We start from the raw sequence: 57,671 nt of genomic DNA on the forward strand, positions 1-57,671 counted from the left end.
TGCTGTGGTGGGGGGTGCAGGGCCTTTCACGCGTTGGGGCGCACTTGCTGCACGCCCGGTGCAGGGCTGTGGAGGACACGCCAACACCGTGGCGGTTGTGGACGGCCACAGGTGCCCTGTGGCAGGTGGCTAGCGTCGGACTCCTCACTCCCGAGGAGATCGATGTCTTCGTTCCAACGTCCACCCGTCCGGGTGTTCTCCCCGGGCGACCGCGCGTCGCGCTGGGCCGACCGGTCGATCGCCGAGTCGTGGACCACCGAGGTGTTGAGGGCGCACGAAGCCCGAGTGCGCCGGGCGGCGAGCCTGCGCGTTCCGTGGATCGAACTGCGGCTCCCCGCACCCGCCTCGATCGGCACGCTCCTCGTACGTGCCGGGGCGGACGTCTCCGAGCGGGCGATCACGTGCGTGGTGGTGCGCCTCGACCTGTCCGGGCGTGCGCCGCGCCTCCTCGCCTCCTTCCCGGAGGACCTCCCGGTCGAGGGCGGCAGGTGGGAACTGCTGCAGCTCCTGGCAGCCACCGCACCCACGGCGACCGAGGACTGGCTCGACCCCCGAGCGTCCCTCGACGCCCTGCTGACCGCCGACCCCGCGACCGCGACGGCGGCCCTCGAGCAGTGGCGCGCTGCCTCGGCGACCGCCGCCGGACCCGCCGACGTGGTGGCAGCGGTGACCGGTGCGGCTGACGGCCCACCGGAAGGGGTCTCCTGGGCGGTGTGGGGCGAGTGGTTCGAGCGTCGGCTCGAAGAGGGCCCCGCGTCGTCCCCGGTGCGCGAAGCGCCCGCACTGCACCGCACCGGTCGCTTCGACCCCACCACCCCGGTCGGTGACCTGGTGAGCGCCGTCCTCGAAGCCCGGGCTGACGCGCTCGAGCGGTGGCTCGCGGATCCCCACGCTTCGCGCCGGCTGCGGGTGGTCGTCGACCTCGGACGGTCCGTGGGATCGGTGGAGCTGACGCAGCCGGCCGTCTCGGTGGCTTCCCAGCACGTGGCTGTGGTGCTGCAGCGTGCGTCGGGGTCGGCCCCGCTCGTCCTCGACGCGCACCCTGAACTGCCGCCCGGCGATTCCGCGCACCGGTTCCCGCACCTCAGCGGCGTGCTCGCCGCGTACACCGGCCCCGCCATGGAACGGCTCGATGCCCAGCCGTGGCCGGCGCAGCAGGCGCTCCTGCGGCAGGAGCCGCCCGGCGTGGTGGACGACCTCGTAGCGGAGCTGGAAGACCTGGACAGGCTCGACGAGGATGCCGTGCGTGCCGCCGTCCTGGGGGCCGGGAGCGCCGTGCTGCCAGACGATCCGCGCGGCTGGCTGCACCGACTGCGCTGGCGCGCGCAGTCCTTCCCGTGGCGTGGGGAGGGCTGAGCCGTGCGCTACGGCGTGGTGACGGACGAGATGTCCGCGGCGGTGGTGCGCCTGCGCGAGGGGGCTCGGCTGGCTGCTGAGCACCGCTCCGCGCTCGATGCCCGGGCCGCCGGCGCTGACAGTTGGTGCGCGGGGCGGGCGGCGGAGGCGGCGAACGCCTTCTTCGCCACGCTGGCGCAGGCGGCGCTCGGCGCGGCGGAGGGCCTCGATGAGCTCGCCGGCCGGGTGGAGGCCGCAGCTGGTGCCTACGACGCGGTGGAGGCCGCCGCCCCACCCACGTCGTGAGAGGACATCAGCGGCGGAAGACCGCCGCCACCTCGGGGATGCGCTCGACGTACCCGTCCAGCAGGTCGTGCGCCAGCGCGACGGAGTCCACCAGCGGGTGCAGGGCGAACGCCCGCAGCGCCTCGTCGCGGTCGCCGTACACGGCGGCGGCGATCGCGTGGCGCTCGACGGCCTTCACCTGCTGCATGAGCCCGAGCTGGTGCAGGTCCGGCGGGTCGGTCGTCAACGGGTGCACTCCGTCGGCGTCCACCGCGGCGGGCACCTCCACGACGGCGTCCTCCGGCAGGCTGGCGATCGTGCCGCGGTTCCGGACGTTGAGGATCATCGTGGTGCGCTCGTCGCGGCTGATGGCCGCCATCACACCCAGGGCGACTCCCGCGTAGCCCTGCTGGTCGGGGTCGAGTTCCGGGCGGTCGGGGTGCTCCGCGGCCGTCCCGCCCCGGGCCTCCGCCATGTAGGTGGCGTTGCGCTCGTTGACGGTCGATCGCCACAGCTGCGCCGCGCCCTCGCGGGTGCGCGCCAGCGCCTGCCAGAAGGCGCCCTGGGTGCTCAGCAGGTGCTCGCCGCGTGTCTCCTCCGCCGCCAGCGCGCTGCGCAGCGCTTCGCGGTGGCGGTAGTAGTAGTAGAGGTACTCGTTGGGGATCGCCCCGAGGGTCCGCAGCCAGCCGGCGCCGAAGACGGCAGCCTCCTCCAGCGCGCCCAGCGAGGCGTCGTCGGTGAGCAGGCGCGGCAGGACGTCGACGCCGTCGTGCCGCAGCCCCCGCAGCCAGCCGAGGTGGTTCAGGCCGACGTAGTCGGGTCGCACCCGCCGGTGGTCCAGCCCGAGCTGGTCCGCCACGCGGCGCACCAGCCCGGACGGGGTGTCGCAGATGCCGAGGACCCGATCACCGAGCACCGCCTGCATCGCCTCGGTGACGATGCCGGCCGGGTTGGTGAAGTTCAGCACGTGCGCAGCGGGGGCGTAGCGGCGCACCTGCTCGGCGACGTGCACCATGAACGGCACGGTGCGCAACGCGTAGGCGATCCCGCCCGGGCCCGTGGTCTCCTGGCCCAGCACGCCGAGGTCCAGAGCCACCCGTTCGTCCCGGCACCGGCCGAGGAGGCCGCCGACGCGCACGGCGGCGAACACGAAGTCGCTGCCCCGCAGGGCTTCGGCCAGGTCCGTCGTCGGCGCCAGCCGTGGCGGGTCGGTGAACTCCGCGGCCATCTCCCGCAGGACGCGGACCATGCCGTCGAGCCGCACCGGGTCGGTGTCGAAGAGCGCCAGCTCCTCCACGCGTGGTGAGCCGGTGTCACGCAGCAGCGCCTGGTGGACGAAGGGGGTGCGGAAACCCGCACCGCCCAGGACGCAGAGCTTCACGGGGTGCTCGCCCTCCTGGTCGGCCCGCAGTGTCCCGGGAACCGTAACAGCGCCGCGCTCAGTCCCCCAGGTTGTGCTGCTGCAGCACCAGGGCTGCTGCGCCCGTGGCCGAGGCGGTCGCGGCGGCGCTGGAGACGGTGACGGTGACGTCGCGGTGCCACGTGCGGGCGTCCGCGGCCGACAGCCGCTCGGTGATCGCCGGCCCGTACAGGGACGCGGCCACCGCGAAGCTCGGCCCGGTCAGCACCACCAGGTCCACATCGAGCAGGTTCACCGCTGACTCCGCGGCGGCCGCCACCAGTCGCGCCGAGTCCCGCAGCAGCGCGCGGCACCCCGGTGCGCCGGTGCGCGCGGCCCGGGCGATCGCGGCGAACTCCTGGGCGGCCGGACCCACCGCCCGCAGCGTCAGCCCGGCCTCCCGGCGGGTCGCGGCGTGCGCGCGGGCCCGTTCCACGACCGTCCGCGGACCGGCCAGCACCTCCAGGCACCCCCGGGCCCCGCACCAGCACTCCGGGCCGTCCACCTGCAGGCAGACGTGCCCGAACTCCCCGGCGCCCGGGCCGCGGCCGCGCAGTGGGCGCCCGTCGAGCACGATGCCGGAGCCGATGCCCGCCCCCATGTACAGGGCGATGAAGGAGCGCCTGGCGTCCACCCGCGCCACCCAGTACTCGCCCACGGCGGCGGCGGTCGCGTCGTTCTCGACCAGCACCGGCCACCCCGTGTCCCGGGCCAGGTCCGCGACCAGGTCCGGCGGCACGGGCGTGGAGCGTTCCGCCCACACCAGCCCCACACCCAGGCACCGGCGACGGTCCGCACCGCTCGCCTCCAGGAGCACCGCCACGTCCGCCGACAGTTCGGCGGCGCTCTCCCGAGCGGGGCGGGCTGTGCGGGAGATGACACCGCCGGTCTGCCCGGTCAGCACGAGCGTCGTGGTGGTCGCGTCCACGTGCACGCCCACGGCGAACCGCGCGCCGGGGTCCAGGCGCAGCATGGTGCGCGGTTTGCCGCCGGTGGGGGTGCGGCCGGTCTCCACGAGCAGGCCGTCGGCGATCAGCCGGCGCACCGTGGTGGAGATCGACGCCTCCGTCAGGCCCGTCATCGCCGCAATCTCCACGCGGCTGAGCTGCTCGCGCGCGCGGATCGCGTCGAGCACCCGTTCCCGGGCGCTCGTGCGCCGCGGCGCGGGGCCTTCCGTCTCGGACACCACGGAAGCATGCCACCCGACCGGTGGGTGCGGCCCGGAGCGGTCGTGGGGGTGGACAATCACCCGGTGCGAGGGGTGAGGCGGACGGTGAGCGGCGGCAGCGGGCTCGTCGGCCTGGTGCTGGCCGGCGGCGCCCCCCGTGTCGGCGTGGAGCCGTTCTTCATGGAACTCGTCGCGGGCATGGAGGCGCAGCTGCGGCCGGACGGACGCAGCGTGCTCCTGCTGGTCGTCGCCGACGAGGCCGCGGAAGTGGAGACGTACCGGCGGTGGGCCGGCAACGGCACCGTCGACGCGGTCGTCGTCGTGAACCTCACCCTGGGCGACGTCCGGCCCGCGGAGCTGCAGCAGCTGGGCCTGCCGGCCGTGCTCGCCGGGCACCACCCCGACACGTCGTTCAGCAGCGTCGTCACCGACGACGCCGGTGCGATGCGCGCGGCCCTGCGGTTCCTGGCGTCCCTGGGGCACCGCGTCGTCGGCCGCGTCGCCGGCCCGGGGGAGCTCGTGCACACGCAGGAGCGCAACACCGGCATGCTCGAGGAGGCGGAGCGCAGCGGTCTGGACGTGCGCTGCGTCGAAGCCGACTACACCGCGGCCCGCGGGGTGGCGGCGATGCGGGAACTGCTGGACTCGCCGGCAGCACCGACCGCCCTGGTGTTCGACAACGACGTCATGGCCGTCGCCGCGACGGAGGACCTGGTGCGGCGCGGTGTCGACGTGCCCGGAGCGGTCAGCGTGCTGGCGTGCGACGACTCACCGTTGTGCGAGATGACCGTGCCCGGGTTGTCGGCGCTGAACGTGGACGTCCACGAGCACGGCGTGCGGCTCGGTGACGCGGTCCTCGACCTGCTGCTGCGCGGAGCCACCGGGCCACGGCCGGGGCCCCCGGTTCGGGTGGCGGAACGCGCCAGCACCGGCCCGGCGCGCTGAAACCCTCACCGGACCAGGACGGTCGTGCCCTCGTGGGCGGTGACGTCCTCCGCCGGTGCGGAGACGTCCACGGTGCCGGCGACCGGCTGGAACGGCAGGCCGGCGATCGCGTACTCCGCGGAGTAGGTCGTCGTCAGGGTGATCGGGTAGGTGCCGGGCCGGGTGTAGGTGTGCGTGGTCGACATCGCCGGGTAGGGAGCGCCCGGGTCGGTTGTGGGGCCCAGCGTCCCGCCGTCGCCGAACGTCCACGTGAACGCTTCGGGCGTCGCCCGGATCGTCACCGGGAAACCCAGCACCTCCACCTGCCGGGTCACGGGCGTCGCCTGTGCGTACACGTTCACCGGGACGTTGAGCACCACGTCACCGCCCGCCGGTTGCAGGTTCGCCGTGGACGGCGGCAGGCCGACGCGGCGCACGTCCTCCACGGTGATCGTCGGCAGCACCACCGGCTCACCCACGGCGGTCGTCGTGGGGCGGCAGGAACTGCCGCCGCGCTGCCACGCACCGCCACCCACGGGGCGGCTCCAGTCCGTGAGGAAGACCTCGCCCGGGCCGCAGGCCGCCGAGGCGCTGCACGCGGAGTCTGCGCCGCCGCGGGGCTCATCGGGGCCGGCGCAGGGGGAGGTGAGGGTGTGCTCGCGGCTGGGGGCTGCTGGAGCTTGGGATCCATTGGAAGACGTCGACTGTGAGTACCCCCTGCCAGGGCGTGTGACCGTGCCATCGATCACGACGTCGTTGTCGTCCGCTGTGCCGCTCCACGAAGCTCGTTCGCGCGCAATGGCGGGTTCTCCTACTCCGAACACTACCAAAGCGTAGGTTGACCCAGCCAGCAGCAAGGAGATCGACCTCCTCATCGAGGCATCTCCCAGACCCTCCACTGCCCATCATGGAACTTGATCTGCATGAGTCCATCGAACTCCACGTCCGGCGAGTCGTGGAGCGTTGTTCCATCTTGGTTGACGAGGCGACCCGACGTCGCACTCATTTCGAGCTGAACTCCAACCTCACCGAACTGAGGGTCGAAGTGCTCGAGGTAGGCAGACCGAAAGCTCAGTACCTTATTTTCCCACTTGATGCCTTTAGACTGTGACACATCTACGGCCTCGGCATCGTCTCGGCAGGCACCGCAGTCAGGTTCGCTGATCGCCCGGATCGCATCCGAGTCGCCGGTGGCCCGGGCGTAGTTCAGGACCTGCAGGTAGTGCGCTGCGAAGGCGATGGCGTCGTCCTCGGTGAACTCCGTCGTGGGGAACGTGGGCCGGTCCGTGGTGGGCGCCGGGTTCGCTGCGGCGATCGCGGTCGCTGCAGGAGCGGCCTCCGGGGTGACCGGCGCGGAGGGTCCGGACGGTGCGGGGGTGGGGGACGCCGACCACTGCGTGACCGTCTCGTCCGTGCCGCACGCCGTGAGCAGGGCGAGCGCCGCGGCGGCGCAGGTGAGCGGGGCACGGGCGGCGAGGGGCACGCGGGGACCGTAGGGCCCGGACGGTGGCCGCGGCGGCCGTCACCCGTTCGGCTGTGGGAAACCTGCGTTCACGCGGCGAACCGGTCGCTGTCGCCGGGACGCAGCGGGTCGAAGACGCCCGGCGCCCGCCACAGCGGTGTCCCCGCGGGGCTGGCGCTGTAGAGGCCGACCGCGGCGCCGGTGACCCGTTCGCGCTCCAGCGGCCAGCGCAGCGACGCCGCGACAGCTCGGAGGTCGGTGTCGTCGCGGGCGAGGGCTCGGGTGACGTGGTCGACGGCGGGCAGGGTCGCGGACTTGGCGAGGTTGCAGCGGGCGTCGGCGGCCACGAGGTTCGCGACCCCGTCGATGGCGACGCGCGCCCAGGGCAGCACGTGGTCGACGTGGGTGCCGGCGCGCAGGGGGCCGTGGCAGTAGAAGCAGCGGCCGGCCTGCAGGTCGGTGAGCGCGGGCGCGAGGCGGGCGACGGCGGTGCGGGCGGCGCCGAAGAGGAACCCGTGCAGGTCGGGCGCGTCGAGCTCGGCGGCGTTCATGCGCTGCACGTCGACGACCCACCACTGCTGAAGCACCGGCTGCAGCAACCCGGCCACGCGGGCGAGGGCCGTGGCGACGCCGGGGCGCAGCTCCACCGCCCAGCCGTGCGCCTCCAGCTCAGCGACGGTGATCTTCTTGTGCAGCCAGGTGTCGTCGTAGAGGAACGGGGTGCCGGGCGCGGAGGTGCCGGTGCGTTGCAGGGCGAACAGTGGTTGCTGCGCCAGCGTCTGCGCGACGGCGCGGCGACGGCGGGACCACCGGCCGGGGTCGGCGGCGCGCAGCTGGGCGGGGGTGGCCAGGCCGGCGGCCTCCGCGTCGGTGCGCAGCCCGCGCACCACGTCGGGCAGCGAACGTCCCGCCTGCTCGTTCTGGCGGAGCACGCCGACGCGGGAGAAGGGGCGCACCTGCGGCCAGTACAGGTCCACCACCCGGTCGGCGAGGTCGCCGATCGGCACCCGCAGCGGCGCGACCGGGGCGGTGGGGTGCTCCAGGCAGTGCTGCAGGAGGGCGCTGAGCACGGCCAGCTTGTAGGTGGACACGCGCCGGCCGGTGGCGAGCAGCTCGGCGACGCGCGCACCGACCTCCAGCGGCTCCGGGATCGTGCTCACCGGTGGACGCTACGTCACCGATCGGGTGAGCAGCCGAGGACAGGCCGTGTCGCTGCACCTCGGGTGTCCGACCGGCGTGGCACCGTCGTGGTACTTCCCCACGCTAGGAGATCCACCATGACGTCGCTGCACCCCGGTCCCGCCCTCCCCGACGGCAGGCAGGCCCCGACGTCGATCGGCGCGCGCTACCCGCACCGCTACGCCGCCCTGGACGTGGAGACCACCGGCTTCTCCGCCGCGAAGGACCGCGTCGTGCAGGTCGCGGTCACGCTGCTCGACGAGCACGGCGAGGTGGAGTCGTCCTGGTCCACGCTCGTGGACCCGCAGCGCGACCCGGGGCCGGTGCACGTGCACGGCATCACCCCCGAGCGCCTGCGGGGTGCCCCCCTGTTCGAGGACGTCGCCGAGGAGCTGGCGGCCCTGCTCGCGGGGCGGGTGTTCGTCGCCCACAACGCCGTCTTCGACTGGGGGTTCGTGGCCGCCGAGATGCGCCGCGCCGGGGTGGAGCTCGCCGTGGAGCAGCGGCTGTGCACCCGCAACCTCGCCAAGCGCCTCGACCTGCCGGTGCCGGACCTGAAGCTGGCGACGCTCGCCGCGCACTGGCGGGTGGAGCAGCTGCGCGCCCACGACGCGGAGGACGACACCCGTGTCCTGGTGGAGGTGCTGCGGCACGCGCTGCACGCGGCGGCGGCGCACGACCTGGACCTCCCGCTGACGCGCTGCTCCACCGAGCCCCCGCCTCCCCGGCCCCGCTCGCCGCGCCGCAGCGGCACCCCGGCCCCGGCCGCGCCGGTGGAGCGGCGCGTCCTCGCCGCGGGGGACGTGCTGGACCTGCCGCCGAGCGGCCGCCCGTGGCTGCTGGACGTGCGGTGGGCGCGCGCCGCCCACCGCGTGCGGGTCGGCGTGCAGCGCTTCGACGCGCTCGGCCTGCCGCTGGGGGCCGCGCTGAGCACCACCCGCGCCTCCCTCGACGGCACCGTCGTGCTCGACGTGGACACCGCCGGCGAGGCAGAGGTGTGGCTGCACCTGGACGCCTCACCGGGCGACGTGCACCGGGTCGCGGTCCACGCCGTGCCGCCGGCCGGGACGGGGTTCGACGAGGTGGGGCCGCTGGTGCTGGGGGTGCGCGCGCCGAACGGGTCGGTGCTGGCGCTCGCCACCGCGCACGCGCCGGCGGGTTCCGGCAGCGTGGTGGTGGTGGAGGTGCAGCGGCACGCTGAGGGCTGGCGGCTGCGGGTGCCGGGGGCGGCGGCCGAGGCGGCCTGACGGTCCGTCCCGGCGGCTCCCGCGGCCGGCGGGGCGGGGACGCGGTGTCCCGCCCGGGCCCCTGGTGCCCGGGCGGGCGGACGCCTACCCTCCGTGCATGTCGACGGACGGCGAGGTTCCCGGCGAGTTCGACGCGATCGTGGTGGGTTCCGGCGTCAACGGCCTGGTCGCCGCTGCGGAGCTCGCGGGTGCCGGTTGGTCGGTGGCCCTGCTGGAGCGCAACCCGGACCTCGGCGGGTTCACCGGCTCCGCGGAGCTGACCGCGCCGGGTTTCGTCCACGACCGCTTCTCCTCCTGGCACCCGCTGTTCGTCACCGGTGGCGCGTACGCGGACCTCGGTGCGGACCTGCACCGGCACGGCCTGGAGTACGCGAACACCGAGGGCCCGATCACCGCGAGCGTCGCCGACGACGGCCGCGTGAGCCTGGCGCACCGCGACCCGGGGACCACCGCGGCCGCCTTCGAGCACCCCGAGGACCGCGAGACCTACCTGGCGCACCTGGCCCGCTTCGGGCGCAGCGCCTCGGCGCTGGGCGGTCTGCTCGGCGGCCCGGTGCGCTCGCCCGCCGCCGTCGGTTCCCTGCTGGGGCTGCTGCGCGGCAACGGCCCGCGCGGCAGCGAGGCGTGGCTGCGGGACGCCGTGACCAGCGGCCGCGGGTTCGTCCAGCGCGAGTTCCGCGGCGGCGAGGTGGACCACCTGTGGGTGCCGTGGTTGCTGCACGCCGGCCTCTCCCCGGACCACGCCTCCGGCGGAGCGATGGTCGCGGTGTTCGCCGCCACGCTGCACGCGGCGGGGATGCCGGTGGTGCGCGGTGGCAGCGACCGGTTCGTGGAGGCGTTCGCCGCGCTGCTGCGCGAGCGCGGCGCCACCGTGCTCACCGGCGCCGAGGTGCGCCGCGTCGAGGTGGCCGACGGGCGTGCGCACGGGGTCGTGCTCACCGACGGGACGGTGCTGCGCGCACGCCGGGCGGTGCTGGCGTCGGTGTCCGCGGCCGCCCTGTACGGCGGCGACGGGCTGCTGCCGCCGGAGGCGGTGCCGGAGCGGGTGCGCCGGGACGCGCAGCACGTGCGGTGGGGGAGGGCCGCCGCCCAGGTGCACGTGGCGCTGTCCCGCCCGCCGGCGTGGAGCGATCCCCGCCTCGGCGACGTGCCGCTGGTCCACCTCTCGGACGGCTCGGGCAGCACGGGCATCGCGTGCGCGGAGGCGGACGCCGGGCTGCTGCCGCGCCGGCCCACGGTCGTCGTCGGTCAACAGCACGTCCTGGACCCGTCCCGCGCCCCTGAGGGTGCGGCCACGCTGTGGCTGCAGCTGCAGGAGCTGCCGTTCCGGCCCCGTGGCGACGCTGCCGGGGAGCTGGACACCCGCGACGGGTGGACCGCCCAGCTGGCCGCCGGGTACACCGAGCGCGTGCTGGACCGGGTCGAGCGGCACGCACCGGGGCTGCGGGGGTCCGTCCTCGGCGTGGAGACGATCACACCGGTGGACCTGCAGCGGTACAACCCGAACGCCGGTGACGGGGATCCGTACGGCGGGTCCGCGCAGCTGGACCAGAGCTACGTCTGGCGGCCGGTGGCGTCCTGGGGCAGGCACCGCACGCCCGTGCCGGGGCTGTGGCAGATCGGGGCGGCCACCCACCCCGGCGCGGGGCTCGGGGCTGGGTCCGGTCACCTGGTGGCGACCACCCTGCTGGCCCGCGAGCGGCGGCGCCGGAGCGCGGCGCGGGTGCTGCGCCGCGGGAGCTGACACGCGCCCGGTCCCCGTCTGCCACGATGCGCCCACCCAGAGCCCCGGGAGGCCGATCGTGAGCACGCTGTCCACCCTGCTGTCCGCCCTGTCCGCCGGCGACGTGGAACTGGTCGACCTGACGGCGCCGCTGAGCCCGGACACCCCGGTGCTGCAGCTGCCCGCACCGTTCGCCAACACGATCCCGCTGAGCCTGGAGAAGGTCAGCGACTTCGACGAGGCGGGGCCGGGGTGGGCGTGGAACGACATCCACACCGGTGAGCACACCGGCACCCACCTCGACGCGCCCGTGCACTGGATCACCGGCCGGGACGGGCTGTCGGTGGACCGCATCGCGCCGGAGCGGCTCGTCGGCCCGGTCGTCGTGGTCGACAAGACCGCCGAGGCGCAGGCGGACCCGGACTTCCTGCTGGAACCGGAGCACCTGCAGGCGTGGGAGGCCGAGCACGGGCGGTTCCCCGCCGGCGGGTGGCTGTTCTTCCGCACGGGCTGGAGCTCGCGCTCGGGGTCGCAGGAGGAGTTCCTGAACGCCGACGAGTCCGGCCCGCACACGCCGGGGATCTCCGTCGCGGGCGCGCGCTGGCTCGCGGAGAACACCGAGGTCTCCGGGTACGGCGTGGAGACGGTCGGGATCGACGCCGGCGCGGCCGGGGGTTTCGACCCGGCGTTCCCCGCCCACCACTTCCTGCTGGGCGCGGACAAGTACGGGCTGACGCAGCTGCAGAACCTGCACCGTCTGCCGGTGACGGGAGCCGTGGTGGTCGTCGCGCCGCTGCCCGTGGTGGGTGGCACCGGCAGCCCGGCGCGCGTGCTCGCGCTCGTCGAGCGGTCCTGACGGTGGGGGACCCCACGGTCGCCGGACTGGTCGGCCGGGCGCTCGCTCAGCTCGGCGTCGCGCACGCGTTCGGTGTCGTCGGCAGCGGGAACTTCGCCGTCACGAACGCCCTCGTGGCGAACGGGGTCCCGTTCACCGCCGCCCGCCACGAGGGCGGGGCGGCGACGATGGCCGACGCGTACGCCCGCACCAGCGGCGAACTGGCGGTCGTCACCACCCACCAGGGGTGCGGGCTGACGAACGCGGTCACCGGGATCGCCGAGGCCGCGAAGTCGCGCACGCCGCTGCTCGTGCTCACCGCCGACACGGCGGGGTCCGCGGTCCGGTCGAACTTCCGCATCGACCAGGACGCGCTGGCCCGCAGCGTGGGCGCGGTTCCCGAACGGGTGCACTCGGCGGCCACCGCGCTCGCGGACGTGGTGCGGGCGGTGCGGACGGCGCGCAACGAGCGCCGCACCGTCGTGCTGAACCTGCCGCTGGACGTGCAGGCCCAGCCGGTGCCGGGCGGCACGCAGGGAACGGTCCCCCCCGTGCCCGCACCCGATCCGGTGCGCCCGGGCCGTCGTGCCGTCGCCGAGTTCGCCGCGCTGCTGCGCGCCGCCGAACGCCCGGTGTTCGTCGCCGGCCGCGGGGCGCGTTCCGCGGGACCGGTGCTGCGGGAGCTCGCCACCCGCAGCGGGGCGCTGCTGGCGACCTCGGCGGTCGCGAACGGCCTGTTCCACGGTGAGGAGTTCGACCTGGGGATCTCCGGGGGCTTCTCCTCGCCCGCCACCGCGGACCTGGTGCGCGGCGCCGACCTGATCGTCGGGTGGGGGTGCACGCTGAACATGTGGACGATGCGGCACGGCACGTTGATCGGTGAGGGTGCGCGGGTCGTGCAGGTCGACCTGGAGGACGCCGCGCTGGGGGCGAACCGGCCGATCGACCTCGGCGTGCTCGGGGACGTGGCGGAGACGGCTGCCGCGCTGCTGGCCGAGCTGCCCGTGGAACCGGTCACGGGGTACCGCACGACGGAGGTGGCTGAGCGGATCGCCCGCGGGGGCAGGTGGGTGGACGTGGAGACCGGCGACCTGTCGACCGCCACGACGATCGACCCGCGGGTCCTCAGCCGTGAGCTGGACCGGCGCCTGCCCATCGACCGGGTCGTCGCCGTGGACTCCGGCAACTTCATGGGGTACCCCAGCGCGTACCTGTCGGTGCCGGACGAGCAGGGGTTCTGCTTCACCCAGGCGTTCCAGTCCGTCGGCCTCGGCCTGGCCACGGCGATCGGTGCGGCGCTGGCGCGCCCGGACCGGCTGCCCGTGCTCGGCACGGGTGACGGCGGGCTGCTCATGGCGGCCGCCGAGCTGGAGACCGTGGTGCGCCTGGGGCTGCCGCTGGTGGTGGTGGTCTACGACGACGCCGCCTACGGCGCGGAGGTGCACCACTTCGGCCCCACCGGCGCGGACACCTCCACCGTGGTCTTCCCCGACACGGACTTCTCGGCGCTCGCCCGCGGCTACGGTGCCGACGCTGTCGTCGTCCGCACGGTCGCCGACCTCGACGCCCTCGACGCGTGGCTGGCGGGTCCCCGCACCGGGCCGTTCCTGATCGACGCGAAGATCGCGAACGACGGCGGCGCCTGGTGGCTGGCGGAGGCGTTCAAGGGGCACTGAGGGACCGGACCGGTCCAACGGGTGACGGTGGTTCCCAGGGCCGCGGACCTGAGGGACACTCGAAGCATGTCACCACGTGCGAGTGCGACCCGGCGCCACCTCCCGACCAGTCCGTTCCAGCCCGCACCGCCCCAGCCGAAGGCGGAGGACTTCGCCCCCGGCGACCGCGTCACCCACGACCGGTTCGGCATGGGCACCGTCGCCTCCATCGAGGCTGACGACTGGGTCAACGTGCGGTTCTCGTCCGGCGAGCAGCGGTCCGTGAACGGGCTCAAGCTCAACAAGCTCTGACGGAGCCGATCACCGCGTGATCCCGCGGGTGCGGGTCACGGGCCGGCAGCCGGCTGCTGCGTGCCTGCCGGGAGCTGCTGCAGCTGCCCGGTGATCGATTCCCCGAGGCTCTGGACCAGTGCCAGGGCCACGAGGACGGCCACCACGGCCAGCACGGCGCGCAACAGCGCCCGGAGCGGGGAACGCCGCCGTGCGGTCCTGCGGGGTGCCCGCCGCACCTGACGCTGCGGCACCGGGCGTCGCGGCGCCGACCGGGGCGCGGGCACGTCGGCGGTGGTGAGGGCCTCGCCCGTCGCAGGTTCCGCGAGCTCCGCCGCGAGGGTGCCGGCGATGCGGGCGACGTCGCCCGCGGTCAGCACCGACGGCAGGGCCCGCAGCAGACCCGCGACGGCGCTGCGTCCGACGACGGTGATCGCGCCCACCTCGTGCGGGGTGACGGGCTGCTGCACCAGGCACAGCACCCCGAGCACGTCGCGGCGGTGCCGGGCGGGCACGTGCGTCGTCACGGCGGCGGTCGCCGCCGCGACCCCGGTGATCTCCTTCGCCATCGACCGGCTCCCGACGCGCACCTCGTCGTCGCGGAAGGTCACCGCACCGGTCCAGTTCTTGCTGTCGACCACCACGACGCCGCCGGGCCCGATCGCGACGTGGTCCAGGTTGGCGCGCTGCCGGCCCGGCCAGCGCACGTCGTGCAGGACCGTCCAGCCGTCCGCCTCCAGCACGGCGAGGTCCGCGGCGACGAGCCGCTCACCTTCGGCGCCGGCCTCCCAGGCGCGCTGCCTGCGCTCCTCCTGCTGCAGTTCGCGGCGCAGCTGGGCGGCGCGCTCGGCGTGCTTGCGCGCCTGCTCGGCGGCGCCGCGGCCGGCGAACTGCACGGAGGAACGGGGGACCACGCCGGTTCGTCGGCACACCGCGGCGGGTTCCTGAGCGGTCACCACCCGATCGGGCGAATCGGCAGAGGTTCTGCGAGTTTTCGGCCGATCGAGGTCGATCTGCAGCATCCTCGCAGATCAGAGAGGGGTGGCGGGGTCACTGAACGGCGTAACTTCCTCGTCACGGATGAGACATTCGATAGAAACCCCTGCGGGCCAACGTTCGGTCATGCCCATCGTGACGGCGGTTCCCGCAGCACCGCAGCCCCTCACGGACCCCCGGGTGGTTCTCGTCCGGGACCTGCTCCGGGAGGACATCCGTCGTGGTCGCTTCGACGCCGGATCCGTGCTCCCGGGTGAGCACGAGCTCATGCTCGAGTACAGCACCACCCGCAGCGTCGTGCGCGGCGCGCTGCAGATGCTGCGCACCGAAGGGCTGGTGGAGCGTCGGCAGGGGACGGGGACGTACCTGGTCGATCGGCAGGCCATGCACCCCCTGGACACGCTCAGCGCGGACATCGGCCGGCACTACCGGCGCGAGCGCACGGTGACGGGTCGCATCTCCGTCGTCGACGTGATGCCCGCTCCGGGGCCCATCGCCGCCGGTCTGCAGCTCCTGACCACCGAACTGGTGCGGCACCTGGACGTCGAGATGCACGTGGACGGTGCGATCTACCACATAGCCTCCAGCTACGTCCGGGAGTCCGATGCGCAGGGCATGCAGGGCGCCACGTTCACCGGTGACTACTACCAGCACATGGAGAACTCCGGTGTGGACCTGTGCAGCGCCGAGATCGCGTTCGAGGCGGTCAACGCGGACGGTCCCACGGCGCTCCGGCTGGGTCTGCCCGCCGGTAGGGCCGTGATGCTGTTTCGGCGGATCAGCCTGGACGGTTCCGGCCGCCCCGTCGAGATGGGTTTCGGGCGGTTGCGCAGCGACAAGCTCGCTCTGGTCTCGCGAATGCCGAGGAAGAGGGGTCGACAGTGACGAAGTTCCTCGTACGACGACTGCTGCTGAGCGTGCCGATCCTGCTCGGGGTGTCGCTCGTCGTTTTCATCACCATCAAGATCATTCCCGGTGACCCGGTGGCGAGCATGCTGGGGCCGACGAGCACCCCCGAGGCGAGGGAGGCGCTCACGGCGCGGCTCGGCCTGGACCAGCCATTGCCGGTGCAGTACCTGAGCTGGCTCGCCGCGATGTTCCAGGGTGACCTCGGCCAGTCCATCGCCCAGCAGCGACCCGTCCTGGGCCTGGTCGCCGACGCGTTCGTCAACACGCTGTGGCTGACCGCGTTCTCCGCCGTGCTGGCGGTCGTCCTCGGTCTGGTGCTCGGTGCGGTGGCGGCCCTGCGCCGCGGGAGGGTGGCTGCGACCGTCAGCAACGCCCTGGCGCTGTTCAGCATCTCCACCCCGCAGTACACGATCGGTCTGCTGCTGATCATCGTGCTCGCCAACGGCACCGGGTGGTTCCCCGTGTCGGGCATGTACTCCGCCATCGGCGGGGGAACGTGGGGCGACCTGCTCTGGCACCTCGTCCTGCCCGGCATCACAGCTGCCCTGGTACCCGCGGGGATCATCGCCCGCATGTTCCGGTCGACCGTCCTGGACGTGATGAGCATGGACTTCATCGACTCCTACCGGGCCCGGGGGCTCAGCGAGCGCCGCATCCTGTGGCACGCCTTCCACAACACCACCCCCACCCTGTTGACGGTGGCGGGCCTTCAGGTCGGCTACCTGCTCGGCGGTGTCGTCTTCGTCGAGACGGTGTTCTCCTGGCCCGGCCTGGGCCAGCTCGTGTTCGACTCCATCTCCAAGCGCGACCTGGCGGTCATCCAGTCCGGCGTCATGGTGGCGGCGTTCGCCTTCGTCCTCATCAACGTCGTCGTCGACCTGCTGCACAGCCTCATCGACCCCCGGGTCCGTGCCTGACCGCTCGCCACCGCGTCGCCTGGACGCCCTCGCTCCGGTTCCACCGAACCGGACGGTGCGCCCTGCCCGGAACCGCCCGGGACCCGCCTGCCGCCACACCGCCAGGAGGAACGATGACCACCCAAGCACCCGCGCTCGCCCCGGCTGCGGTGAGCCGGCCCCGCACCGCCCGGCGGGCGCGCCGACTCCCGGCACCGGCCCTGGTGTCCGCCGTCGTGCTCGCCGCCGTCGCGGCGCTCACGCTCCTCGCCCCGCTGATCTCGCCCTACGGGCCGCTGGAGGGCGACCTCGCGGCCCGCCTCCAGCCCATCGGCTCCCCGGGGCACCTGCTCGGCACCGACGGGCAGGGGCGCGACGTCCTCACGCGCCTGCTGCACGGAGCCCGCCCCTCCCTGCTCGCCGGCCTGCTGCCGGTGGTGTTCGCCGCAGCCGTCGGGATCGTCCTCGGACTGGTCGCCGCCCTCGGCCACCCGAGGGTTCACACGCTCGTCATGCGGTCCCTCGACGTGCTCTACGCCTTTCCCGCCGTGCTGCTGGCCATCGCCATCGCCGCTGCGCTCGGGTCGGGCATCAGCAACGCGATCATCGCGCTGGCCGTCATCCTCGTCCCCCCGGTAGCGCGGGTGACGGAGTCCGAGGCGATGCGCATCAAGTCCGCCGACTTCATGGCGGCGGCTCAGGTCTCCGGCGCGGGCCGGGTGTCGATCGCCCTGCGCCAGGTCCTGCCGAACGTGGCGCCCGGTGTCGTCGTCTACGCCACCGCACTGGTCGGCCTGTCCATCGTCTACGCGGCCGGGCTGAGCTACCTCGGTCTCGGCGTCTCCCCGCCGACCGCCGAGTGGGGCGTGATGGTCAGCGAGATGCAGCAGTACCTGTTCACCGCACCCTCGCTCCTGCTCGTGCCCGCCGTCGCGATCCTCGTCGTCTCCGTGGCGTTCAACGTCCTCGGCGACGGCCTCCGCGACTTCTTCAACGTGAGGACGGACGCCTCGTGACCAGCCCCACCGAGACCCCCGAGACCTCCGGGGCTGCTCCCTCCCGGCCGGGCGCCCCGGCGCCCACCGCCGGCCCGGCTCTGGAGGTCACCGGCCTGACCACCACCTTCAGCCGCGGGGGCCGGCAGGTCCTCGCCGTGCGTGGCGTCGACGTGAGCGTCGGCGCCGGAGAATCGCTGGTGCTGCTCGGGGAGAGCGGCAGCGGCAAGTCGGTGACGATCCGCTCGATCCTGCGGTTGTACGGGTCCTCGGCCCGGCACACCGGCAGCGTGGTGCTCGGGGATCAGGACCTGATGCGGCTGGACGCCGCGGCCGTGCGTGCCGTGCGCGGGCGGACCCTCGCGATGGTCCCGCAGGACCCCAACGGTTCCCTGGACCCGCTGCGCCCGGTGGGCCGTCAGCTCGAGCAGGTCCTGCGCCTGCACGGCGTGGTGGCGGACCGGAAGGCCGCTCGTGCCCGGGCGCTGGAACTGCTCGCCCTGGTGGGCATCCCCAGCCCCCCGCGCGTCGCCGCCTCCCACCCGCACGAGCTGTCCGGCGGCATGCGCCAGCGCGTCGCCATCGCGATCGCCGTCGCCTGCGACCCCGCCGTGCTGCTGGCCGACGAACCCACGACCGCCCTCGACGTCACGGTGCAGTCCCAGATCCTCGACCTGTTCGGCGACCTGCAGGAGCGGCTCGGCACCGCCCTGCTGCTGGTCACCCACGACGTGTCCGTCGCGGCCGACGTCGCCGACCGGGTCGCGGTGATGTACGCCGGTTCCATCGTCGAGGAAGGCCCGGCGAGGGAGGTCCTGGAGAACCCCCGGCACCCCTACACGCAGGCCCTGCTCGACGCGATCCCCCGGCCCACGAGCGAACGCGGGCACCTCAAGGCGATCCCCGGGTCCCCGCCCGTCGCCGGCACCGACTTCCACGGCTGCTCCTTCGCCGACCGGTGCGCACTCGCCCAGGAGTCCTGCCGGACGCAGCCCCCCGCGCTGCTACCGGTCGCCGACGGGCACCGGGCCGCCTGCCCGGTCGCGAACCCGGTGGTGGCGGCGTGAGCCCCGCGGGCGAGCCGGGCCCGGCCGGCGAGAAGCTCCTCGACGTCGTCGACCTGGCCAAGACGTTCCCCAACGGCACCCGCGCCGCCGACGACGTCAGCTTCACCGTCGCCCGCGGCGAGACCCTGGGCGTGGTGGGGGAGTCCGGGTGCGGGAAGTCCACCACCGCCAAGATGGTCCTGCGGCTGCTCCAACCCGACCGGGGCACGGTGACCTTCGCGGGCACCGACGTGCTGCGCGCCCGTGGCCGGGACCTGAAGGAGGTGCGCCGCGGCCTGCAGCTGGTGCCGCAGAACCCGCAGACGTCGTTCAACCCCCGGCTGACCGTCCGCTCCTCCCTGGAGTTCAACCTCCGCGCGCACGGCGTCGCCCGCCGCGCCTGGCGCTCCACCGTCGACGACATGCTCGTCCGCTGCGGTCTGCGGGCCGAGCAGGGCGACTCCTACCCGCACGAGCTGTCCGGCGGGCAGTTGCAGCGAGCCGCGATCGCCCGCGCCCTCGTCACCGGCCCGGACCTCGTCGTCTGCGACGAGGCGGTCTCCGCGCTGGACAAGTCGGTGCAGGCGCAGGTGCTCAACCTGCTGGCCGAGCTGCAGTCGGACCTCGGCGTCTCCTACCTGTTCATCTCCCACGACCTGTCCGTCGTCGAGCACATCAGCGACCGCGTGCTCGTCATGTACCTCGGGCGCGTCGTGGAGCAGGCCACCGCAGGTTCCCTGTACCGCGACCCCGCTCACCCCTACACCAAGGCGCTGCTGTCGTCGGCACCCGGTGCACCCGGCGAGCGGATCGTCCTCACCGGGGAACCGCCCAACCCCGCCGACCCGCCCTCGGGGTGCACCTTCCGCACCCGGTGCCCCTGGGTGATGGACACGTGCGCCGCCGAGCGCCCCCTGCTGGCGGTGACACCGACCGGCTCGCTCGCCGCCTGCCACCTCAACCTCACCTCCCGACCCGCCCTCGCCGCTCCGTCCCCGGCTTGAGCGCCAGCTCAGCGCCAGAGAGGAACACCCGTGGCCCACACCGCGCCGCCCACCCCTCCGCCGTTCCCCGCCGCGACGGGGACGACCCGCCGCAACGTCCTCCTCGCGTCGCTCGCCGGCTTCAGCACCCTCGCCGCCGCCTGCTCGGCACCGGGCGCGGCCAGCGAGGGCGGTGGCAGCGAGGGAGCCGGCACGCTCGTCATCGGCATGACGGCCAGTGACATCCCCTTGCTGGACACGGGCATGGCCCAGAACGAGGGCTACGAGGGCCTGCGGTTCGTCGCCAACCAGCTCTACGACGGCCTCACCCGCTTCGACCTCACCGACGGCAGCGTCATCCCCCCCGTGGTGCCCGGGCTCGCCGAGAGCTGGGAACCGAACGAGACCGGCGACTCCTGGACGTTCACGCTGCGCCAGGGCGTGAGCTTCCACGACGGCACCCCGTGGAACGCCGACGCCGCCGTTTTCAACCTCCGCCGCTACACCGACCCGTCGTTCGAGTTCTTCTACCAGGAGCTCAACGGCCAGGCGGGCCTATCCATCGCCGGCATCGCCGCGGCCACCGCCGTCGATGAGCACACGCTCCGCATCGACTGCGCGGGCCCGTGGGCCTACCTGCCCTCCGACCTCACCACGGTCTACATGGGCTCGCCCACCGCGATCCAGGAGGCCGGCAACGACGGGTTCGGGCAGGAGCCGGTCGGCACCGGCCCGTTCACGTTCGTCAGCGTCGAGCGTGGCCAGAGCCTGCAGCTGGCGGCGAACGCCGACTACTGGGGCGGTGCGCCAGTGGTCGACACGCTCATCCTGCGCCCCATCCCGGACACGACCACCCGCGTCGCGGCGCTGCGGTCCGGCGAGGTCAACTGGATCGAGGTGCCCCCGCCGGACGACGTGCCCTCGCTGGAGCAGGCGGGGTTCCAGGTCGAGACCAACAGCTACGACCACGTGTGGCCGTGGTGCTTCGACACCACGCAGGCGCCGTGGAACGACGTGCGCGTCCGGCAGGCCGCCAACTACGCCATCAACCGGCAGTCGCTCTGTGACAACGTCCTGCAGGGCACCGCTGAACCTGCTCTGCAGGTGTGCCCGAAGGCGAACGCAGCCTACCGGGCCGAGAACGACCTGTACGGCTACGACCCCGACCGGGCCAGGCAGCTGCTCGCCGACGCCGGGTACGTCGGCGGCGTCACCGCCACCCTGTCGTACCCGACGAGCGGGTCCGGCAACATGATCCCGGGGCCGATGAACGAGGCCCTGCAACGCGACCTCGCAGCCGTCGGCATCGACGTGGAACTGCAACCCATCGAGTGGGCCTCCATGCTCACCGACTACTTCGTCGGCAACATCCCCGGGGGCGCCAGCGCCATCAACATCAGCCTGTCGTTCCAGCAGGAGGGTTTCTGGAACAACTGGTTGGGCACCGGCGTCACCAACGTCACCGGCTGGCACGACCCGCAGGTGGAGGCCCTGTTCCAGCAGGCCAAGGAGACCCTCGACGAAGCCGGTCGCAGCGACCTGTACGCGCAGGCGTCGGCGATCATCACCGAGCAGGCGCCGTGGCTGTTCGTCGTCAACGACCGCAACCCGCGCGTCCTCGCCGCGAACGTCCAGGGGTTCGTGGAACCGCAGTCCTGGTTCGTCGACGTCACCGACGTGTCGGTCGAGTGAGCCCCGCGACGCAGCGGCGCACCACCCTGCTGGTCGTCACCACCGGGTCGGGCCTCGCCCTGGGCCTCACCGGCCCCCTCGTCCCGGTGCTGGCCGTCCACCTCGGCGCCACCGCCTTCGGTGCCGGCGCGGCGGTCGCGGCCCTGCAGGTGCCGGTGGTCGTGCTCGGCCTCCTCGGGAGCCGCTGGATCCCGAGGTTGCCGCTGCGCCGCACCGTGACCGCCTCGCTCGTCCTGTGCGCCGCGGGTGCGGGCGTCGCCGCACTGGCGGCCTACCCGCTGCTCGTGGCGGGCCGTGCCCTGCAGGGCGTCGGGGTGGCCCTGCTCACCGGGGCGGCCGGGTACGCGCTGACCTCAGGAGGGGGCCGAGCCGGCGGGGGCGCCGGGTTCGGCTCCTTCCAGGCGGCGTGGTTCGCCGGGATCGCGGCCGGTCCGGTCGCGGCCCTGGCCGTCGCCCTCGCCGGCGGCGACCTCGTGACCGCCACGTTCGCCGCGGCGGCCGCGGTCGCCAGCGCGGCAGCGATCCTCGCCGCCGCGGCGGTGCGCGGCGAGCGGAACACGCACCGGCCCCGGCTGGGGCTGCCCGAGCGGCACGGCCCCCGGCCGCCCCGGCGACTGCTGCTGCTCAGCGGCGCCGGCCAGGCCACCCGCAGCGGGCTGGCCGTGACGATCGTCCCCCTCGTCGGCGCCGGCGACGGCCTGAGCACCGGGACGCTCCTGGCGGCGCTCACCGCCCTGGGGGTGGCCGACGTCCTGGCGATGCTCGCCGCCTCCCGGCTGCCCCCGCGGCTGGACCGGCGCGCCGCGATGGCGGTGGCCTGCGCCTGGGGCCTGATCGCCCTGACCCTCATCGGTCTGGGCGCGACGGCCCTGACGTTCGTCCTCGGCTGCGCCGCGCTCGGCGTGACCGTCGGGGCGACCTGGGTGCTGCCCGCGGCGCTGGTCCTGGACACCGCCCAGCAGTTGGAGAGCGCGTTCGGCTGGTACCGGATCGCTTGCGACACCGGGCTGCTGCTCGGCGCCCTCGTCGCGGGGCTGCTCGCACTCACCGGACCCACGACGGCCCTGGGGTTGTGGACCGTGCCGCTGCTCGCCACCGGTGCGCTCGCGCTCGCCGTCCGGCCCCGGCCGGCCGCGGACCACCGGGTCCCCACCGCCCACCTCGTCCCGCAGACCGCACCACGCACCGCAGCAACCACACCGGAGGAGGCACTGCCATGACCACAACCGGCGCACCCGACAGCCCCGGTCCCCAGCCGGACCGGGCCCTCGTCGACGCGATGGCCGCGGACCAGGGGCTGGACTGGAGCGACGAGCGCCGCGCCGCCGGCCTGGCGCAGGCGCTGGCGATGCGCCCCGCGCTCCTCGCGCTGCGTGCGAAACCGCTCGCCTACGTCGGCGAGGTCATCGAACCCGCGCACGCGCTGCGCTGGCTGGACGCCACGGGGGAGGCGGGCGCGTGAACCTCTCCGACCTGACCGCCACCGAGCTGCTCGGCCTCTACGCGGCGGGCGAGGCGTCCCCCGTCGAGGCCGTTCAGGACTGCTTCGCCCGCATCAGCGCGGTGAACCCGGTCCTCAACGCGGTCCTGACACCGCTGGAGGAGCAGGCGCTGGCCGCTGCGCGCGCCAGCGCCGATCGGTGGGCCGCGGGCACCGCCCGCCCCCTGGAAGGGGTTCCCTACGGCCTGAAGGACATCGTGGCCACCGCGGGGATCCGCACCACGGGCGGTTCCGCCCTGTACGCCGACCACGTCCCCACCACCGACGCCACGCTGGCGGCCCGGCTGCGCGACGCCGGCGGCATCCTGCTCGCCAAGCTGCACACCTTCGAGTTCGCGTGCGGCGGCGCTCAGAACCGCACGTTCGGGCCGTGCCGGAACCCGTGGGACGTGGACCGGACGACGGGTGGCTCATCCTCCGGATCGGGCTCGGCCGTCGCGGCCCGCATGCTGCCGCTGGCCATCGGCACCGACACCGGCGGCTCCATCCGCATCCCCAGCAGCTACTGCGGCCTGACGGGCATCAAGCCCACCTACGGCAAGGTGCCGCGCGACGGGGTCATGGGGATGTCCTGGACGATGGACCACGCCGGTCCGATGACCCGCTCCGCCGCCGACGCCGCGCTCGTGCTCGACGTCATCAGCGGCGCCAGCGCCGGTGACCCGACGAGTTCCGCGCGCCCCGTCCCCGACCACACCGCGGCGATCGGCGCGGGCGTCGCCGGTCGTCGGGTCGGCCGGCTGCGCGGGTGGTTCGAGGAGCGGATGCACCCCGCCGTCGGCGCCGCGTACGAGTCCGCCCTGGTGGAACTGGCGGGCACGGGCGTGGAGGTCGTCGACGTCGAGCTCGAGGAGGTCGACGTCATCGCCGCCGCCAGCTGGACGGTCATCTACTCGGAGATGCTGTCGCTGCACGCCGGCGTCGCCCACCTCATCGAGGACCGCGACGCCATGGGCGCCGGAATCCTCTCCGCCACCCCGTACGTGCACGCCGCGGACTACCTCAAGGCGCTGCGCTACCGGGCGGTGTTCCAGCAGCAGCTGGACTCCGTGATGGCGGCCGCCGGCCTCGACGCCTTCGTCACCCCGGCGGCGACGACCACCCCGCCGAAGCTCGCGGACATGCTGGTGGACACCGGCGACGGGCTCGTGGACTGGCTCGACGTCGCCAGCCGCGTGACCGTGCCGTTCAACTACTCCGGCAGCCCCGCCCTCGTGGTGCCCGGTGCGCTCGTGGACGGGGTGCCGACGAGCGTGCAGCTGGCCGGCCGCCCGCACGACGAGACCACCCTGTTCGCCCTCGCCTCCGCCTTCCAGGTCGCCACCACCCACCACCTGGTCAGGCCCGCCGAAGAACCCCTGCACACCACCGTCCCCTCGACCGCTGGAGCGCCCGCATGACCGCCACCGAACCCCTGACCGCCGTCGCCACGACCCCCGCCGCGGAACTGCTCACCATCGCCGACGCCGCCGCTGCCCTGCGCGCCGGGACGACCACCGCCGTCGAACTGGTCCGCACCGCGATCGCCCGCGCCGACGCCCTCGACGCGACGCTCGGGGTGTACCTGCACCGCACCGACGAGGCTGCCCTGGAGGCGGCCGCCGCGGTCGACGCCGCCCTCGCCGCGGGGGACGACCCGGGGCCGCTGGCCGGGATCCCGCTGGGCATCAAGGACATCCTCTCCGTCGAGGGGACACCCACCACGTCGCAGAGCCTCGTCATGGACCCCGCGTTCGGTGAACAGGGCGACGCGGTGGTCGTGGCGCGGCTGAAGGCGGCCGGCGGGATCGTCACCGGCAAGACCACGACCATGGAGTACGCGGTCGGCTGCCCGGACCCGTCCAAGCCGTTCCCGATCCCGCGCAACCCGTGGGACACCGAGCGCTGGACCGGCGGCTCCAGCTCGGGAACCGGCAACGGCGTCGCAGCGGGCCTGTTCCTCGGTGGCCTGGGCACCGACACCGGCGGATCGGTGCGCTACCCGGCCGCCCTGTGCGGGATCAGCGGCATGAAGCAGACGTTCGGCCGCGTCCCGAAGTCCGGATGCACCCCGCTGGGGTTCTCCTACGACCACGTCGGCCCGATGGCCCGCTCCGCGCACGACTGCGCGCTCATGCTCGGTGTCATGGCGGGGGCGCACCCGTCCGACCCGACGACCGCCGACATCGACGTGCCCGACTACCTCGCGGCTCTCACCGGCGACGTCACCGGCCTGCGGATCGGCGTGGTCACCCACCTGCTCGACACCCCGGGCTTCGACCCGGAGAACGCCGTGGCGTTCCGCGCCGCCGTGGACGTGCTCGCCGCCGCCGGCGCCGACGTCGTGGAGGTCACCCTGCCGAACTTCGCCGAGGCGATGACGGCCACCGCCTACGGGTTCTGCGCGGAGGCGTTCGCCTACCACCGCGGCGACCTCCAGGACCGGTGGGCCGACTACGGGATCCACACGCGCATGGCCATCGTCAAGGGGATGCTCTTCTCCGCCGCGGACTACGTGCAGGCGCAGCGAGTGCGACGCGCCACCGTCAAGGCCACCACGGAGGTGATGGAGGACGTCGACCTGCTGCTGACGCCCACCACGACGGTCGCCGCCCCGCTCATCGAGGGTCTGGACTTCGACCTCGTCATGGACACCGTCCTCACCCCCTACTTCAACGCCGTCGGGCTGCCCGCCATGTCGATCCCCATGGGGTTCACCTCCACCGGCCTGCCGCTCGGTCTGCAGATCGCCGGCCGCCCCTTCGAGGAGTCGACGGTCTTCCAGGCCGCCGACGCCTACCAGCGCATCACCACCCACCACCTCGCCGTCCCCGCCATGACCCTGGAGGTCGCCGCGTGAGCACCACCACCGACCCGAAGACGACCGTCGAGGTCCTGCTGGCCGCCGCCGGCCTCACCGTCACCCCGGAGGAGTTCGACGCGATCGTGCGCTCCTACCCCGACGTGCGCGCGCGGATCGACGCCATGTACGCCGTCCCGATGGCCAAGGAGGAGGAGCCGCAGCTCGTCTTCACCCCGTTCGTCTGACCCCAGCAGAGGAGACCACCGTGGAACCCACGAGCACGCGACTGCGCGGATTCCTCCGCAAGCCGACCCCCGAGCAGGTCAAGGCGGCCGGCGCCGCGGAGTTCCTGCACCTGACCGACGCCGAGGCGGAGATGTACGCAGGTGTCCTGGAGGGGGTGCTGTCGTCCATCGACCGCCTCGACGAGCTCCCCTTCGACCACGCCCCGCTGAAGTGGACCACTCGTGACCCGGGTCGCCGGCCCACGCCGGAGGAGGACCCGTTCAACGCGTTCGTGCGCCGGTGCCTGGTACCCGGCGCACCGGACGGCCCGCTCGCCGGGATGCGCTTCGGGGCCAAGGACAACCTGGCGGTGGCGGGAGTGCCGCTGACCAACGGTTCCCGTGTCGCCCCCTACACGCCCACCTCGGACGCGGTGGCGGTGGAACGGCTGCTGGACGCCGGCGGCACCCTCGTCGGCAAGCTGAACCTCGACGACTTCTCCTCCTCCGGCACAGGGGAGTCGGCGTTCTTCGCCCCGGCCCGCAACCCGCACGACCGCACCCGCTCGGCCGGCGGGTCCTCCGGGGGGTCCGGTTCGGCGGTCGCCTCCGGCCACGTCGACCTGTCCCTGGGCGTCGATCAGGGCGGCTCGGCGCGCATCCCGGCGTCCTTCAACGGGGTGGTGAGCTTGAAGGCTACCCACGGGGCGATCCCCTCGGCCGGCGTGACGCACATGGACCACTCCATCGACTACGTCTGCCCCATCGCTCGCACCGTGCGGACGACCGCGATCGCCGCCGACGTCCTCACCGGCCACGACGACCGCGACCCGCAGTGGGTGCGCGGCGCCAACGAGCCGACGCGCTGCGTGGAAGCCCTCGACCGGGGGGTGGCGGGGATGACGATCGCCGTGGTGGAGGAGGCCGTCGACCCCGCGATCTGCGACCCGGACGTGCTGACGAACTTCGAGCGGGCCCTGACCGCCCTGGAGGAGGCCGGTGCCACGGTCACCCGGGTCTCGATCCCGTTGTGGAAGGACGCCTGGTCCATCGAGACCGCGCTGCTGTGCACGCTGGCGTGGGGGATGAACCAGTCCAACGGCATCGGATTCGGCCACCGCGGTGTCGTCGACGAGAACCGCGCGCACGCCTTCGCGCTCACCCGCAAGCTGGAGGCCGACGAGTTCGCCCCCTTCTACAAGGTCTGGCTGCTCACCGGCCGCTACCTGCAGGACGAGTACCACGGCACCATGCACGCCAAGGCGCAGAACCTGCGGTTCGCGCTGACGAAGCAGGTCGAGGCGGCACTGGGGGAGGCGACGCTCCTGGCGATGCCGACCACCCCCCAGGTCGCGCCCGAGCTGCTGGACCACCCCGAGCCCGAGGACGTCATCCTCGGCCGCGGCACCACCATGGTGACCAACACGGCCCCCACGAACCTGACGGGTCACCCGTCCCTCGCGGTGCCGACCGGGCGGGACCGCGACGGGATGCCGACGTCCATCCAGCTCGTCGCCGGGCTGTTCCAGGACGCCACCACGTTCGCGGCAGGGGCCGTCGTCGAGGAGGCCATCGGCACCCTCACCCCGCCGGGGCTGCCGCTGGGGTCGGCCGAGGCGCTCGACGTGGACGTGGACCTCGAGCTGAGCTGAGGCCTCACCCTCCGGGGCGCGGTGCCCACCGCCGCGCCCCGGAGGGTCGTCCCCTGTGGACGGTCGTCCGGCGGGCGGGCGGTGGCCGTAGCGTGCACCGGTGAGCGCGTGGCAGGAACCCGGTCCCGCACCGCCCGCGTCCAGCGCCGCCGTGGCCGGGATCATGCGCCGCACCGGCCGCCGTGACACCGCACCGGAACTGGTGCTGCGCCGCGAGCTGCACCGGCGCGGCCTGCGCTACCTCGTCGACGCCACCCCGCCGGGCACGAACCGGCGACGCCGGGCGGACCTGGTGTTCCGGGGCGCGCGGGTGGCGGTGTTCGTCGACGGCTGCTTCTGGCACTCCTGCCCGGTGCACTTCGTCCCGCCCCGGAGGAACGCGGCGTGGTGGCGGGTGAAGCTGGGCAGCATCACCGCCCGGGACCGCGACACCGACGCTGCGCTCGCGGCGGCCGGCTGGCACGTCGTGCGCGTGTGGGAGCACGAGGACGTCGGTGCCGCCGCGGACCGCGTGCACGGCGTCGTGCACGCCCGCACCCCGTACCGTCAGCGCGGCCGGGTGACGACCACCAGTTCCACGGGGGAGTCCTCCCCGGCCTGCTCCAGCACCGCGCGCACGTCCGCCCACTCCAGCCCGCCGATGCCCGCACCGATGCGCGGCACCCCCACCTGAGCCAGACCGCGGCGCTCGGCGTCCAGGAGCGCTCCCCGCACGGCGATGTCGATCGCGCTCAGCCGCGCGTCCGCGCCCGTCTCCACCTGGGTGCCGAGGTTGTAGACCACCAGCCCCTCGGGCGTCTCCCACGGCATGACGTCACCGAGCTGGAACTCCCCGGCCAGGCAGCGCCGCCGGTACGCCTCCGCCATCTCCGGCCAGCGGGCCTGGAACTCCAGCGCGATGCCGCCGGCCATCGAACCGCGGCAGTTGCAGCCGTGGGCGAGGGCGGGCAGACCCAGGTCGAACAGGTCACCGGTGGTGCGGATCGTGGGCAACGGTGCCTCCTCGACGGTGGGTGCTCGGCCGCTCCCCGGCCCGGTTCACGCGCTGCAGCGGTCCAGGGGAGCCGACACGTCGATCCCCGCGTCGCGCAACAGCGTCAGCGCCCCCTCCGGCGGCAGCAGCGGCGAGCGCTGCGGGCGCCGGCACCGCCGTTCCACGTCCGGGTTCTGCGCCAGGGCTGCCGCGTCGAGGTGCGCGGGCAGGTCGTAGTGGCGCCACTGTGTGGGGACCCCCGCCCGCTCCTCGGCGCGCAGCAGTTCCCGGCCCTGGGCGACCAGCAGCGTGTAGTCGCCGCGCGAGGAGATCGCGCACACGGCGCGGACGTCGCCCGCCCCGGCGCTGATCCCCTCGGCCGCCACCCGGAACGTGTTGCCGAACCGGCCGTGCACGTGCAGCACCGGCCCTTCGGGGTGCGCGTTCCACTCCCCGTGGCGCTCCTCCAGGGTGTTCGCGACCTGCCACAGCGCCTCGCGGTCCTCGGGCTCGGTGTCGTCCGGTTCGGTGTCCTCGGGCTCGCTGTCCTCGGCTCCGCCGTCGCCGGTGGCGTCCCCGGCGGGTGCACCGGCACCGGGCTGCTCACCGTCCGCCTCCGGCTGCTGCGGCGCGGCGTCGGGGTCCACGACGGGCACGGCCCCGGAGGCGCGGGTGCCGTCCTCGGAACGCAGCAGTACCTGGTCCCCGGCGCTCGCCTCGACGTCGAGGACCTCGCCGCTGGAGCCGGCCGGCAGGACGTCGACGTCCTCCCACGCCCCGTCCTCGTCGCCTCGGGACAGCGCCACCAGCAGGTCCTCGGCGGTGGGCCCGTCCAGCCGCAGGTGCAGGCCGGCGGGGCGCAGGACGGCCTCCAGCAGCGCGGGCGGTGACCCGGCGCCGTGCTCGGCGGCGGCGGAGGGGACATCGGCCGGGACCACGCCTTCACCGTAGGGGAGCGGCGCGGGTCCGTCACGGGTGGGCGCGCCCCCACCGCCGACCGCGTGGCTACGGTGGGTGCGTGGACGACGGCAGCGGGGCGGTCAACGGCACGCGGGCGGGCATCACCGAGGCCGCCCACCACGGCGACGAGCGCACCACCGTGCTGGGCGTGCTGCAGCGCCAGCGCGACCTGGTGGCGTGGAAGCTGCGCGGCGCGGCCGAGGACGCGCTGCGCTCGGCGACCACCCCCAGCGGGATGGGCCCGCACGGCCTGGTGCGCCACCTGACGAACGTCGAACGCTCCTGGCTGCGCGACGTGTTCGCCGGCGAGGAGGGTCTGGAGTTCGACTGGAGCGACGACGACCCCGACGGGGAGTGGCGGGTGCCGGCGGACGTGGGCGTCGAGCAGCTCCTGGCCGAGTACGCCGCCGAGTCCCGCCGGTGCGACGCGGTGGTGGCCGCCGCCGCGTCCCTGGACGCCACCGCCCACCGGCGGGACTTCTCGCTGCGCTGGATCCTGCTGCACCTGGTGGAGGAGACCGCCCGGCACCTGGGTCACCTGGACGTGCTGCGCGAGCGGGCCGACGGCAGCACCGGTGAAGAACCCGCCTGATCGCCTTCTGCCGGGGTGCTGGGTCATCCCGGGAAAACCCCGTTCGCGGGTGGCGGCGCCTCGGTAGGGTCCCGACCTCTCGTCCTCGGCGAAGGGGCCCGCCATGTCCACCTCCCGCCCGGTGCGTTGGGGCGCCGCGCTGCTCATCGTGGTGTCCCCGGTGGCCTGCGGCTCCGAGCAGGCACCTGGCGCTGCGGAGCCGACCACCACGTCCTCCCTCGCGACCACCTCCCTCGCGCCGTCCGCCCCGGGTGCTGAGCCGACCGCGACGGCGAAGGCCCTGCGCTGGGACGAGGACCACCTGACGGGTTCGGAGGGCACCTTCACGTGGGACGTCACCGTCCCGCGCGCCGCTGGCCCGGCGGTGGCCGCGGAGGTGAACCGGCGCGTGGTCGCCTCCGCCGAGGACGTGATCGATGCTGCGCGGGCATCCGTGCTGGACGGGGACCCGCCGCGCACCCTCACCGGTGAGGGCACCGTCACCACTGACGACGGGCGCACCGTGCAGGTGGTGCTGGAGTTCGTCGACTCCACCGAGGGCACCGCCCACCCGACGACGTCCGTGACCACCGTCGTCCTCGACGTCGAGCGCGAGCGGCCGGTGGTCCTCGGCGACGTGTTCGACGACCCGCGGGCGGCGTTCGAGGAGCTCGCCCTCGTGGTGGAGGAGGTCGCCGACGCGGCGGGGCAGCCCGTCACGGAGCCGGAGGGACTCTCGCCGCAGGAGGCGAACTGGGCGGCGTGGCAGTCCGGGGAGGACGGGATCACCTTCTGGTTCCAGGACTACCAGCTCGGCGGGCACGGCACCCGGCAGTACCTGGTGCCGTGGGACCGGGCCGGGCACCTCCTGACGCCAGCGGCGCGCGAGCTGCTGGCACCCGTCTGAGGGAGCTGCTCGTCAGGGTTTGCGGTACCGCCGTCGCCGGTCCCGCGGGGGAGCGGTCGCTACGACCCGGCCCTGTTCGACGAGCTCGGTGAGGTAGCGGGTCGTGATGAGGCGGCTGAACCCCAGCGCTGAGGCCAGGTCGGCGACGTGGTGCTCTCGGCCGTCGTCGAGCAGGGCGAGCAACGCCTGCACGCGTTGCTGTTTCGCCCGGGTCGGGGAGGCCTGTGGTGCAGCAGGTGCGCCGCTGGTGGGTGCGGTGATGCGGCTGCGTGGGCCGATTCCTCCGTCGTCGACTGCGGGTGTGCGGCGGAGGACCACCCGGAAGCGCGTGAGGCTCGTGCGGAACTCCGGCAGGGGCAGCCCGGCGCGCCGCAGCAGACCCGACATCACCGCGATCCCGCTGCCGCGGTTCTCGCACACGACCCGGTCGGTGCCCGGCAACGGGACGTCCGCGAGCAGCAGGGCGAGTCGGCTGTTGCGGCTGGAGGAGAGCTCACCGAGCGAGTCGGTGGTGACGGGGCCGAACAGGCCGCCGGGGCTGACGACCTCCAGGCGGTCCGGGTACATCTCCACCTGCACCTGGGTGCCGCGGCTGAGCGGCCCGTAGTCGCGGTGCATGACGGCGTTGACGACCGCCTCCCGCACGGCTTCGACCGGGTAGTCGTAGGTGTCGACGCGCCCGGCGCCGGTGACGGTGGAGCGCCGGGCCATGTTGCGGACCACGGCGTCGACGGTGTCCTCCACCACGACCGGCAGCGGCCCGGTGAGCGTCTGGTTGTCCAGGAATCGCGGCCCGTCCACGGGCAGCGAGCCCATGTCGGTGGCGGGGACGTTGACGAAGGAGACGTGCAGCTGGGGGAGGAACTGCTGCGGGTACGTCCCGAGCGCCAGGAGCCCCGCCAGGCTCGGCACCAGGTGCCCCTCGTGGCGGACCAGGACGTTCAGGCGCTGCAGCGCCACGTCCTCGGGGACGTCGCGGAACACGCGGGGCTGGCGTCGCCGGACGTGGGCGAGCAGGGCGGCGACGGCGTCGTCGTCGAGGTCTTCGCGCGACGCCCCTGTGGGCTCCACGTCGTGCAGCGGCTGGCCGCGGTTCTCGCGCAGCGCCTGCGTCTCGTAGTCGGTGAGGAGCCGGTCGCCCTCGTGGCTGCGGGTGTAGGAGCCGGCGCGCTCGCCGCGCGCGGTGACCCAGCACGGTTTGCGGTCGGCGGGCAGTTCGGGGACCCGGGCCGCCACGAGCGGGGCGCCGTCGACGTCGACCACGTCGATCTCCAGGCGCAGCGGCGGGGTCAGCTCCGTGGCGGCGGCCTCGTCGAGGAGCCGTGCGGTGCGCGGGGCGTCGAAACCGTCGGCGGGCCGGAACCCGGTGGCTTCGTCCACGCCGAGCAGCAGGAGCCCACCGCGATCGTTGGCGAAGGCGCTCAGCGTCTCGCGCACGCTCTTGGGCAGTCCGCCGGTCGCGGCCTTCGCCTCGACGGTGGCCGACTCGCCGTGCCGGCGCAGCAGCGCGAGCACCGTGCGCACTTCGTCGGGAGTGGGCACGGTGGCTCCTCATCTACATCTACATCTACATCTACATGGTACGGACTATGTATATGTACCATGTGGAGATCAGGTCTTTCGCTCCCATCGGAGCGGCCCCGCATCATGGGCCCGTGCTCCCCCACACCCCGCCCGCCGACGTACCCGACCCCCTCCCCGCGGACGTCGTCGCCCGCTACCCGCACCCCTACGCCGTCGTGGACGTCGAGACCACCGGCATGGACGCCGCCGCCGACCGGATCGTGCAGGTCGCGGTGGTGCAGCTCGCCGCGGACGGGCGCGTGGAGGGCGCGTGGGACTCCCTGGTGGACCCCGGCCGCGACCCCGGCCCCACCCACGTGCACGGCATCAGCGCCGAGATGCTGCACGACGCCCCCGCCTTCGCGGACGTCGCCGGGCGCCTCGGCGAGCTGCTCGCCGGCCGGGTGCTGGTCGCCCACAACGCCCCCTTCGACTGGGGCTTCCTGCACGAGGAGTTCAAGCGCACCGGCGCCGAGCACCGCGTGCCGCACTTCCTGTGCACGGTGACGCTCAGCCGGCGGCTGCGCCTGCCGTTGCCGGACCTCACCCTCGCCCGCGTCGCCGCGCACTGGGGCGTGGTGCAGGAACGCGCCCACGACGCCGTCGACGACACCCGCGTGCTCACCGAGGTGCTGCGCGCCTCCCTGCGCGAGGCGGCCGAACAGGGGATCGACCTGCCGCTGGTCCCGTTGCAGCAGAACCCGCCCACCCCGGCGCAGCGGCGCTGGCGGCGCCCGGCCACCGCACCGCGCACCCCCTGCGCGTTCACCGACCCGGGGCGCTGGGTGGTCGGTGAGGCGCTGGTGCAGGGCACCAAGGTCGTCTTCAGCGGCGACACGACCACCCCGCGCGAGGACCTCATCGCCCGCTCGATCACCGCCGGTCTGGACGTGATGAACGGCGTCAGCCGCACCACCGGGTTGCTGGTGACCAACGAGCCGGACGCCGGGGTGCGCAAGGTGCTCGACGCGCGCAAGCACGGGGTGCCGGTGGTGGATGAGGAGGCGTTCGAGGCGCTGCTGGCGGGCATCGCGCCGGGGACGCCGAAGAAGGGGTGAGCGGCGTTCGGCAGCGCTGAAGGCCCGCATTTGGTAGCCCAGGAGGGGCGCAGAAGGTAGCGCAGGCCCCTGGCCGGACGACCCGGTGCAGTGCGCTCGGCAGACAGGGAGCCACGTCGTGGGGCGGTACGAACCCTCACGGGATGCCCGCTGCGTGGGCCGGCATCGCCGCGCCACGCGTCTTGACAGGATTTCCTGGCGTCGGTGAGTCTGGGCCCTGTGACAGGAAATCCGGGCAGCCCAGGGGTGCGCCGTGCCGCGACCCCCGCTCAGCTCGGTCAAGCCCTCGCCGACCTGCGCCACCGGGCCGGGATGAACCAGCAGGAGCTCGCCGAGTGGGCCGGGGTGAGCCGGCAGTACGTCAGCCTGCTGGAGACCGGTGAGGTGTCGCTGCAGGTCAAGCGCTTGTTCGACCTCTTCGCCGTGCTCGGGCACGACCTCGCGGTCGTCCCTCGCGGCGCCGGCGCACCGCGACCGTGAGCCCGCGCACGCCACCCCTGGCCGTGTGGCTGCGCGGCGAGCCGGTCGCGGAACTGGTGGAGGTCCGCAGCCGGCAGCTCAGCCTCCGGTACCTGCTGGCGGCGGTCGAACGGTGGGGCGACGGCGCCGTCGTCCTCTCCGCGTCGCTGCCGGTGCGACCCGCCCCGTACAGCGTCGGCAGCACCCGGCCGTTCATCGAGGGGTTGCTGCCCGAGGGCGAGTTCCGCACCGCCGTCGAGCGCACCTTCGACGTTCCCCGCGGTGACGTGGCCCGCCTCCTCGCCGCCATCGGGGCGGACTGCGCCGGGGCCGTCCAGGTGCTCCCGGACGGTGAGCGCCCCGTCGACGACCTCGGCGGCACCGAGCCGCTGGACGCCAGCGGGCTCGAGGAAGCGCTCGCGGCCCTGCCGCAGCAACCCCTCGGCGTGGGCCACGGGGTGCGGCTGTCCCTCGCCGGCCGGCAGGACAAGCTCCTGCTCGCCCGCCGTCCCGACGGTTCGTGGGCGCGTCCCGTCGGTGGTGCCCCCTCGACGCACCTGCTCAAACCCCAGCCGGACACGTTCCCCGACCTCGTGCAGCTCGAAGCCTTCGGCCTGGCCTTCGCCCGCCACCTCGGCGCCGACACCGCCTGCGCGGAGGTCCTCGAGGTGGCCGGCCGCCCGGTGCTCAGCGTCGCCCGCTACGACCGGCACGTCGGCGCGGACGGCCGGGTGGTCCGCACGCACCAGGAGGACTTCTGCCAGGCGTGCGGACGGCTGCCCGATGAGAAGTACCAAGCCGACGGCGGGCCCGGCTGGCGGGACATCGCCGCCGTCGTGCGGGCGGTGGCCGCCGACCCGCGAGCCGAGCTGCTGGCGCTCGCCCGTGCGCTGCTCACCACGGTGCTCGTCGGCAACGCCGACGCCCACGCCCGCAACCTCTCCCTGCTGCACGCCGAGGGCGGTCCGCGGTTGGCGCCGCTGTACGACGTCGTGCCGACCCTGCACCTGGCCCGCACACCCGGCGCCGCGCCGCTGGAGCGCCGGATGGCCATGTCGGTGAACGGCGGGTGGGACGCCGACGGTGTCGACCGCGGCGACGTGCTGGCCGAGTTCTCGTCGTGGCCGCTGCCCGCCCGGGCGGTGGCACGGCTGCTCGACGAGGTCCTCGAGCGGGCGCTCGACCCGTCGGTGGCGACGCTGACGGGAGCGCGCGAGGACCTGGTCACCGCGATCGCGGCCCGGGCCGAGCGGCTCACCGCCCCGACCCGGACCTGACGCACCTGAGTCCGACACGCCGCGGCTCGACGCCGCCGTGCGCGGCGAGCACTCTCGCGCTGTGCGCGCCGAACTGCAGGGCAAGCTCGACCCCGCGGCGACGCTCGCGGCGGAACGCATGGAGGACACCCTCACGGACGCCGTGTTCTCCGCGGTGCGCTACCTGCCGCGACAGCGCCTGCTGGGGCCCCTCCTCGCGGCCGCCCTGCCCGGGGTCGAGTTCTCAGCCGCCGACGTCGAGCGCGCGACGATCACCCTGTGGCCGAAGCTGCCGGTGAGCCTACTGCCCGGGCGGCAGGTCGAACCCGACGTCCTCATCCAGGTCGCCGGTCACCTGATCGCCATCGAGGCGAAGTACCACGCCGGGTTCGGCCGGTACCAGGTCGAGGGGCGCGGAACCGTGCAGCAGTTGACGGTCCAGTGGTGCGCCCTCTCCGAACGTGCCGCCGCGCAAGGGTTGAGCGCGACCGTCATGGCGCTGACCACCGGGACGTCGGAGCCGGTGGACGTGGCGCGGGCGCGCGAGGAGCTCGACGAGCTGGTCGGGGCGGGCAGCGCCGCAAGACGCCCGCAGGTCCGCTGGCTGCCCTGGCGAGTAGTCGCCGACCTCCTGCGGGGTTTGCAGAACCTCGCGGTGCATGAGCAGGAGTTACGCGACGACACGGTCGAACTCATGGAACGCAGGGGAGTGGCCAGGGTGTTCAACGGTTTCGACGCGACCGACTACCAGCAGGTCGCCGACGCGCATCGCGTCGCGGCCGAGCGCCTCTACCCCGCCATCTCCACGTTCGTGCAGGAACTGACGACCCGGTTGGAGGACGACGGGATCGCGTGGGGGTGGCCGCAGAAGGGCCTGTGGACCGCCGGCGGCCTGGGGTGGCAGCGGCCGCAGGAGTGGGCGCGCGACCACTTCGCCGCCGCCTACTGGCCCACCGCCTGGCCGCGGCGGACGATCAAGAGCGACCGCATCGCCCTGTACGTCCTCTTCGACTTCGTGCGCCCCGGCGTCGAGGTCGGTTACGTGCAGGAACCACCCACCTGGGCCGCCGTGCAACGCTCCTGGTCGCCCCACCACGCCGACCTGGCGGACCAGCTCAACGCCCTCGACGGTTCCCAGTTCGCCCTGGTCGTGGACGCCGGGGACTGGACGGCACCCGCCACTGAGGTGCCGGTCGGCGAGGTGTCCGCGGCGCTGCTCGGTCAGCTGAGCGCGTACAACCACCTGAGGCTGGCGCGGCGGCTGGCCGTGGAGGAGGTCACCGCGCCCGAGGTGGTGCGGGAGGCGGTGCTGCAGGTGCGGGAGGCCGTCGAGGCGTGCCCCGCGTTCACGGCGATGCTCTTCGCCTCCGGTCAACTGGCTGCGCCTTCGTGAACCGGTACCGGCTCCGGTGGTCACCGGGGCACGTCTCCGCGGCGACGCTCCACCTCCCGCAGCGCCTCGGTGAAGCTGTCGTTCCACGTGCTCAGCTGCGGCCACACCGCCGCGACCCGCCCCGTCGCCTCCTGCGCTGACAACCTTTCCTCGCGCACCAGCCACGCCCGCAGCACCAGCCCGGTGCGCGAGGCGCCGGCGTGGCAGTGCACGAGCACTCGCCGGCCGTCGGCGCGCAGGGCGGCGATGTCGGCGAGCACGTCGTCGAGGACCGTCTGAATCTCGGAATTGCTGTCGTCGTCGGTGAGGTACGCGAAGCGCTGCACGTCGTGGCCGAAGCGCCCACCCGTGCGGCACAGCGACACCACGGCGAAGTCGCGGTCGCTGCGGCGCGCGCCGTCGAGGTCGGACGCCCAGACACCGGGGGCGACCTCCCGGGGTTCCAGCCCGCGAGTCGGCGGCGGCTCGTGCAGGTCCGCGGTGGATCCGTCGAGGCGCACGGCCAGCCACTGCAGGTCGCGCAGTTCCCACGTCCGGCCGGGGAACCCGGGGACGCGCCCGCGCACCACGGAACTCCAGCGGACCGGGATACCGGTCATCCCGGCGCGGGCCCCGGCCAGTGCCCCGGTGACGCAGGCGACGGTGTCGGTGTCCCCGCCGAGGTCGACGACCAGCCGCAGGGCTTCCTCGAACGTCGTCGAGTGCCGCAGTGCCCACAGCGCCGACCCCAGCGTCGGCCACACCGCGCCGTTGGCCTCGGTGGCGTCCTGCGGCCGCCAGCCCGGGTCGCACACCTGCGCCCACTTCACCCGGTGCTCCTCCGCCACCAGCGGCAGCGCCGCGGCGACGGCCTCGTCGGCGTTCCCGCCCTCCAGCAGCACCCGCAGCACCTCGTGGAAGAGCGCGCACCCCTCCCCGGCCGCCGGGTCGCCGTGGGTGAGGGCGCTGATCCGCCGGGCGGCGTCCATGCTCGCTTCCCGCCCGGCGCGGGCGAAGGAGATCGCTGCCGGGGTGGTGCGCATGAGCGAGCCGTTGCCGGCGGCGCGGTGCCCGGCGCGCACGTGTTCGGCCGCGGCGGCGTCCCACGGCAGCCCGGAGCCCAGCACCGCGGACGTCTGCACCCCGATGTCCGGCGGCCCGGCCTGCGCCCACCGGCGGAATCGCTCGAAGACGTCCGTCTCGTCCAGGCCGTCGCGCTCCAGCAGCGACTGCCCGACCAGCAGTGCCATCTGCGTGTCGTCGGTGAACTCGCCCGGCTCCCAGCCCAGCGTCCCGCCGCCGCACATCTCGGTGGCCACCCCGCGCGCCGCGGTGGGGAAACGGGCGCTGAACGCACCCGGCGGGCCGAACTCGAACGGCGCGCCGAGCGCGTCGCCGACGGCGGAGCCCACGAGGGCGCCCATCACCCGGTGCTGTCGGTCCACGTGGATCCTCCTGGTGTGCTGCTGTTCGTCGTCCTGCGAGTGCAGACGGGTCGCAGGCCGAGGGTGCCCGTCAGCGCGATCGGCGGTGCGTCACCGGCTCCACAGCTGCTGCTCCATGCCCTCGACGAGCTTTTCGGCGTGCCGGACCATCGACGCCGCCTTCTGCGCGGTCATGTACGTGGTGCCGTACTGGGACGTCGTCTTGTCGGCCAAGAGGCGGCGCAGTGAGGTGGCGAGCTCGTCGGCGCCACGGATGCTCCCGAGCACGCGAACGGCTTCCTGGTGGTCCTGCCCCTGCGGGCGCTGGTGGAGGACGTGACCGCAGACGGCGTCGCTGGCAGCTATGCCGGCCAGGACGGCGAGGGCGCTCGCGACACGAGGGAGGGCGGGATCGGAGGTGTCGTCCTCGACCATGCGGGCGACCTCGAGGAACTTGCGCGCCGCCTCGGCGCGCACCTGCACCTCCGCTGCCGTCACGGGTTGCATCCGGGGGCCGGGGCGGGGAGTCATCGAATCGCCTTCAGGAGTCGCTGGATCGTCGGGCCGAGGATCGTCACGGCGTCCCGCTGCCACTCGGCGACGATGGGGTCGCCTGCGGCGACCGCGCGAGCGAGGTCGGCGTGACGGGTCGCGTAGACCTGCACTTCGTTGCCCGTCCACCGCTGCCCGCGAACCTCCAGGTCGGCGACGATTCGGTCGGTGGTGTCGTCAGCGGTGCCGTCGGGGACGACGAGGAGGAGGTCGATGTCGCTGTCCGCTCCCGCTTCTCCTCGGGCGAAGGAGCCGAAGTAGGCCAGCGAGACGTGCCGGTCGTCGGGGAGGTGCTGGTGCACCAGAGCGCGCAGCCGATCGTCCAGGTCGGCCCGAGGGGTGAAGGCGGCGAGCGCCGCAGTCAAGGCGGGGTGGGCGAGGTGCTCCTCGTTGAGGTGGTACTCGCGCGCCTGCCCGACGCGGCGCGCTTCGACGATCCCCTGCTCGACCAGGCGGTCGAGCGCGACCAGGGTGCCCCGGTAGGAGCCGGTCGCGCTGACGCGGTGCACCTCGCGTCCGGTCATCGGAGTGGTGCGCCGCCAGAGGGTGTGGAGCACGGCGCCTTGAACGGTGGGGAACAGCGCGGAGAGGGGGTGGACCCAGTTCACGTCGCCACCTCCCCCGTCCGATGGAGTGCTTCTATGCGCACTTCAGTGCACATAGAAGCACTCCACTGCACCCCGGTCCAGTGGTCGATGTCGAGGGCCTGCTTCTGCCCCGTGGGAGAGCCCTTGCAGCCGTTCGAGTGCTCCGCATGCTCCGTTCCGGTACCGCACCTCCGCCTGCTCCGGACTCCTGTCGACAACCCTCCACGCACCTGTCGCACCACGCAGCAGGTTTTCGAGCAGCACGGGGAGGAGCGGTCGTGCAGGTCCAGTACGTCGTCGACTTCGACGTCCGCTCCCGCACGCACCCGGTGTTCGGCCCGGAGCGGGTCGCGGCGCGGCGCGGTCTCGACGTCATCGACGGCGCCTTCGTGACGCTCGTCCGGGCCTTGGTGACCTTCGCCCACCAGAGCGACCCGGCGCGGTTCGTCGTGCACCACGTCGGGGTGCACGACCTGTGAGCGCCGTGACGGCGGGAGCATCCCAGGACGTCGAGGCCCGACGCGCGCGTGCCCTCGCCGAGGAGTACCTGCGCCTCGCCGCGCAGCAGCAGCGGATCGTCCGCCGGCACGAGGCCGGCGGTGCGGGTGAGCGCAAGATCGGTGCACTGCTGCAGCCCATGTCCAGCTCCGGCTGGACGTTGCTGGCCGACCGGCGCTGGCCGGGCACCCGGGCGGCCAACGTGGACCTGCTGCACGTGGGTCCCGGCGGAGTGCTCGTCGTCGACGTCAAGAACTGGCGGGAGGTGCACGTCGAGGACGGACGCCTGTGCCGCGGGCAGGAGGACGCCCACGACGACGTCGACAAGGTGCTGCGCATCGCCGAGCTCGCGGAGCAGACCGTCGCCGAGGTGGGGCTCGCACCGCTGGAGGTGGTGCCGGTCCTCGTCTTCGTCGGCAAGGCGTTCGGGCCGCTGACCCTGGGCCGGATCACGGTGATGGGCGAGAAGCACCTCGTGCCGTGGATCAACCGCCGCGGCGAGCGCCTCGACGCCGAGAAGCTCCCCGAGGTGCTGGCCGTCCTCGAACGCGACTTCCCGCCCCACGAGGACGCCGGCCCGGTCGAGGTCAGCCCCGTCGTGGTCCCGCCCGTCCTGCCGCTGCAGGCCGTCGAGGAGCATCCGGAGCAGCAAGCCCTCTTCAGCGCCCAGGAACTCGAAGCGTCCCTCCTCGACGGTGCGCTCGCCGCCCCCATCGAGGACTGGATGGCGTTCCTGCACCCCAGCCAGGCCAAGCTCGTCCGCCAGAGCCGCAACGGCCCCGCCCGGGTGCGGGGCCCCGCCGGCACCGGCAAGACCGTCATCGGCCTGCACCGCGCCGCCTACCTCGCCGGCACCCGCCCCGGCCGGCTGCTGTACGTCTCGTTCGTCCGCACCCTGCCGACCGTGCTGGCCGCCACCTTCGCCCGGCTGGCACCGCAGCACGTCGAGCGGGTCGAGTTCCGCGGGCTGCACTCGTGGGCGCGGCGATTCCTCACCGAGCGCGGTGTGCGACACCGCGTCGACCTCAAGGCCGCCGACACGTGCTTCTGGCGGTCGTGGGCGAGCGTGGGACGCTACTCGGCGCTCGCCGAGGTTCCGGTGCCCGTGCAGTACTGGAAGGAGGAGATCGCCTCCGTCATCAAGGGGCGGGGGTTGACCGACTTCTCCGAGTACGCCGACCTCACCCGGGTGGGCCGCTCCACGCCGCTGAACCGCGCCCAGCGCGAGGCGGTCTGGCAGTTGCACGCGCACTACTGCGAGCTGTTGCGCTCCCGCGAGCTGCACGACGCGGCGGACCTGCTCCTCCTCGCGCTCGCCGAGGTGCTGCGACGCCCGCTGGACGAGCCCTACGTCGCCGTCGTCGTCGACGAGGTGCAGGACCTCAGCCGCGTCGGTGTGCAGCTGCTGCACGCGCTCGGCGGTGACGGCCCCGACGGACTGCTGCTCATCGGCGACGGCCAGCAGGCCGTGTACCCGGGTGGCTTCACCCTCTCCGAAGCGGGCATCAACGTCCGCGGCCGCTCCACCGTCCTGGAGACCAACTACCGCAACGCCTCCCGCATCCTCGAGGCGGCCGTGGCCGTCGTCGCCTCCGACGCCTTCGGCGACCTCGACGACTCCCTCGAAGCGGGTGCCCGGCGGATGGAGGTCGCCCGCGACGGCGGGGTGACCGTGCGCGTCGACGCCCCCGACGCTCGCAGCCTGGAGATGGCGCTCGTCCAGGCCGTGACCGACCTGGCGGCCTCGGGAGCCGGCCTCGGGGACTGCGCCCTGCTCACCGCCACCACCGCGGACGCGTCCCGGTACGCCGGTGTCCTGCGCCGCGCCGGGGTGCCGCTCGTGCCGCTGGAGGAGTACGCCGGGCAGACGTGCGGGCGGCTCAAGGTGGGCACCATCAAGCGGGCCAAGGGGCTGGAGTTCAAGCACGTCTTCCTGCCCGGCTTGCGGGAGGGCGGGTCCGCCGCCAAGCCGGGGGAGTCGGAGACCGCGTGGCGGGAGCGACTGGAAGTGGAGAGGCGGGAGCTGTACGTGGGGATGACGCGGGCGCGCGACAGCTTGTGGCTGGGGTTCCTGCAGTGACGCTCGGCGCGGTGGGACCACGGCTGCCCGAGACGATCAACGGGTAGAACGTGGAAGCGGCATCGGGGCAGTTTCTGCTGCGGATCTGGTCAGCTCGCGTTGACGAGTGCCGCCTCGCTGAAGAAGTCCATCGGCATCGCGTGGTGCAGCCGCCACGTGATGCTGATGGGTCGCTCACCCTGGTGCGAGACGTAGTCGGCCGGACCGAGGAACAGGTACGGCTCCGCCCCGAGGTCACCTTGCTTGCGCTGCCGAGCGAAGAGCAGCACGTGGGTGCCCATCGCGCGGTGGTTCAGGTACCGCTGGCCCGTCGGTGAGGCGACCGTCGTGCGCGACTGCGACTCCCAGTGGAACAGCGCCCGCGTCAGTGGGTAGTCGCGGTACATCGTCGTCGGGGAGTAGTCGGCTTCCGACTTCGTCAGGGTGATGAGCAAGGCGTCGGCGCGCCGCTCAGGCGCCCAGACGACACCTTCGCGGAATGACATCGGCGGGCGGGTGGCAGTGGCGACGCCGAGCGCGCTGACGATCTCGTCACGGGAGTATCGGGCGTGCACGCTCAGCGGCAGGTCGGCGAGCTCACCGGCGAGAGCGGTTGTGGGGTGCCGGGCGGCGTCGAAAGCGATGTCGACGAGCTGGCGCAACTCGTCGCGGACGGCGGGCTCGCGCCGCAGCACGTCGAGGACGTGGGGCAGGTCACCGGGCGCGCCGGACGGCCACAGGGACGCGGTGAGCATCCCGGCGAGGTGACGTTCGACGGGGGAGAGCGCGTCGAAGGGAGCGTCGTCGGCGAGCAGTCGGGCGTAGGCGTCGCGGCGCAGCCGGTCGTCGACGTGGGTGACGGCGCGCACTCGCTTCAGCAGCGCGGTCTCCGCGGGGCCGACCGGCCGCGTCTCCGTCCCGGCGCGGCGGCGCAGGTCCGTCCACGAGCGGTTGCTACCGAGCAGTTCGCGCACGCTGAGCCCGCTGGCGGTGAGGAAGGCCGCGATGCTGCTGCTCGAGTGCGTCCGCACCTCGCTGACGAGCGCAGGGGCGCGTGGGCTGAGCTGGCGCTTGATGCTCGTGACGACACGTTCCTGCACCACCTCGTCGAGGACGATGGAGCACCCCGCGGGCAGGAACGGGAACCCCTGCTCGGCTTGGTGCTGCAGCGCGCCGCGGCTGACACCGGTGAGCGCGCGGAAACGGGTGTCGAAGCGGAAGTCGGCGTTCTGGTGGCCGACGAAGTCCAGCGCGGTCAGCACCGCCTTGCCGGGGGAGGTGCGCAGACCGCGGCCGAGCTGCTGGAGGAAGACGGTCGAGGACTCCGTGGGCCGCAGGAAGAGGACGGTGTCCACCTGTGGAAGGTCGACGCCCTCGTTGTAGAGGTCGACGGCGAAGAGGACGCGCACCTCGCCGTCCTTCAACCGCCGCAGCGCCGCCGCCCGCTCTTCAGGGGTGCTGCTGCCGCTGACGGCCAGCGCATCGATGCCTGCCTCGCGGAAGACGCGCGCCATGTAGTGCGCGTGCTCGACGCTGACGCAGAAGCCGATGGCCCGCATGGAACCCACGTCGCCCACCCGGCGGCGCAGCTCGCGCAACACCAGCCGCGCCCGGGCGTCGTCGCCGGTGTAGAGGCTCGTCAGGCCCTCGACGTCGTAGCCGCCGCGGCGCCAGGTGAGGGCGCGCAGGTCGGTGCCGTCGTCCACGGCGAAGTAGTGGAACGGCACGAGCAGGTCGTCGGCGAGCGCGTCCCACAGCCGCAGCTCGGCCGCGGCGCGCCCGCCGAAGAGCGCGAGCACGTCCTGACCGTCGGCGCGCTCCGGCGTCGCCGTGAGCCCCAGTAGCTCGATCGGCTCCAGCCGGTCGAGGACACGCTGGTAGCTGCCGGCGCTGGCGTGGTGGCACTCGTCGAGCACGACGACGTCGTACTGGCGCGGGTCCATGCTGGCGAGGAGGTCGGCGCTCAACGACTGCACGCTGGCGAAGACGTGCCGGCCCCGGCGAGGGCGCTCTCCGCCGACGAGCAGCTCCCCGAACGCACCGTCGCCCAGAACCTCCCGGTAGGTGCGCCGCGCCTGCTCCAGCAGCTCCCGGCGGTGGGCGACGAACAGCAGCGTCAGGTCGCGCCCGTGCTGCTCGCGCAGCTGCTTGTAGTCGAAGGCGGCGAGGACGGTCTTGCCGGTGCCGGTGGCTGCGACGACGAGGTTGCGGTGCCGGTCGTGCAGCTGCCGCTCCCCGGCGAGCTGCTCGAGCATCTCCTGCTGGTGCGCTCGCGGGGTCACCTCCAGCCCCGACAGGTCGACAGGCGTCCCCGGGCCGCGCTGTCCGCCGGCCTCGGCGAGCGCGGCGTCCAACCGGTCTGCATCCTGCGTCGGCACGTACGTCTCGAAGCTGCTGCTCTCCCAGTAGCTGGCAAAGGTCGCGTCGAACTTCGTGAGCAGCGCGGGGTTGGCCACCGCGGACAGGCGGACGTTCCACTCCAGGCCGTCGAGCAGCGCGGAACGGGACAAGTTGGAGGAGCCCACGTAGGCGGTGCTGAAGCCAGTGGCGCGGTGCACCACCCACGCCTTCGCGTGCAGCCGGGTGCGGGTCGTCTCGTAGATGACCTTCACCTCGGCGCCGAACTCGTCCACGAGCGCGTCCACGGCCCGGCGTTCCGTCGCACCCATGTACGTCGTCGTGATGACCCGGAAGGGCACACCCCGGTCCTTGAGGTCCCGCAGCGCGCTCTCCAGCAGTCGTAGCCCCGACCACTTGATGAAGGCGCACAGGAGGTCGACGCGGTCCGCGCTGGCCAGCTCCGCCCGCAGCTCCGCCGCGAGGTTCGGGTCAGCAGTGCTGTTCGTCAGCAGGGCCGCCTCCGACAGCGGTGTCGCCGGCCGGACGGTCGACAGCTGCGCCAGGGCCCGCCGCCGGTGGGCCGCCAGCAGCTGCTGCGGGGCGCCCTTCTCGTCGGGGACGGGTACTGCCCCGTGCTCGCCGAGGACGCCGAGCAGGTCGCGGACGAGGGCAAGGCGGTCGGTCTGGCTGGTCGTCGTCTCCAATGCTTGCTGGACCAGGCTGCTGACGTGGCGAGCGAGGACGAGCGGGGCGTCGGCATCGTCGACGCTGCGGAGCAGCGTGGTCCAGCCGGCGGCTGAGGTCATGACTGCGTTCACGTCATGGGTGATGAGGCTCTCGTACAAGCCCTCGATCGAGTCGCTCATCGATCGCGCTGCATCCGTGATCACTGGCTCACTCTGGCAGGAGACGGACTGCGTGGAGAGCTGTCGCGTGTCACGGGTGGCGAATGGCATGACAGGCCTCGGGCGGTACCGCGGCAGATGGCGAGCTGCGTCGCATCGATCAAGAACCACGCAAAGTCATGTGTTGTTGCTTAATGTAGCTATCGTGCGGAGGGAGGCGCAGAGCGCGTGGAGCTGATGACGAAGAGCTGCGGCAACGCGGTGATGGCGGCGGTGTCGGCTGCAGTGCCCTCGCCGTGCCTCGCCATGTCAGCTCGACGCGCGAGGTGACGGCCGTGTCCGACGACCTCTTCTGCTATCCCACCGCCGCCGGCCTCGCATGGCTGCGCGACGCCGACGTCCGAGCCGTCCTCGTGATCGGTACGCCGGACCGAGCAGACGTCGACGCCCTGCTCGCACTGCCCGTCGAGGTGCGCGAGCTGCGGGCTCCGGTCGAGCGCGGTCTCCTGGTGCGAGGGGTCTACGGCATCCACCGCAAGGGCAGGTGGGAGGCGGTCGTCTCCTGCGTCGGCGCTCCGATCGCCACGACCGTGTCCGCGCGGCACCGCCGCACGGACGACGGGGACCGCGAGCACCTCGCGGAGGCGAGGGACCTCTTCCTCGACGAGTGGGAGGAGGGCCGGCCGCTCCTCGGCAACGCTCCCGTGCAGGTGGGCGACATCGCCGAGCTGCGCGGTGCGGGCAAGTACGGGCGGGTCGTCGAGGTCACTCGAGAGGTCTCCGGGCACCGCGTGGTGCTCGCCGTCGACGGGGTCCGGCACGTGGTGACCGCCGACTCCGTCATCCGGATGGACGGAGACCCGCGGGATCCCTCCTTCTGGGCCTCCGGTGCACCTGCCGGCGCCTCGGCCATCGGGCGGACCCTGACGTGGGCGAAGCTCCGCAACCCGCTGTCTGACACCCTGTACTTCTACGCGACGTCGCGCACGGTCTTCCGGGCGTACCAGTTCAAGCCGGCCATCAAGGTGCTGAACTCCCCGCACGGCAGGTTGCTCATCGCGGACGAGGTCGGCCTGGGCAAGACCATCGAGGCCGGGCTGGTCTGGACGGAGCTGGAGCAGCGCAACGCCCTGCGCAGGACGCTGGTGGTCACCCCGTCGTCGCTGACCCGCAAGTGGCAGATGGAGATGGAGCGCCGCTTCGACCGGCGGCTGGACCGCATCACGCCGACGGCCCTGGCCGAGCTCGCCGACGACCTGGGCCACGACCGCGACCGCGAGCTGCACGGCATCATCTCCATCGAGTCCCTGCGCAGCGCGTCCGAGGTCCTCGACGCGCTGACGCAGGTGGGTCCCCGCTTCGACCTGGTCATCGTCGACGAGGCGCACTCCTTCCGCAACGAGGGCACCAGGTCCCACGTCCTCGGCTCCCTCCTGTCGGACTGGGCTGACTACCTCCTCTTCCTGTCGGCCACGCCCATCAACCTACGCGCGCGGGACCTGTTCAACCTGCTCGACCAGGGGCTGTTCGAGTCCGCAAAGGTGTTCGAGCTGCAGCTCGAACCGAACCAGCACCTCAACGCCGTCGAGCGCGGTACCGCCGCTGGTCGTTCCCCCGGAAAGCTGCTGCGCGAGCTGGACGCGATCCGTCACCTCGAGCTCGGAGGTCCTGTCGTCACCCGACCCGACTTCCAGCACCTGAGGTCGATCCTGGCCACCGCCGCCGAGCTGGACGCCCCGGCGCGCGCAGAGGTCAAGCGCCTCGTCGCGGAGCACAACACGCTCAGCGGCGTCATGCCCCGCACCCGCAAGGTGGACGTGGCCGATGCCAAGGCCGTCCGAGAGCCGCACAACATCGACGTGCGACTGACCGGACCCGAGAAGGACTTCTACGAGGCGGTGCACACCACGCTGGTCGCCGACGCCGAGTGCAAGGGCGTCCCGCTCGGCGTCGCCCTGCAGATGCCTCTGCGCCACGCGGCCAGCTGCATGCCGGCGATGCACCAGCGGATGCTCTCACCGGCCTCCGAGGCCTTCCGCAAGTCGTTGGACGACTTCGACGAGGACGTCGACCGGAAGAGGTGGCGGACCTCAGCGCGGTCCCGGTCCTCGCCCGTCCCCTGGGACCGGACAGCAAGATCGGCCCGCGCGCCGCCCTGACCTGCTCTACTTCCTCACCAAGCCTCTGACTTGCGTGGATGTCATTGGGTGTCGTTGGTCGTTCGCGGACTGGCTGCGGACTGGGTGGACCGTCGAAGCCATACGGCATCACAGGAGGGTGCCGTTGGCCGAGTCGGGCACGGGTTCGCGGTTGTCGAAGTGGGCGTCCGCGTCCTGGATGGTCTTCACCGGCGCGGCATACTTGATGTCGGAGAGGCCGATGTCGACACGGATCTGCTTGAAGTGCTCGCGCGCTGCGAGAATCTTTCCTCTCTCTTCAGCCCGGAGCAGGCTGATGTCGTTCGTCCCTTTGGTCTCGAATACGACGTACTGACTGCCGTCAGGGCGCACTGCCATCACGGCCCAGTCAGGGTTGTATGGACCGAGCGGTGTCGGGATGGTGAAGCTGGCTGGGAGCTTCACGAACGCCTTGACCTCCTCGCGCTCACGCAGAAGGGCGAGTGCGAACTCGCGCTCGATCCCGGAGTCCACGACGACGTACTTGTAGGGCGACTTCTTCTCGAACGAAACGGGAACCTTGTCGTCACCCTCCACGGTGATGACATTGCCGCCCGGTCCCGTGTAACCCGAGAGGTCCGCTTCCGAAAGGAGTGTCTTGGGGTATCTGCGCTCACGCTCTGGCCGCGACGGATCCACCAGCTCGTAGTGCAATCCTTTGAGAAGGAACGACTCCTTGGCGTGCTCCAAAGTCGCCGCGACTCGGTCGACGTAGACCTGCGGATTTCGCCTGAACCAATGCAGGGTTCCCGACTCGGTCAGCACGTGCGCGATGGTAGCGCGCGTCAACTTCGTTCGATCTGCGAGAACCGAAAGAATGTCGGGCAGCTCCTCGCTGTCGGCATAGACCACGTCGGCTCGGCGCCCGTTGCTGGTCTCGGCGGAGAGACCACTTTGATCGATCTTGTCGACAACATGGGTCAGCCATTCGCCCTTGCGCTGCTGAATCGGAGGCATGTCCTTGAGCGCGGTCACCATGGCCACCCGAAGGTCAGTCTCGTCGACCTGGAGCCGGAACTCCGTGCGGTGCTGGATACGATCCCACAGATCCCGGAACTCCTTGCTCTCAAGCCGCTCGGTAACCACCGGCACGGAGACGCGTGTGCCTGCCTTCTTGATGTCAAGGGGCTTGGCAAGTCGCTTGATGAGCTGCCGGATCTGGCGCTGGGCCTCGTCGTCCTCGACGTTGTCCTCAACAAGGAGTCGCAACTCCTCGGTGTCGTTCTGCACCGCCTCGCGCAGGCTGTCCTGGACCTTGCCCTTGCTGTCGATGTAGCCGGCTGCGAGCAACGCCTTGAATAGGGCCTGACCCGCATCAGCACCCACGGGCACGGGATCGCCACCACCGGTCGGCTTGTAGGTCAGGCGCGCGAAACCGTCCACAGTGACGACGCCGAACTCGATTCCAAGGTCCTCGGCAAGCTCGCGCTGGAGTTGCTCGGCGAACTCCTCGTAGGACTCGTTCGCGATCACCGTCAGGCGGTTCACGTCGAAGCCGCGCACGCGGTTGCCGTCTCCATCCACACAAAGCCGAAGGCCGCGACCGATGCTCTGACGGCGCCAACGCTCGGATCCCATGTTCCTCAGCACGCAGATCTGGAAGACGTTGGGGTTGTCCCAACCTTCCTGAAGCGCAGAGTGACTGAAGATGAATCGGATGGCCGTGCCCGGAGTGGTGAGCCCGACCTTGTCCTTCATGATCTGTTCGTAAGCGAGGCCGGCCTGCTGACGCCCCTTGTCGCTGGTCTCCTTGGTGTCGACCAGGCGATCGGCCTTGCCGCGGGCGCGGTCGATCGAGAAGTAGCCTTGATGGGCCTCTGCAGCCACGGCATCCGCTGGCCGCGCTCCGAGCAGGTGATTGAACTCCGGCTCGGCAGCGATCTTGGCGTATTCCTCCTCAAAGATCCGCGCGTATTCGCCCGGCTGCTCGTCCGCGTTCTCGTCGTACTGGCGATACTTCGCAACGGAGTCGACGAAGAACAGGCTCAAGACCTTGATCTTGCGGCCGTGTGTAGCGAACTCGTCCTCCTTGTGGAGGTGCTGGCGGATGGTCTGAGCGATCATCTGTCGGGCGCGCTCGTCGATGCTGATCTCAGCGCCCATGGCCTCGCCGACCTTGACCTCGCTGTAGTCGGTGAATCGAACGTGTTGGTTGCCTTCAACGACGCTGATGCTGTTGACGATCAGGTCCCGATAGAGGTCACGGTTCGTATAGTCGCCCAGGTTGTCGTTGTTGCGGACGGTGAAGGCTTTACGAGTGACTTTTCCGTTCAGTTCGGCATCGAGCTCTACACGTGCAGTGATATTGGCGCCTGTGCGCTTCACGCTCAGGAGCCGGACGTACGGCGAGACGCCGCTTCCCTCGGTGACGAGGTCGTCGACCTCAATCTGCTTGACGAGCTGCTTCTCGTACGCCCCGATGGCGTCCAGCCGGTAGACGAGGTTGCCCTTGTCGAACTTCGGGTGTGTGGCCGAGTAGCGGATCACTGCAGCCGAGTTCATTCCCTCGATGGCGAGGCGGCCGGCGCCCTTCTTCTTCCGCGGATTGCCGTCGTCGCCGTAGACGCTTTGGGGTTCGTCGACGATTACGATCGGGTTCGTCGCGCGGACCAACGACATCGGGACTTCGTTGTCGAGGTCCTCCGCCGGCCTGTTGATCTTCGCTGTCGCCTTGTTCATCGCCGCGACCGTGATAATCATGATTTCGATGCCAGACGAGGTCGCGAACGACCGCAGCCGAGAGACGTTGTCGCCAGAGTACTGAAACGCCTGCATCGGCGGCTTCGCATACAGGGCGTCGAAGTGTTCTTTGAGCATCTTGATCGAGGTCATAACGCCCTCGTTGATGGCGACTGATGGCACGACGATGACGAACTTGGTGAACCCGTACAGCGCATTGAGCTCGTAAATTGTGCGCAAGTACACATACGTTTTTCCGGTGCCGGTCTCCATCTCGACGGTGAAGTTCATCGAGTCGAGGGACGCTTCGTGCTCGAGTCCAATGGCGTTCTGCACGGTGTGGAGGTTCTCGAGGATCTTCTCCGGCGACAGGCGGAGTCGGTTTCCGACACCTTCGGTCGAGATCGTAGGAGTGCTCGATCCACCCTCGAACGGGAGCCATGCGCCAGGATGCGCATGCACGGTGAAGTGGGACGTCAGCGACTCTTGCCCCTTAAACAGACCCGTCACCGCATCGATTGCAGCGCGCTGGTAGTCGAGGTCAGCCTCGAAGGTGAATTTCATGACTCAGATGCTCCGGAACGTGTTGATGCCGGCCTGCTTGAGCGCCTCGGCGAGGTTGAGCTTCGCCGATGAATCGGCGAAGCCCGTGTCTCGCACCACCACCGTGATGTCTGAGTCGACCGGCTCGTCGTCGCGCCATCCGACAATAGCCTTCGCGACCTGGTCGGCCGCCGCCACGTCGACGTCCGTCCCGAAGAAGGCGTACAGCGTGCCCGCGACGCTGTAGAGGGCGCTGCCCGCCACCTCACGGGTCCCAACCGGAGTCACTAGATCGATGCCGAGACGCAGCATCACCTCGACAAGGAGGTCGTCAGTAGTCCTGCCGGCGACAAGGTTGTCGACGGCGGAGAGAAGATCGAGCTCGCCACTACCGTCCCAGGGCCTCACGTTGCTGTCAGCGAGGCGGTAGGAACGAAACCCGCAGTCCATCGGCTCGGCCTCGTGGTGCCGTGAGTTAGCGATCTGCTCTCCGGCGCGCCGGAGGCGCTCGCGGGTAATTGCAGCAATTGTCTCATACCCGGGCTTCTGGATCGGTTCGTCGAGCTGTACCAGGACATAGCGCCGGGTACCGCCGTCTGACGCGTTGAGCTCCATGACGGCATGTCCAGTCGATCCAGATCCAGCGAAGAAGTCGAGAACAATCGCATCTCTCCGGCCACCGCAGACAGCATTTACCCAGCGGCCGATCACGCCGGTATCTTTTGGATAGTCGAAGACGCCAGGTCCGAGCAGCGAAGCGACAGCATCAGATGCATTCGCGCGGTCCTGGTTGACCGTGGGCCGGATCGACTGGTCGGCCGTCTCATGGAGATACCGCTTGTATGACGCTGTCTGCGTGTGGTCTCTACCGAACAAGATCCGACCCTCCGCGAGCAAAGCGTCCATCCTTTCTCGCGAATACGCCCACCCGTTTGGATGCATCTGAATTGGCTGCCGCGTTACCGGATGGAGGATCTCGTACTGCAGGTTGGGCCGTGGGTTAGGACTGCGCAAGTCGCTTCGCCGGTAGGCACGCCCAGCATCATCAATCTCCGAGTAGTTGGTCAGGCCCTTCTCGGTGTCCGGATTCGACCGCCACCACTTGCGGAACTCTTGCGTCGCAACCGCTGAATCGCCTCCCGAAGCCGACCACGCTCGCTCGGCGGCAGCCACAACCAAGTCGTATCCACGCTTCGGCTCTTTCCAGCGGATGTCGTTCTCCACCAATAGCCGCTTGTTCTTGGCGTAGATGAGCATGTAGTCGAGCCCACCAGAAGTGAACCTAGAGTCGTTTTTGCCAGAACCCTGCCAAACCGCGTTGGCGGCGAAGTTCTCCGCGCCGAAGACGCGGTCGAGGAGCAACTTGAGCCGCGCATGCTCTGTGTCGTCGATGGCCACGATGGCGACGCCGGTCTCCTTGAGGAGGTGGTGCGCAACGAGGAGGCGCGGGTACATCATCGACAACCACTTCGAGTGGGATGAGCCCCCGGTTCGGCGCTCCCCCGCTCGGTCAGAACCGGCCCCGACTTGAAGGATGCCGTCTACGTCTCGGAGCCCAGCGCTGGTCTCATGTTCGGCTGAGCTCGCGTTGATCGTGTCGTTGTAGACGAAGTCGTTGCCGGTGTTGTACGGCGGGTCGATGTAGATGACGTCGACCGAGTTCGTGTAGGCGCGGCGTAGGAGGCGAAGGACCTCTAGGTTGTCGCCTTCAATGACGATGTTCTTGGTGCTTTCCCATGCAACCGACTCCTCCGGCTTGGGAAGCAGGGTCATCGTCGCGGGAATCGTTGAAAGCCGCCTCGCGTCCGACATCCCGGGCCACCGCAGTCCAAAGCCCTCGGCGCCTGCCGGCGACCCGGACTCACCCAGCAGATCCCGCAGCACGTCCAGGTCGACGGTGCCGTCCACGACGGCGTCTGGAAAGAGCCGGGCGAGTTCGGCGACATTGCTCCGCGCCTCGCCGGGGCCGTCGAGGTCGCTGAGTCGGGTGAAGTCTTCGGTCACGAGTCCTACTTCCTTAGGTTCCATATGTTGTTTGCGGCGTCAGTGCGTCGGGGCGGGGTTGTAAAGGGCAGCCCTGACAGTTTGTATCCGATCCCGGAGCTCACGAGCCCGCGTATTCAGCACGATACGACCCGAGTGGCTTCGTTCGCTCTGGGCAGCGCGGACAGTGCTCGCAAGATCACCCTCGAGCGCCGTCAGCTCGCGGCGCATCTGAATGATCTGCTCCGTGGTGAGGCCAGCGACGGTCGGCTGCCCACGCGCGGCGACAACCCGGGTGAGGTCGCGATAGAAGATTGCGAGGTCCGCACGGTCGAGGACACTGAACCGGAGGGATCCTGGAGCAAGCTGATTGAGCGGTGCGAACGTACGCGCATCAATCACGGACCGGTTGGCGTTGTTCGCGCTGATGTGCGTGAGTGCGAGGGAGATCGCGTCATCGCCCTTGCTCGACGTCACGAACAGGATGACCGGGCGCGCCATGCTTCGATGGAGTAGGTCGATCAACTTTGTCTGATCCGCGCTGGTGGCTCGGGGGGCGAGCACAAGGTGAAGCACCGGGATGTCGCCGACCACATCCGGCCCAGCACGACCCGCCGGTATCTGAGCAGTCTCCGGCCGGATGACCCCAACGACAGCACTGGCGACGTCGACAGCACGGTCGACGATCTTGTTATCGATGCCGAGGTCCGCAGCGGCGTCGGCGAGCATCACCTTGGTGATGCGCTCACGGATGCGGGCAGCCGGCGGGAGCGCCAGGACGTCGGCCGGGTCGGCGCGCTCGCTCACGAGACGATCGCCATCCACGCGACCACATCCACCGCGTCCTGCCCGGCGCTCTGGTCTTCGAGGCCGAGCGTCGAGACGCCGGCGGAAAAGAGAGATGCGACGGCGCTCTCCTTCGACTTGCCGCTGACCGCTTCAACCGCGACTTCGAGGAGATTCCGATAAGCCAACATGTCGCGCCCGTTGCGGGTCGAGCGGTTGAAGGTGGCGAGTGCCTCGGCATCCGGCTCGACCTGGGAGAGCGCGTGGTGTCGAAGTACGTCGAGGGCCAGCTTCGGCTGATCAACGGGATGCGCGAGTTGACCGTCTTGTTTGACGTAGGCGAGGACATATGGGGCAAGCGGGTAATCCGCTGTGATGGCCTTGGATACCTCCCGAAGGCGGAGGAGAAAGATCGCTCCGGGCTGGACCCCATCTGCCTGAAGCTTCGAGTCGAACCGAGTCACGCCGAAGAGAGCCAGCGGCCAGCGTTCGATCTCGACGAGGTCGTCTTCAGGGCGGGATGCGGCGTCCATGCGGAAGTCCGACAAGGTGAGATCAGTGATGCTCAGACCGCCAGCAAGGTCCTCCATCGTCGGCGCGGCGAGCTTCATCTGCTCGAGTTGCTGGCGGCGGTAATCCAGATCGTTCATCGTCGCCGCGTCGGTCGAGTCGAGAACGTTCTCTTCGCCCGTCGCTGAGACGTCGAGGAGCGTCATCCGGCTCGAGACGCGCTTCTCAAGGTTGATGTATGACTCAAGGTCGATGTTGGGCCAGAAGTTGACGAGGTGAACGGTCCTATTGGTCGAGCCGAGTCGGTCGACGCGACCAAAGCGCTGCACGATCCGGACCGGATTCCAGTGGATGTCGTAATTCACGACCGTGTCGCAGTCCTGGAGGTTCTGACCCTCGCTGATCGTGTCGGTTGCGATGACGATGTCGATCTGCGGTCCGTCCGTATCACCGCCCTTCGACCGGGGTGAGAACGCGGCCAAGACGTCGTGCATGGTCCTGTGCGTGATGCCCGCGGTGGTCGTGGTCCGGTCGCCGGTGATCAGAGCAACGTCGAGACCGAGATCAGTCGAGATCCACGGTGCAAGATTCTTGTAGAGGTACTCGGCGGTATCCGAGTAAGCCGTGAAGATCAGGACCTTCTGATTGTCGGCGTTCGTGGGGTCCGCTGCCTTACGGCGAAGGAGGTCGCGAAGCTCTGCGAGCTTCGCGTCGCGTGTGACGTCGACCGCCTGGACCTCTGCCAACACGGTGCGGAGGTTGTCACGGTCCTCGGCGAGATCCTGGCGCCAGCGGACGCGGTCCACGTCCGCGAGGAAGACTTTGACCTTGCCGCCGACGATGTCTTCAAGCTCCTGGTCGTCCATATCGACCTCGGCGAGATCGGCGAAGCTGTTGATTGAGACCGCTTCGTCATCGCGAGAGTCGAAATCGTCGAGTCGTTCGATCGCCGACTCGATCTTCTGGAGGATCTTGCCGACGGTGAGCGTCAGCGAATGGACAGACGACTCAAGTCGTTTGAGCAGCCCGATCCGCAGGAGGTGAACGACGTTGTTCTCACGGTCAGTCTGCTTCCAGACGCGCGAGCCACCTGTGCGGAGCTGGTGGTCGTAGAGGTCGGCGTACTTCCGTTTCGCCTTATCCAGAACATACGACATCGGCTTGTATGCGGCGAGGTTGAGCATGAGGATCGCCGAGTTGAGATCGGCAAGCGGCATGAGCAGTCCATCTGAGTCGATCTCCGGCGCGAGGTTCATCGGCGGGACGCGCTCGGGAAACCGCCCGACGTCCGCGGTTCCGTAATACTTCTCGATGTGCTTGCGGGACCGCGCGATGGTGATGAGGTCGAGCAGACGGATGTAATCCATGCCAAGCGCACCAAGCAGTGCCTCGCTCGTGCGCTGGTCGTCAGGACTGTTCTGCCAGCTCGTGAACCGCGCCTGGGCCTTGCGGAGGGTGCTCTCGATGCTCTTGATGCCACTGGCGTTGAGCGCGGTGTCGTCACCCTCGGTTGCAAAGAGGACCTGGTTCTTCAGGTCGGCGAGGCGGGTATTGACCGGCGTAGCGCTGAGCATCAGGACCTTCGTCTTCACGCCAGATTTGAAGACTTCATTCATGAGGCGCTCGTAGCGGGTGGTCCGCTCCTTGACCTGCGGGTTGTTCCGGAAGTTGTGAGACTCGTCGATCACGACCAGGTCGTAGTTGCCCCAGTTGATGTGGGAGAGGTCGATGTCGCCAGACGTGCCACGTTCACGACTGAGGTCCGTGTGGTTCAGGACGTCGTAGTTCAAGCGATCGGCAACAAGCGGGTTGCGGGTGTCGTTCGTACGGTAGAGGGTCCAGTTCTCGCGAAGCCGCTTCGGGGCGAGTACGAGAACTCGGTCATTTCGGAGCTCGTAGTACTTGATGACGGCCAGCGCTTCGAATGTCTTACCGAGACCAACGCTGTCGGCGAGGATGCAGCCGTTGTGACGGTCGAGCTTCTCAATGGCGCCGAGGACGCCGTCCTTCTGAAACTTGTAGAGCTTGGACCAGACGGCGGTATCAAAGAATCCGGTTCGGGCGCGATCCGCGGTCTCCTTGCCTGCCTCGTCGACGAAGTCGCCAAAGAGGCTCGTCAGGATTCGGAGATAGACCGCCTCGGGCGCGTTGTCTCTGGCCAACGTTCGCGCCGTGTCGAGGAATCTCTCCTGCGCGGACTCGGACGAGGTCGGCTCGTGCCAAACCTTCTCGAAGTTGAGGGCCAGCTCGGCGACCAACCCTTCGTCCGCGATGTCTCGGGGGAACAGCAACGAGGGTGAGGCGACAAGGCCCAAGCCTTCGGCCTCGAAGCCCGCTCCATGAATCGCGTACGAGCTGGCTCCGTTGGCAACGATCCAGGAGTCACGACTCGGACGTCGAAGGCTGCGAACTTCAAGTTTCTCTTCAGCCCAGGTCAGAAAATCCTGCGCGATCTGGTGCTGATCGAGGCGCGCGCGCAGAACGTGCTCCTGATCGAGCCCGTTGAGGGGAACATCATCGAGCGAGCCGTCGCGCAGAAGAAGGCGCGCACGGACATCTGCAAGTTCCGCCTTGAGAGCGTCGTAGACAAAGAGCGAGAATGAATCCGACAGCACGTCGACCTGTTCGGCGCCCGCCAGGCGCTCGCGAAGGCGCTCAACAAGAGGAGTCGTGTCACCGGTCATGAGCGACGCCTCCAGCGAGCGTGACGACCGTCCCATCAGTGGTCGCAGCGGCGCACAAGATCCAAATCCCCGTCACATCGGGTCCAAGCGGTGCGAGGTGGTCGTCGGGAGGATGACGTTGCCGTGCGGGCGGGGCTCGTAGGCCCCGCGGAGCTGGTCTGCGATCCCCCACACGAAGCTGCCGAGACTGCTCACGACGCCATCACCCCTCACTGTCCACCTATGGCCGGTTGTCTGAGCGTAGTGAGCGGGTACCGCAAAGGAGGTGTGGGGCGCGTCCTGAGCATCCCGTGGTCGTCGCCGGGTGTCTGCCCCTGACCTCCTCGTGGAGCAGGAGGTGCTCCTACCCGCCGACGTCATCGCCGACGTCTCGGACGCCGAGCGCGCCGTACAGCGCTTCAATACCTCCGACCTGCCCTACCGCGGCTACGAGGCGATCGCCCGGCTACTTCTGCGCCGAGGCTGTCACCTCCTCGTGCATCGAAGAACTGGAAATCGGCGGTCGCCGGCTGGCGCGCGCCGACGCGGCACGCGCCGCGGACGGCTCCTCGCCCGACGAGGGCGCCGCGGAGGTGCTCGGCAACATCGACGCGATACGCGCCGCCGTCGACCATGTCGCCCACCGGCCCCGCGTGGGCGTCGACGGCATCCTCGACATTCACCGCGCCCTGCTGGGTGGTACGCGCGGCGCCTTCTGGGCGGGCCAGGTGCGCGACCGGCAGAACTGGATCGGCGGATCCAGTTACAACCCCTGCCGCGCGGACTTCGTGCCCCGCCGCCCGGCGAGGTGCCGGCGCTGCTGGACGACCTGGCCGCCTACCTGGAGTCCGACGGGCACGCCCCGCTCGTGTAGGCGGCGATCGCCCACGCGCAGTTCGAGACCATCCACCCCTTCGCCGACGGCAAAGGCCACACCGGCCGCGCGCTGATCCACGTCGTCCTCACCCGCCGCGGCCTCAGCCCGCTTCACGTGCCGCCGATCAGCCTCGTGCTGGCCACCCGCAGCGCCGACTACGTCGCCGGCCTCACCGCCTACTGGGCCGACGGCCTCGCCGACTGGCTCGCCGTCTTCAGCCGCGACGACGGAGGCGTGCGAGTGCGTCGCCGGGCTCACCACCGGCCTCGCCGACCTGCGGCAGCGGTGGCGCGACGCGGTCGGCACCGTCCGCGTCGGCTCGACGACGGCCCAGCTGATCGACGAGGTGCTTCCGCAGACGCCGGTCCTCACCGTCGCGCAGCTGGTGCGCCTCACCGGACGCTCCGCCCAGGCCGTCAACGAGGCTGTCGACCGGTTGTACTCCGCGGGCGTCCTGCGGCTAGCATCAGCTGACCCGCTGCCGCAGACGCTTTCCCTCGGCTAGTGATGCACGGCGTCCCGGTGGTCGCCATGGAGGAGAGCGTTGACCTGGATGGCGACCTCATAACGACCTGCCACCAGCCGCCGGCGCTCCGGCACTTCCTCGACGACTACGCCGACACGCTGGACGTCGGCTGGCTCGTACCGCACTCCGCGTGGCCGGCGCACGTCTCGCGGCCTCTCAAGCGGTATGAGGGCGCTGCCAGGCTGGACGAAGCTTCCCCTCAATATCCAGCCTGGCCGCGCATGACCAGTGTGACACAGGTCGAACGTGTGTTCGAGCATTGCAATCGACCTGCGACTGTCTGTAGCGCTCACTAGCGTGTCGGTATGAGTGATGCGTCTGAGC

The 57,671-nt window shown here is 71.6% G+C and carries 46 protein-coding genes and 3 pseudogenes; 32 read left to right on the forward strand and 17 right to left on the reverse strand.

Annotated elements, in window-relative coordinates; translation table 11 throughout:
- A pseudogene (locus MN205_RS00790) lies at positions 1-1,356 on the forward strand (hypothetical protein); the annotation flags it as partial.
- Positions 1,357-1,359: 3 nt separating this feature from the next.
- Positions 1,360-1,641, forward strand: a complete 282-nt coding sequence (locus MN205_RS00795; RefSeq protein WP_242123362.1) for a hypothetical protein — start codon at positions 1,360-1,362, stop codon at positions 1,639-1,641.
- 7 nt (positions 1,642-1,648) lie between these two features.
- Here the strand turns inward: MN205_RS00795 and MN205_RS00800 are convergent, their stop codons facing one another.
- Together MN205_RS00800 and MN205_RS00805 are read right to left on the reverse strand one after the other, a co-directional pair.
- Positions 1,649-3,001: a 6-phospho-beta-glucosidase gene (locus MN205_RS00800; RefSeq protein WP_242123364.1), complete on the reverse strand. Its 1,353-nt coding sequence runs from the start codon at positions 2,999-3,001 to the stop codon at positions 1,649-1,651.
- 58 nt (positions 3,002-3,059) lie between these two features.
- Positions 3,060-4,205: an ROK family transcriptional regulator gene (locus tag MN205_RS00805; protein ID WP_242123366.1), complete on the reverse strand. Its 1,146-nt coding sequence runs from the start codon at positions 4,203-4,205 to the stop codon at positions 3,060-3,062.
- Between the two features lie 87 nt (positions 4,206-4,292).
- On the opposite strand from MN205_RS00805, the gene MN205_RS00810 reads away from it, so the two are divergent.
- Entirely contained in the window at positions 4,293-5,132 is an 840-nt protein-coding gene (locus MN205_RS00810) for a LacI family DNA-binding transcriptional regulator (RefSeq protein WP_242123368.1), read from the forward strand.
- 5 nt (positions 5,133-5,137) lie between these two features.
- Here the strand turns inward: MN205_RS00810 and MN205_RS21370 are convergent, their stop codons facing one another.
- From MN205_RS21370 to MN205_RS21375, 3 genes are all read right to left on the reverse strand, one after another.
- Entirely contained in the window at positions 5,138-5,647 is a 510-nt protein-coding gene (locus MN205_RS21370; RefSeq protein WP_242123370.1) for a PKD domain-containing protein, read from the reverse strand.
- Between the two features lie 335 nt (positions 5,648-5,982).
- On the reverse strand, positions 5,983-6,594 hold the full coding sequence (locus tag MN205_RS00820) for a DUF6318 family protein (protein WP_242123372.1): 612 nt from the start codon (positions 6,592-6,594) through the stop codon (positions 5,983-5,985).
- 68 nt (positions 6,595-6,662) lie between these two features.
- Positions 6,663-7,733 carry an HNH endonuclease gene (locus MN205_RS21375; protein ID WP_242123374.1) on the reverse strand — a complete coding sequence of 357 codons (1,071 nt, stop codon included), beginning with the start codon at positions 7,731-7,733 and terminating at the stop codon, positions 6,663-6,665.
- Between the two features lie 117 nt (positions 7,734-7,850).
- Here MN205_RS21375 and MN205_RS00830 point away from each other — a divergent pair, with 117 nt between their 5' ends.
- From MN205_RS00830 to MN205_RS00850, 5 genes are all read left to right on the forward strand, one after another.
- A complete protein-coding gene (locus MN205_RS00830; RefSeq protein WP_242123376.1) occupies positions 7,851-8,999 on the forward strand; it encodes an exonuclease domain-containing protein in 1,149 nt (382 codons plus the stop codon).
- Between the two features lie 97 nt (positions 9,000-9,096).
- Positions 9,097-10,743: an NAD(P)/FAD-dependent oxidoreductase gene (locus tag MN205_RS00835; protein ID WP_242123378.1), complete on the forward strand. Its 1,647-nt coding sequence runs from the start codon at positions 9,097-9,099 to the stop codon at positions 10,741-10,743.
- A 58-nt stretch (positions 10,744-10,801) separates the two neighbouring features.
- A complete protein-coding gene (locus MN205_RS00840; RefSeq protein WP_242123380.1) occupies positions 10,802-11,578 on the forward strand; it encodes a cyclase family protein in 777 nt (258 codons plus the stop codon).
- A gap of 2 nt (positions 11,579-11,580) precedes the next feature.
- Entirely contained in the window at positions 11,581-13,233 is a 1,653-nt protein-coding gene (locus MN205_RS00845) for a thiamine pyrophosphate-binding protein (RefSeq protein ID WP_242123382.1), read from the forward strand.
- A gap of 66 nt (positions 13,234-13,299) precedes the next feature.
- A complete protein-coding gene (locus MN205_RS00850) occupies positions 13,300-13,524 on the forward strand; it encodes a hypothetical protein (protein WP_242123384.1) in 225 nt (74 codons plus the stop codon).
- Between the two features lie 35 nt (positions 13,525-13,559).
- On the opposite strand, the gene MN205_RS00855 is transcribed toward MN205_RS00850, so the two are convergent.
- Positions 13,560-14,417 (reverse strand): nuclease-related domain-containing protein, encoded by an 858-nt coding sequence (locus MN205_RS00855; protein WP_242123386.1) that lies wholly within the window; start codon positions 14,415-14,417, stop codon positions 13,560-13,562.
- A 208-nt stretch (positions 14,418-14,625) separates the two neighbouring features.
- Between MN205_RS00855 and MN205_RS00860 the strand changes: the two genes are divergently transcribed.
- From MN205_RS00860 to MN205_RS22240, 13 genes and pseudogenes are all read left to right on the forward strand, one after another.
- Positions 14,626-15,384, forward strand: a complete 759-nt coding sequence (locus tag MN205_RS00860) for a GntR family transcriptional regulator (RefSeq protein WP_242123388.1) — start codon at positions 14,626-14,628, stop codon at positions 15,382-15,384.
- Positions 15,381-16,325: an ABC transporter permease gene (locus MN205_RS21380; protein ID WP_242123390.1), complete on the forward strand. Its 945-nt coding sequence runs from the start codon at positions 15,381-15,383 to the stop codon at positions 16,323-16,325. Before MN205_RS00860 ends, MN205_RS21380 begins: the two co-directional genes overlap by 4 nt.
- Positions 16,326-16,438: 113 nt before the next feature.
- A complete protein-coding gene (locus tag MN205_RS00870; RefSeq protein WP_242123392.1) occupies positions 16,439-17,320 on the forward strand; it encodes an ABC transporter permease in 882 nt (293 codons plus the stop codon).
- Complete coding sequence (locus tag MN205_RS00875) at positions 17,317-18,366, forward strand: ABC transporter ATP-binding protein (RefSeq protein ID WP_242123394.1); 1,050 nt, start codon at positions 17,317-17,319, stop codon at positions 18,364-18,366. Before MN205_RS00870 ends, MN205_RS00875 begins: the two co-directional genes overlap by 4 nt.
- Complete coding sequence (locus MN205_RS00880) at positions 18,363-19,349, forward strand: ABC transporter ATP-binding protein (protein WP_242123396.1); 987 nt, start codon at positions 18,363-18,365, stop codon at positions 19,347-19,349. Before MN205_RS00875 ends, MN205_RS00880 begins: the two co-directional genes overlap by 4 nt.
- A gap of 30 nt (positions 19,350-19,379) precedes the next feature.
- The gene (locus MN205_RS00885) at positions 19,380-21,020 is read left to right on the forward strand and encodes an ABC transporter substrate-binding protein (protein WP_242123399.1); all 1,641 of its coding nucleotides are present in this window, start codon (positions 19,380-19,382) and stop codon (positions 21,018-21,020) included.
- On the forward strand, positions 21,017-22,240 hold the full coding sequence (locus tag MN205_RS00890) for an MFS transporter (protein ID WP_242123401.1): 1,224 nt from the start codon (positions 21,017-21,019) through the stop codon (positions 22,238-22,240). Before MN205_RS00885 ends, MN205_RS00890 begins: the two co-directional genes overlap by 4 nt.
- Positions 22,237-22,482: a hypothetical protein gene (locus tag MN205_RS00895; protein WP_242123402.1), complete on the forward strand. Its 246-nt coding sequence runs from the start codon at positions 22,237-22,239 to the stop codon at positions 22,480-22,482. The genes MN205_RS00890 and MN205_RS00895 overlap by 4 nt, the downstream gene beginning before the upstream one ends.
- Positions 22,479-23,921 carry an amidase gene (locus MN205_RS00900; protein ID WP_242123404.1) on the forward strand — a complete coding sequence of 481 codons (1,443 nt, stop codon included), beginning with the start codon at positions 22,479-22,481 and terminating at the stop codon, positions 23,919-23,921. The genes MN205_RS00895 and MN205_RS00900 overlap by 4 nt, the downstream gene beginning before the upstream one ends.
- Entirely contained in the window at positions 23,918-25,360 is a 1,443-nt protein-coding gene (locus MN205_RS00905; RefSeq protein ID WP_255817418.1) for an amidase, read from the forward strand. Before MN205_RS00900 ends, MN205_RS00905 begins: the two co-directional genes overlap by 4 nt.
- Positions 25,357-25,548 carry a hypothetical protein gene (locus MN205_RS00910; RefSeq protein WP_242123406.1) on the forward strand — a complete coding sequence of 64 codons (192 nt, stop codon included), beginning with the start codon at positions 25,357-25,359 and terminating at the stop codon, positions 25,546-25,548. Before MN205_RS00905 ends, MN205_RS00910 begins: the two co-directional genes overlap by 4 nt.
- A 20-nt stretch (positions 25,549-25,568) precedes the next feature.
- Positions 25,569-27,179, forward strand: coding sequence for an amidase family protein (locus tag MN205_RS00915; protein WP_242123408.1), 1,611 nt, complete (start codon positions 25,569-25,571; stop codon positions 27,177-27,179).
- A 163-nt stretch (positions 27,180-27,342) separates the two neighbouring features.
- A pseudogene (locus MN205_RS22240) lies at positions 27,343-27,720 on the forward strand (very short patch repair endonuclease); the annotation flags it as partial.
- A gap of 5 nt (positions 27,721-27,725) precedes the next feature.
- Here MN205_RS22240 and MN205_RS00925 read toward each other — a convergent pair.
- Together MN205_RS00925 and MN205_RS00930 are read right to left on the reverse strand one after the other, a co-directional pair.
- Positions 27,726-28,172, reverse strand: a complete 447-nt coding sequence (locus tag MN205_RS00925) for a macro domain-containing protein (RefSeq protein WP_242123410.1) — start codon at positions 28,170-28,172, stop codon at positions 27,726-27,728.
- A gap of 45 nt (positions 28,173-28,217) precedes the next feature.
- The gene (locus MN205_RS00930) at positions 28,218-29,090 is read right to left on the reverse strand and encodes a hypothetical protein (protein ID WP_242123412.1); all 873 of its coding nucleotides are present in this window, start codon (positions 29,088-29,090) and stop codon (positions 28,218-28,220) included.
- A gap of 80 nt (positions 29,091-29,170) precedes the next feature.
- Here MN205_RS00930 and MN205_RS00935 point away from each other — a divergent pair, with 80 nt between their 5' ends.
- A complete protein-coding gene (locus MN205_RS00935) occupies positions 29,171-29,704 on the forward strand; it encodes a DinB family protein (protein WP_242123414.1) in 534 nt (177 codons plus the stop codon).
- Positions 29,705-29,807: 103 nt separating this feature from the next.
- Entirely contained in the window at positions 29,808-30,590 is a 783-nt protein-coding gene (locus MN205_RS00940; protein ID WP_242123416.1) for a hypothetical protein, read from the forward strand.
- 12 nt (positions 30,591-30,602) lie between these two features.
- Here the strand turns inward: MN205_RS00940 and MN205_RS00945 are convergent, their stop codons facing one another.
- Positions 30,603-32,132, reverse strand: a complete 1,530-nt coding sequence (locus MN205_RS00945) for an ATP-binding protein (RefSeq protein WP_242123418.1) — start codon at positions 32,130-32,132, stop codon at positions 30,603-30,605.
- 113 nt (positions 32,133-32,245) lie between these two features.
- On the opposite strand from MN205_RS00945, the gene MN205_RS00950 reads away from it, so the two are divergent.
- The 4 genes from MN205_RS00950 (at position 32,246) to MN205_RS00965 (ending at position 36,319) form a co-directional block, all read left to right on the forward strand.
- Positions 32,246-33,211 carry an exonuclease domain-containing protein gene (locus MN205_RS00950; RefSeq protein ID WP_242123420.1) on the forward strand — a complete coding sequence of 322 codons (966 nt, stop codon included), beginning with the start codon at positions 32,246-32,248 and terminating at the stop codon, positions 33,209-33,211.
- Positions 33,212-33,457: 246 nt separating this feature from the next.
- Entirely contained in the window at positions 33,458-33,691 is a 234-nt protein-coding gene (locus tag MN205_RS20080; RefSeq protein ID WP_308220215.1) for a helix-turn-helix transcriptional regulator, read from the forward strand.
- The gene (locus MN205_RS00960) at positions 33,688-34,947 is read left to right on the forward strand and encodes a HipA domain-containing protein (RefSeq protein WP_242123424.1); all 1,260 of its coding nucleotides are present in this window, start codon (positions 33,688-33,690) and stop codon (positions 34,945-34,947) included. The genes MN205_RS20080 and MN205_RS00960 overlap by 4 nt, the downstream gene beginning before the upstream one ends.
- A 61-nt stretch (positions 34,948-35,008) precedes the next feature.
- Positions 35,009-36,319: a hypothetical protein gene (locus MN205_RS00965; RefSeq protein WP_242123426.1), complete on the forward strand. Its 1,311-nt coding sequence runs from the start codon at positions 35,009-35,011 to the stop codon at positions 36,317-36,319.
- Positions 36,320-36,339: 20 nt separating this feature from the next.
- Here the strand turns inward: MN205_RS00965 and MN205_RS00970 are convergent, their stop codons facing one another.
- The 3 genes from MN205_RS00970 to MN205_RS00980 form a co-directional block, all read right to left on the reverse strand.
- Complete coding sequence (locus MN205_RS00970; protein ID WP_242123428.1) at positions 36,340-37,743, reverse strand: ADP-ribosylglycohydrolase family protein; 1,404 nt, start codon at positions 37,741-37,743, stop codon at positions 36,340-36,342.
- Positions 37,744-37,833: 90 nt separating this feature from the next.
- Positions 37,834-38,220: a hypothetical protein gene (locus MN205_RS00975; protein ID WP_242123430.1), complete on the reverse strand. Its 387-nt coding sequence runs from the start codon at positions 38,218-38,220 to the stop codon at positions 37,834-37,836.
- Positions 38,221-38,249: 29 nt separating this feature from the next.
- The gene (locus tag MN205_RS00980) at positions 38,250-38,882 is read right to left on the reverse strand and encodes a nucleotidyltransferase domain-containing protein (protein ID WP_242123432.1); all 633 of its coding nucleotides are present in this window, start codon (positions 38,880-38,882) and stop codon (positions 38,250-38,252) included.
- Between the two features lie 257 nt (positions 38,883-39,139).
- On the opposite strand from MN205_RS00980, the gene MN205_RS00985 reads away from it, so the two are divergent.
- Together MN205_RS00985 and MN205_RS00990 are read left to right on the forward strand one after the other, a co-directional pair.
- Complete coding sequence (locus MN205_RS00985) at positions 39,140-39,340, forward strand: hypothetical protein (RefSeq protein ID WP_242123434.1); 201 nt, start codon at positions 39,140-39,142, stop codon at positions 39,338-39,340.
- Positions 39,337-41,439, forward strand: coding sequence for a nuclease-related domain-containing DEAD/DEAH box helicase (locus MN205_RS00990; RefSeq protein WP_242123435.1), 2,103 nt, complete (start codon positions 39,337-39,339; stop codon positions 41,437-41,439). Before MN205_RS00985 ends, MN205_RS00990 begins: the two co-directional genes overlap by 4 nt.
- Before the next feature lie 89 nt (positions 41,440-41,528).
- Here MN205_RS00990 and MN205_RS00995 read toward each other — a convergent pair whose 3' ends face one another.
- Positions 41,529-44,624 (reverse strand): DUF3427 domain-containing protein, encoded by a 3,096-nt coding sequence (locus MN205_RS00995; RefSeq protein WP_242123437.1) that lies wholly within the window; start codon positions 44,622-44,624, stop codon positions 41,529-41,531.
- Between the two features lie 314 nt (positions 44,625-44,938).
- Between MN205_RS00995 and MN205_RS01000 the strand changes: the two genes are divergently transcribed.
- Positions 44,939-46,762 carry an SNF2-related protein gene (locus MN205_RS01000; protein WP_242123439.1) on the forward strand — a complete coding sequence of 608 codons (1,824 nt, stop codon included), beginning with the start codon at positions 44,939-44,941 and terminating at the stop codon, positions 46,760-46,762.
- Between the two features lie 108 nt (positions 46,763-46,870).
- Here the strand turns inward: MN205_RS01000 and MN205_RS01005 are convergent, their stop codons facing one another.
- The 4 genes from MN205_RS01005 to MN205_RS01020 are packed head-to-tail and all read right to left on the reverse strand — an operon-like array spanning position 46,871 to position 55,965.
- Positions 46,871-50,023, reverse strand: a complete 3,153-nt coding sequence (locus MN205_RS01005; protein ID WP_242123441.1) for a DEAD/DEAH box helicase family protein — start codon at positions 50,021-50,023, stop codon at positions 46,871-46,873.
- Between the two features lie 3 nt (positions 50,024-50,026).
- The gene (locus MN205_RS01010) at positions 50,027-52,006 is read right to left on the reverse strand and encodes a site-specific DNA-methyltransferase (RefSeq protein WP_242123443.1); all 1,980 of its coding nucleotides are present in this window, start codon (positions 52,004-52,006) and stop codon (positions 50,027-50,029) included.
- A 39-nt stretch (positions 52,007-52,045) separates the two neighbouring features.
- On the reverse strand, positions 52,046-52,792 hold the full coding sequence (locus tag MN205_RS01015) for a DUF4391 domain-containing protein (protein ID WP_242123445.1): 747 nt from the start codon (positions 52,790-52,792) through the stop codon (positions 52,046-52,048).
- Positions 52,789-55,965, reverse strand: coding sequence for a helicase-related protein (locus tag MN205_RS01020; RefSeq protein WP_242123447.1), 3,177 nt, complete (start codon positions 55,963-55,965; stop codon positions 52,789-52,791). Before MN205_RS01020 ends, MN205_RS01015 begins: the two co-directional genes overlap by 4 nt.
- Positions 55,966-56,824: 859 nt before the next feature.
- Here MN205_RS01020 and MN205_RS22245 point away from each other — a divergent pair.
- Both MN205_RS22245 and MN205_RS01025 read left to right on the forward strand, forming a co-directional pair.
- Positions 56,825-56,896 (forward strand): annotated as a pseudogene (locus MN205_RS22245) (Fic family protein); the annotation flags it as partial.
- Between the two features lie 271 nt (positions 56,897-57,167).
- Positions 57,168-57,326, forward strand: coding sequence for a helix-turn-helix domain-containing protein (locus MN205_RS01025; RefSeq protein WP_242123448.1), 159 nt, complete (start codon positions 57,168-57,170; stop codon positions 57,324-57,326).
- Positions 57,327-57,671: the final 345 nt, after the last annotated feature.

Source organism: Kineococcus sp. TRM81007, from assembly GCF_022669155.1.
In the GTDB taxonomy this organism is placed as follows: Bacteria; Actinomycetota; Actinomycetes; order Actinomycetales; family Kineococcaceae; genus Kineococcus.

What these genes read in the sequence shown, in the direction of transcription:
- MN205_RS00850 (WP_242123384.1), top strand. Translation starts at nt 13,300, where the DNA reads ATGTCACCACGTGCGAGTGCGACCCGGCGCCACCTCCCGACCAGTCCG.
- MN205_RS01005 (WP_242123441.1), bottom strand. Translation starts at nt 50,023, where the DNA reads ATGAAATTCACCTTCGAGGCTGACCTCGACTACCAGCGCGCTGCAATC.
- MN205_RS00940 (WP_242123416.1), top strand. Translation starts at nt 29,808, where the DNA reads ATGTCCACCTCCCGCCCGGTGCGTTGGGGCGCCGCGCTGCTCATCGTG.
- MN205_RS00995 (WP_242123437.1), bottom strand. Translation starts at nt 44,624, where the DNA reads ATGAGCGACTCGATCGAGGGCTTGTACGAGAGCCTCATCACCCATGAC.
- MN205_RS00870 (WP_242123392.1), top strand. Translation starts at nt 16,439, where the DNA reads ATGACCACCCAAGCACCCGCGCTCGCCCCGGCTGCGGTGAGCCGGCCC.
- MN205_RS00860 (WP_242123388.1), top strand. Translation starts at nt 14,626, where the DNA reads ATGCCCATCGTGACGGCGGTTCCCGCAGCACCGCAGCCCCTCACGGAC.
- MN205_RS00895 (WP_242123402.1), top strand. Translation starts at nt 22,237, where the DNA reads ATGACCACAACCGGCGCACCCGACAGCCCCGGTCCCCAGCCGGACCGG.
- MN205_RS01020 (WP_242123447.1), bottom strand. Translation starts at nt 55,965, where the DNA reads ATGACCGGTGACACGACTCCTCTTGTTGAGCGCCTTCGCGAGCGCCTG.
- MN205_RS00830 (WP_242123376.1), top strand. Translation starts at nt 7,851, where the DNA reads ATGACGTCGCTGCACCCCGGTCCCGCCCTCCCCGACGGCAGGCAGGCC.
- MN205_RS00905 (WP_255817418.1), top strand. Translation starts at nt 23,918, where the DNA reads ATGACCGCCACCGAACCCCTGACCGCCGTCGCCACGACCCCCGCCGCG.
- MN205_RS00835 (WP_242123378.1), top strand. Translation starts at nt 9,097, where the DNA reads ATGTCGACGGACGGCGAGGTTCCCGGCGAGTTCGACGCGATCGTGGTG.